Raw genomic sequence first — 57,671 nt, 5'->3', positions numbered from 1 at the left:
CCCGGCCGTCGAACTGCCCGCCGGTGATCCCCGGCGGCAGGGTGATCGGCTGCCCGATGCCCTGCAGGCTGGCCGGGTCGACCTGCTGCACCCTGCCCTGCACCGAATCCACGATGAAGGCGGTGTCGTTGTGCAGTGCCACACTCACGCCGACGCCCGGCGCGGCCCGCTGATTCCAGTACGTCTGCAGGTCGGTGAGGTCCATCGAGCCGATCGCGCCGGTGTTGACATCCCGCAGGATCACGAAGCGGTCACTCTGGGTTACTTCCAACCCGTGCCCGCGCGCCTGACCCACATCCACCCGGGTGTCGATCCTGGCGGTCACCCCGTTGACCCGGGACATCTCGCCCTTGGCCCGGCTCCACACCCAGGAGGCGGCGTCGAAGCTGGCCACCGCCTTGTCGGCCTGCCCGAGGCCGAGCACCGTCAGCCCGAGGCCACCGGCCAGCGCCAGCACCGTACCCATCGTGACCAGGTAGCCACGACTCGGTAACCGGCGCTTGGACGCGCCGTCTGCGCTGCTCACCGCGGGTGTCCTCCCCGTTCGCGAAGGTGTGCGTGTCAAGGACGCTGGCCATCATAGGGGGATCGCGGCGGGCGTCGATACCCAGCGTTCCCGCCTGTGGACAACGAGCTAGATCATTTCTTGCCGCGCTCGGTGCACACCTGTGGCGAACTGGCGAACTTGTCGGTCGCATAAACGGCCACCACCGCGAAGCAGTAGTCAAGTGACGCATTCAGCCCGTCGATCCACCGGGTGGTCACCCCGGGCCCCACCGTGCTGACCGGTTTCAACTGCTCACCCGGGTGCGCCATGGTCACCATGAAACTCACCGAGGCGTTCGACGGGTCGGTCCAGCCGACCAGGATCCTGGTACCCCGATCGGCCAGCTTCACATTGCCCGGCGGCGCGCCGGTCAGCGTCGGCGCACCCGGCTGACCATGGTCGTCGTCACCCTTGCGGGTCTGCTGCGCCAGGGTGAAAACCATCGCGCCCACGGCGACGACCGCCGCGATGGTCGCGGCGATCACCGCGAACAGGGCCATCCCCCGCTTGCGGTTTCCCCCACTGTCGTACGCCGTGACCTCCGCCGCCGCGCCCCCCGTCACCGGCGTAGCCGGGCCGCCCTGCCACACGCCGTCCGCACCCTGGTGATAGACCCCGCCGCCCGGCATCTGCGCCGGATACACCCCGGGTTGCACGGCCCGCTGCGGAAACGCCTCCAGCGCCCCCGCTTCCCACTGCCCCGCCTCGCGCTGAGCCTCCCGCTGCCCCGCCTCGCGCTGAGCCTCGCGCTGCCCCGCCTCGCGCTGCCCCGCCTCGCGCTGCCCGGCCCCGCTCTGCCCCGCGTCCCATGGTGTCGGCTCGGGCAGGGCGATCTCCTGCTGGTAGCCGCTCGAAGGCACGTCCGGCCGGGCGGAGCCGCCCTGCGGGCCGGCCTCTTGCGGGTGGCCGGTCGCCGGCCACACGGCCTGCGCGGCCTGCTGATCCGGCCGCTGGACCGGAGGCAGCGGGGCCGGGACGTGCTGGATCTCCGGCTGGCCACTCCACGGCGTAGGGCCACCGGCCTGCTCCGGCCAGCCGTTGAAATCCGGCCAGGCGGTGAGGTTTTCACTTCCCCCGGGACCGGCACCATCCCGCGCCGCCCGATGGGCCGCCTCCGTCTCGCGCGCTGCCTGCCGCGCCGCTTCCCGAGCAGCCGCTTCCCGAGCAGCCGCCTCCCGAGCAGCCGCCTCCCGAGCAGCCGTTTCCTGGGCAGCGGCCTCGCGCGCTGCCTGTCGGGCGGCCTCCTGCGCCGCCGCCTCCTGGGCAGCCGACTGCCGCGCTGCCTCTTGCGCCGCAGCTTCCTGCGCAGCTCCCGCCCGGGCCGCCTGCCGCGCCGCTTCCCGTGCCGCAGGGTCCTTCTCCGGCGCCGGGGCATTGTCGTACGCCGACTCAAGCGTCGTTTGTTGCGCCACGTGCGAGGACGTCCTCTGGCGGGGCGGCGCATCCGACGAGGTCGACAGGGTCGGAAGCGCCTTCGTGGACTCGTCGATCGCCGGAACGTGGGCCCACGGTGAGCCCTTCATCACCCGGTCCGATGCCGGCGACGCCGACCGGTCCGGACCCGATACGCCGGGCGCGACCGATTCCGATCGGCTTTCACGGGAGGGCTCCGGGCGTACGGGCACAGCGTTGTGAGCCGGAACCGGACCGCTCACCGTGATCGGATTCGGACGCGCCGCCTGCGGCGCCGGCGGGTCGGCGAGCGGCATGACGATCGGGTCCTGCCGCTGCACGACCACGGCGTCCTGCGAACCCCGGTGATAGAGCGCCGGAGCGTCCTGCGCGCTCGTTGCCCCGGCGACACCGAACACGCCGGGTTCCAGTTCCCGGAACGGCGTCTCCACAGGCCCAGCGGGCTCCGCACCGCTTTGCGGAACCGGCTCCCACGGCGACCCCGAGCGGCCCTGGGTCCGTCCCGTCCCGCGCGTTTCCGGCACCGCATCGTCCTGCCGCGGCTGAGCGCCCTGCACAGACGGCGTACCCGGGGCAGCCTCGATTCCGGGCGTCAACGGCGCCACCGGCGGAGGCGCCAGCGTGTCTCCCCGGTCCCGTTGCGGCGGCGGCACGCTGAAAGCGCTCGGCGGGGGCGGCAGCACGCTGGCGACATCGGGTGACGACGCGGGACCGTCGGCGCCGGGCGGGGGCGGAAAACCGAGTGCGCTCGGCGGCGGAAGCAGGCCGAACGGACGCGGTGGCGCGGGCGCCACGGAAATCGCAGGCGATTGCTGACCGGCAGCCTGCGGCTCTCGCTGCGCCGGGATCGACGGCGGCACAGCTGCCGCGCCCGGCGCGCCGGCCCCGCCGGGCGCGCTGCTGTCGACGCTGTGGCCGGAGGCGGGCCGGCTCCGGACGGTGTCGTCCGGGCCCGCCTGACTCGGGGCAGCCTGGTGACTCGATGCCGGTCGGTTCGGGGCGGCTCGGCCGACGGCGTCCTGGTGACTCGAAGCCGGGGGCCGGCCTGCCGGGGCGGTCGACCAGGGGTTGCCCTGGTGGGGGATGACCGGCCACGTCGCGGTCGGCTGCGCAGCCGCGGACGGGTCGTCCCGCACCGCCGGCCCAGGCGGGGCGACGGGTGCGGGCGGGTCGTCCCGCACCGCCGGCCCGGGCGGGGCGACGGGTGCGGGCGGAAGGGTCAGGCCGCTCCGAGGCATCCGGTGGGCGGGCTCGAGACGTACCGGCGCAGTCGGAACCTGATCGAGATAGGCCTGCGCACGGGTCACCGCCCAGTGGCCGGCCCCGAGCATCATCGGCCCGAACCCGGCCACCCTCCCGAACGCCTCCCGCGCCGCCGCCCGATTCCCCAGCTCGTCGGCGACCACCCCGAGGTCGTAGGAGATCTGCAGCATGAGCGGATCGTCATCCCCGAGGCTGAACTGCCCCGCCGCATACGCCCCTTCGAGAACCCGCCGCGCCTCCGCCGCATCCCCGGCCTGATGCCGCACCGACGCCAGCTCCCGCTGCGTCGCCAACACATCCGGATCATCACCGCTGAGCGTCGCCTGACCGATTTCAATGGCACGTTCCAGCAGCGTGGCCGCCCCCGCGAGATCACCAGCGGCAACCAGCGAGTGCGCCCGTTCCAGGGCCGGAGTCAGCGGGGAGGGGTGGGACACCCCGCCATGCTGCCCGCTGTTCCCCCGCAAAACCAGGCCGCACCCCATTCCATGCCCGTATGCCCCGCATTGTCCACTCCCCCACCCCACCTGCAGCCCGCCCGCGGGACCGTGTACTGTTCTCACCTGTCAGGCCGACAGGGCGACCGAGACCCAGGTGACAACCGGGGTGCGGGGAGCCGCTAGGCTTGACGGGCAGGTCCGGGTGGCGGAATGGCAGACGCGCTAGCTTGAGGTGCTAGTGCCCGCAAGGGCATGGGGGTTCAAGTCCCCCTCCGGACACGTTAAACCCCATACAGGTTTACTCGCGTTGTACGCGGTACCTGGTGGGGTTTTCGGCTTTCTGCCCCTCTCCTTCTGAGGCCGCCGCAAGCATCATCCTGCGGCTACGGCGGCGAGGCTCCGCCAACGGCAACGCCAGTTGTACCGGCTCCCGCCGCACGGCCACCACCGGCTCGCCCGCTCGATCGCCGGGCCGGGGCTGAACAACAGCTGATGGGAGCGCGAAGTCGGGCTCGTCCACGGCAGCAGCCTCGATCGCCACGGTCCCTAGTCCGCACACCACGACCAGGTCGTACGCCCGCAGATACGTCCCCAAATCCTCGGCATCCTGCAGATCCGCAAGCTCCAGGTGCTGACCGGCCAGCGTGGCGAACACCCTCGCCTCGGCCCAGAACACCCACTTCGGCCCAGCCACGTCCGTAGGATGCGCGGTGGTGTGCCCGTGCCGACACCGATACCCCGGCTTCTTATTCATCCAATGCGCGACCAGCCGGCGCCCGCACACCGCGCACAGCAGCCGCCCGGTCAGCGCATACCGGCGGCTACTCCCGTCCACCGGCTCCAGCACCGCGCTCGTCTGCTGCACCCGCAGGAAATCGGCATCCGACACCAGCGCCGGATGTGTCCGCTCCTGCGAGGTCTCCCACTCCTCACGCGGGTTCCACACCCGCACCGGCCCCAGACTCGACCGTTTGTCCCCGGGCCGGGCCTCCCGATGATCAGTGAACTGCCGATTCCACACCTGCCGACCGGTGTACCGCGCATTCGCCAGGATCGCCGCGACCGTCCGCACGGTCCACAACGTCGCCTGCCGATGCCGGTTACGCGCCCGGTCATAGGCCCCGGGCGAGAGCACACCACGCTCGTTCAAACTCCGGGCGATCGCCGCCACGCTCCATCCCTGCAACCGCTTCGCGAACATCCACCGCACCTGCGGGCCCGTCACCGGCTCCACCTCGAACCGGAACACCTGCCGGCCCCTGCGCGTGCCGCTTCTTCGGATGCGAACCCACCGCCACCAGCCGATACCCGTACGGCGGTCGCCCACCCATCGACCGGCCCTGGTCACGAACCTGCACCGCCATCGCCGCCCGGGTACGAGTCCGGTTACGCAACACCTCCCGCTGCGACTGATAACCCAAGGCCCGTAACAACGCCCGATGCTCAACATCGGTCAGATCAACGGGCCCCTCCACCTCCGGCAACCACACCTGCACCCCGTAGGCATTCAGCTCCGCAATGATCGGCCTCGCCTGGCTCCCAGAGAACGCCCGCTCGAACTCGGCCACCACCACCGCATCGAACCGCCGGTCCGGACGCGCCGCCTCCGCCAGCAACGCAGCCGCCTGCGGCCGATCCCGCCACGGCGCACTGCGCGACACGCCGACATCGAAATACTCGGCCACGATCCGGCCCCGCCCCGCGATCAACCAGCCGACCGCCTCCCGCTGCCACGCCCGCGACGACACCGGATCCTGCCGATCATCCGTCGACATCCGGCCCAGAAACACGAACGCGATCCCCGCCGACGCCGCTGCCGGCACCGGCGACCGTCCACGCTGTCGCCGGGCCGGTCCGGCGGTCCGCGCCCACGCGTCAAACGGACCAGCAGACGACGATGTGAAAGGCGACGGCATGTCGATCACCGCGATTCCGAAACGAGCCGTATTGCACGTCTACCACCACGGCAACCGGGGAACAATCGCCCTCACCAGCGACAACAGCGCAGTTGATTCGGAATAGAATAGGAGGTTTGTCCCACCGTCATCGTTTGCAGGGACGATCGGTTCACCAATTCGGCTTCAGCCCGGGTGGGTTCCGCAATACAAACCTGGCCGGTTGGCCGACGATCTGCTCGGCTGGCGCCCAGTGGCGGGAAGAATTGTCCCGTCCACCGGGAAGCCGAAGTCAAGGCCGCGGTCTTGCCAACGGCACGACCGAGCCCAGGACCGTAATAGGGCTTATCGTCGCCGACCCGGCTGATCGGGATGAGCGTGCCGTCGAAGATCGTGTAGGCGAGCAGCCGGATGCACAGCTTGCGCTGCCCCGCTGCGCAAGCGTGGGCGTCGAGGGGTAAGAAGGAGCAGTGAGCATCTCGGAACCTGATCAGGACGGCCCTCGAGTGACGTCGTCGCTGCGGGAGGAGCCCGATTATCGGGCCGCGGCCACCGCCTTCGAACACTTGCCGGTGATTGTGTCGATGTGGGAGGGAGCCGAGCTGCGCGGTGTAGCCGGGAATCGCCTTTTCCGCGCGAGTATCCGCGACCGCCCGTTCCTCGGCCTGCCGCTGCGCGAGGCGCTGCCGGAGCTGGCCGGCCAAGAGGTGTTCGAGACGTACGAGCGCGTCCTCAGCACGGGTGTTGCGGAGGCCGTCCGAGAATGGCGGATGCTCCACGAGGTCGACGGCCGCACCATCGAGGAGTTCTACACCACGCATTTCACTCCTGTGCCGGACGACACCGGCACGGTGCGCGGGGTCCTGCAGACGGGTGAGGACGTGACGGCGCAAGTGCTGCGCCGCCGGGAGGCCGAGGCCAAGGCCGCGGTCTCTCAAGAGCGGTATCTGGCTGCGCAGGAGGTGGTGCTCGCGTTGCAGAGCAACCTGCTGCCGGCCACCCTGCCGGTGTTACCCGCCATTGACCTGGCAGCGCAGTATGCCGTCGCTGCGGCCGAGCTCCAGGCCGGCGGCGACTGGTTCGACGCCGTCCCGCTGCCCGACGGGCGCGTCGCCCTCGTCGTCGGCGATGTCGTCGGGCACGGAGCCCCGGCGGCAGCGGCCATGGCCCAGCTACGCCCGGTGCTGCGCGAGGCGCTGCGCTCCGGCGTAGACCCGGTGGGGGCCGTCGACCGCCTCGACGCCCACGCGAGCGAGACTCCGGCCACTCGCGCGGCGACCGTCTGCCTCGTCGTTCTGGACCCCTCGGACGGTGCCCTGACCCTGGTGTCGCGGGCGCACCCCGCGCCGCTGGTCTGCGCTCCGGACGGCGACACTCGATACCTCGAGGGCGGGGGCGGCGGCCCGCTCGGGGTCGGTGCCGGCCGGTCCCGCGCGAGCGTGCATCGGCTGAAGCCGGGAGAGACGGTGCTGTTGTACTCGGACGGTGTGGTGGAACGCCCGGGTGAACCGGCCGCCGAGGGCGCAGCCCGGCTCGCTCGTATCGCCGGCGGCGCCGTGACCACGCGCAGCGACGCCGTGCCGGAACGCACCACCGACCGGTTGTGCGCTTTGATCGTCGAGCGTGTCACCCGCGGCGGCTACGTCGACGATGTCACGGTCCTGGCGGCGCAGCGCCTCGTCGAGCCTGTCGCGCCGCTGGTCCTGGACGTGCCGGCCGAGCAGCAGGCCCTGGCTGGGCTACGGGATGCCCTCACGGCGTGGCTCACGGCACTCGGGGCGCGCCGCAAGGACCTGCTGGCCGTTCCCCTGGCGGCGTGGGAGGCAGCCAGCAACGTCGTCGACCACGCCTACTCAGGGAGCCGCACCGGACGGCTGCGCCTTGACGCCTCGGTCGACAGCGGCGGGCGGCTGCGGCTGCAGGTCGCCGACGACGGACGCTGGCGCGAGCGGACGGCGTCGTCGGGCGGGCGCGGTCTCCCGCTGCTCCGCTTGCTCACCGACGAGGTGACGATAGAGCGCCGGGACGACGGCACCACCGTGACCATGCTGTGCACGCTCGGGCACCCCACCGTCATCGGTCTCACGGCATCCACCCCCACGCTCGTCGAGCAGGAGCCGTTCGACGTCGTGCCCGTCCGGCGCGATCCGACGGTGCTCAGCGTCCGGGGACCCATCGACGCGAGCACGACCGCCCTCCTGCGCACCGGCACCCTCCGCCACGGCGCGGGGCTTGAGGGGCCAGTGGTGCTGGACCTCGAGCAGGTGACGTTCCTCGCCTCTGCCGGGGTGCAACTCCTGCACGAGCTGACGCATGACGGCAGAGTCGAGCTCGCCGCCCCCGTGGGCAGCCTCGCTCGCCATGTCCTCGACCTGACCGGGCTCTCGGCGCTGTCGTCCGAATAGCCTGCACCCCTGGGGAGAATCACCGAGCATCGCGGCCGCGAGTACCCGTGTGCGGCCAGACGGTCGAGCGGTCAAGGCTCAGGATGTGGTGCCTGGCCCGGGAGCGGGGTCCGCGCGCAGCTTGGCGAGGGCGAGCTGGGCCTCCACCCGTGCGATCAGTTCCCGCGCGGTGAACGGCTTGACGATGTAGTCGTGCGCGCCGGCAGCCAGCCCGGCGACGGTCGAGCCCGGATCGGCCAGCGCGGTCAGCAGGATCACCGGCGTCGCGCGGTGCCGAGGATCCGTACGGATCTGGGTGAGCAGGGCCAGGCCGTCCAGCTCGGGCATCATGACGTCGCTGAGCACGAGGTCGAAGCCGCGCTCGACGAGCGCGTCCAGCGCCTGCCGGCCGTCGGCGACCGCGGTCACCTCGTAGCGGTCGGAGAGCAGCCGCCGCACGTAGGCGCGCATGTCCGGGTTGTCGTCGACCAGCAGCACCGCGGGCTTGCGGCCGGGCAATCCGGGTGCGGGCGGCGCGGCATCCTGGATGCCCGCCGGCAGGTCTTGCCCGTTGAGCCACAGCTCCGCCTCCTCCGCGAACGCACGCCGGTGCTCGTTTCGGGCCTCCGGGTGATCGTCGGCGGTCGGTTCTGTCGGCCGCCGCTGGGTCAGCGGCAACCACACGGTGAACCGGCTGCCCCTCCCGACCATGCTTCGCACCCGGACTGTGCCGCGATGCAGGCGGGCGAGCTGCTGCACCAGCGCCAACCCGAGCCCCGAGCCCTCATGGCTGCGGGCTCGTGCCCCGCGGACCCGGTGGAAGCGGGTGAACAGTAGCGGCAGCTGGTCGGCGGCGATGCCGATGCCGGTGTCGACGACTTCGAGCTCGACGTGATTCGGCCGTAGCCGCAGAGCGACGGTGATCGACCCGGTGAAGGTGTGCTTGAGCGCGTTGGAGATGAGGTTGAGGACGATGCGTTCCCACATCTCCGGATCGACGGGCACGGTCCGCGGAAGCAGCGGACAGTCCACTACCAGCTCCAATCCCGCCTTCTCGACCGCGGACCGGAACACCCCGGCGAGGTCGGTGGTGAGAGCGGCCAGGTCGACGTCCTCCAGCCGCAGCCGCCGGCGGCCGTGTTCGAGCTGCGCGAACTCCAGCAGCGTGTTGACGAGCCTGAGCATGCGCAGCGCGTTGCGGTGCGCGAGCCGGACCGCGGTGTGCACCTCGTCGGGCCGCAGGCCCGCGGCCGGGGTGTCGAGCAACTGCTCGAGCGGGCCGAGGGTCAGGGTCAACGGCGTGCGAAATTCGTGACTGACGCCGGCGAAGAACTCGGTCTTGTCCCGGTCCAACGCCGTGAGTGCGGCGATCCGCTCGCGGGCCTCCTGACGACGCCGGGCGGCGGTCAGGGACGCGCCCACCTGCTCGGCGACGAGGTCGAAAAACGATCGGTAGGTCACAGTGAGCGGGATCCGGGCGCTGACCCCGAGAACGATCACGGCTGCGGTGGAGCCATCCGGGTGCCGGCCGGCCGGCAGCACGAGCGCCTTCGTGGGCTGCTCCGGGTGCGGCCCGCAGACCAGGCCGCGGAACCCGTCAGGCAGGTCGGCCACCACGTGCGGCTCGGCCCGTCGCACCACGGCGGAGATCGGCCATGCCGTCGCATCGGACACCGACATCCGGCGCGGGGCGGCAACACCGCCCGGCTCCAGGCCGACCGCTGCCGCCAGGTGCAGCTTGATACCAGCGCGTTCCACCAGGTAGAGCAGCGCGAACGGCACGTCCTCGGGGTCGTCGGCCAGCACGGCGGCGACCCGGTCGCACACCACTGACTCCGCGTCCCCCTCGACGAGAGCCCCGGTCGCCAGCCGGTGCAGCACACGCAGCCGTCGGCCGCCCTGCACCTGGTGCGTGGTGTCGACGACGGTGGCCAGCAGACCGGCGATCTCCGGTCCCTCGTAGAGAGGGCTGTAGCTGAAAGTGAAGAACGCTTCCTCCAGCTCGCCGTCGCGCATGTAGGGCGTGGGCTGGTCATGCTGCAGCAGGCCGCGCCCGGTATCGCGGATCCGCCGGAACAGGGGATCGTTCAGGTGCGCGGTCTCGGGGAAAGCTGACGCTGCGGAACGGCCCAGGACTGTCGGGTGCTTGCCGCCGATGATGTCGCGGTAGGCGTCGTTGTAGAGCAGCACGAGGTCGCGGCCCCACAACACGCACATGGCCAGGTCGCTGCCCAGCGCCATCGCCAGCGTCGAGCGCAGCACCGGCGACCAGCGCTCGACGGGGCCCAGTGCCGAGTGGGTCCAGTCGGTCGCCGCCATCAGTGCGCCCATCTCGCCGCCCGAGGCGAACACCGCTTCGGCGGCCACGAGCTCGGGAAGCGGCAGGGACCGGCCCAGCCCGATCACTCGGTCCAGCATTCCGGGGATCTCCGCGAGAGGCAGGACGAGGTCGGCGAGCCCGGCCCGGACGACCGAGCCCGGCATACCGCTGGCCGTGGCGGTCTCCTCGTCCTCGGCGACCACGGTGCCACCCGTGTTGCGCACCGTCCGGGCCCCCGCCGTGCCGTCGCTGCCGGCTCCGGTGAGCACGATCGCCAGCAGGTGGTGGCCCAGTGCGTCGGCAGCCGAGGAGAAGAGTTCATCGACAAGCCCGAGCGACGACCTGGCCTCGTGCCCGCGGACGGTGAAGGTGCCGTCCGGTTCCCACCGCACCAGCGACCGCGGCGGACACAGGTGCACCACGTTCGGCTCGACCGGCCCGCCGTCCGTGGCCCACCTCACCGGCAGGCGAGACGTCCGGCCGAGCACCTTCTCGAGACGGGACGCCGACGGGCTGATGTGGTGCGCGACGACGATCGGCACGTCGACCAGATCCTGCACACGCCCGAGCACCAACTGCAAGGCCTCGATCCCGCCGAGCGACGAGCCGACGACGACGCCTTGATACCGTCCTGCCATGCGCTTCAGTCTGAACCACGCCCCACCGTTCGGTGTAGGCGCGGGTGGGCAGACGCAGCCGGCCTACCTGCTCAATGGCTGCTACGGCGCGCCGTAACGACCTTCCAGGCTGCGGTACCGGGCATCGACGCCGGCCTGTTCACCCTCGACACGCTCGGGTGGTCCGCCGTCCTGGACATCCAGGTCGACCCCCTCGACTAGATCATCGTCTCGCGGGTATCCCGGCACTACGACTGACAAACCCGAGCGGAACCGGCCACAGCGCCGCGGCACCTGGACCAAGGACGGGTAAACACGGCGAGAAGTCGACGCCCAAGACACCGGACCGAGCCACGCAGCTCGGGGTGCCACCACGGCCGTACGAAACGCTGCGGCGCAGACCGCTACCGGGACAGAAGGTCACGTCAGCGCCCGGCCTTTCCGGTCCCCGCGTCAGGGAAGCCGTCGCCGTCGCCGCATGGTGACGCCGATCGGACGGTCATCGCCGGCTCAAATCCTCGGCCGTGTTGTCGGCCAGCATCGAGCCGAGCCCGGCGATGACAGCCAGCCTGCGCAGGAAGGCACTCGCACCCGTAGCGGTCACCCTGACGTGGCGTGCCTGGGCCGCCTCGTACACCGATCGCAGCACTCGCAGGGCGGCCGCGTCCAGCAGCGGCACCTCCCCGAGTTCCAGCGTGACCCGGGCACAGGCCGGCTGGTGGCGGATCAACTCCAGCAGCGCCACCCGCAGCCGGTCGGCGTTGTCCCGGTCGACCTCGCCGACGACACTGATCTGCAGCTCACCGCGGGCCGGCAGCCGGGTGTGCAGGGCGAACAGTTCTTCCGGCGCGTCGCCGGTCACCGGCCAGCGCGGCACCTGATCGGTCAGCAGACCCGCACGCAGCCACGACAGCGCGCGGGCCAGCAGCCGCGACACATGCATCTGGGAGATTCCGAGCCCCGCGGCGATCTCGGTCTGCGTCCGGCGCTCGTAGAAAGTGGCGTGCACGATCCGGCGTTCCCGGCTGGGCAGATAGTCGAGCAGTTCGGTGACAGTGAGCCGGTCCGCGGCGTCCTCGAGCCTGCCGTCGGGATTGCCCAGGGTGTCGCCCAGCAGCAGATCCCCTTCGCCGATCGGGGTGCTCAGCGACACCGGCCGGAACGCGCTGCCGGCGCTCCGGATCCGCGAGATCTCATCGGCCGGTACGCCCACCTGCCCGGCCAGTTCGGCATCGGTGGGACGCCGGTGCAATTCCCGGGTCAGCTCGTTCTCCAGGCACGTCAGCTCGAGCAGCGCCTCCTGCATGCGGCGGGGCACATGCACCGCCCAGGCGTGGTCGCGGAAGTGACGCTTGAGCTCACCGCGGATCGTGTTGACGGCGTAGGCGGTGAACGAGCCACGCTCGGGGTCGTACCGGTTCACCGCCTTGACCAGGCCGACCCGAGCCACCTGAACCAGATCCGCGTACGGCTCGGAACCGCCCCGGTAGCGGCGGGCCAGCCGTTCCGCCATCGGCAGCACCGCGCGGATCATGTCCTCGCGCAACCGTTCCGCCCGAGCGCTGTCGGCCGTGGCACACGCGTCGGCGTAGCGCAGGGCGATCTCGTCGTAGTCCTCCCGCTGAGGGGCAACAAGAACCTCTCGTTGGTACGGCATCGGCGTCCCCCATACAGCTACGTATCGACCCTCACGTAGTGCCGTGCCCTGAGCCGTGGACCCAAACGGATCACCGCAAGACATTTACGGCGGACGTTCCAGCACCATGTACCCGGCCTCGCCGCCCACGCTGCGGGTCCGGGACCGCTCCAGCCGGTCGGCGTCGCTGTACGGCAACGCGGCCAGCTCGCCGCGGAACCGCTGCGACGGCTCCACCACACTGTCGTAAAACCCGGGCACGGTGATCCGGCCCTTGTCGTCGTGCAGCTGAGCCAGCAGCCGGCTCATCTCCAGCACCGGGTTCGGCGCCGGCCCGGACACCGCCCCGCTGTACACGTCCTGCAGCGGCCCCAAGATTTCCAGCTTCGCCAGCATCGTGCCGCGCATACTGACGCACACCGCCGGATGATCTGCCCGCCACAGCAGGGTGTCGGAGAAGACGATCAGATCGGCGCCGACCCGATCCCGGTTGTCCTGCAGAAGCTGCCGCAGGTGCGCCGACCCCGTCTCCTCCTCCCCCTCCACCAATACCTTCACGTTCACCGCGGGATGGGCGCGGCCGGTGGCCGCCAGGTGAGCACGCAGACCCCACACGTGCGCAAGAGCCTGGCCCTTGGCATCCGACGCGCCACGCCCGTAGAGGTACCCGTCACGGATCTTCGGGTCGAACGGTGCGGTCTCGTCCCACTCCTCGTCCTTGGCGGCACGAACGTCATGGTGGCTGTAGATCAGGACCGTCGGGGCGTCGGGTTCGGCGCACCATGCGGCGTAGACCGCTGGGCCGTCCTCGGTGTCCCACACCTGGACCGACGGAAAGCCCGTCTCGCGCAACGCCGCCGCCAGCCAGTTCGCCGACCGCCGCAAATTCACCACATGCTCCGGAACTCCGGGCGACCGACGGAATCCGGACCCACTCCGCCAGCTCGGCAACCACGGCATCCCGATGCTCCGCCAGGAAGTCCCGCACAGTCGTGGCTACTGATGATCCCCCTATCCGCCCCGCCGGGGCCACTGCGTCCAAAAGGCTCACGATCGCCTGCCGTCGCGCCCGGCTACCCCCGAACGGAGTCCCTATGCACAACGGGGCGCTCATCGAGATCCCCCGTGAACTTGTGCAGCGTTCGCACACGGCGCACGAGCCTGCCGGAGATCGGTGACCGGCCGCTGCTGTCTTCACCTTTCATGTACCCGCCTGGTGCCACGACGTCGACACCTGCCCGTTTGAGGCGTCGTATGTTGGGTATCGATGCCGGGGTTCTTGCAAGCCCGGAAAACCGGCGTACCTCCGATTGGTGGGTGTGCAGGATGGAGGGGCGGCCGTGGTGACAGCGGTACCGGTCGCGCGCGCCGCGTTGGACTCACGTGCTCTCGGCGAAGTTCAGGAGCTGATGAGTCAGCGGTATGTCGAGCACCGCGCCCGGGTGGGGGGGCACCGCCGGGGCTTCGCCGATCACAGCCGGTTCACCGCCGCTTACCGAACCTCCTACGGTCGGCTGCCCCGACAGACCCTGCACACCTAGCCCGGACGCACCGGCAGGCGCGTACAGAATTAGTGGCGCCCTTCAAATTCTCCATCACCACGTCCGCCTGAGGACAACCGACGCAGCGCCACCCGCGCCGCAAGTAAGGGCCCTGCAGATCAGCCGCCTCCCGGCTCTGTGAGACAAGCGGCGTACTACGTGCACCGTCAACGAAGCCCTCAATTTGGGCCCCGTTCAAGCGCACTTCTTTCCGATGTGGTCACTGGATGGTGTTTTCCGGGTAACCGGGATCTACCGTCTCGTGGGTCAGTGACACCAGGGACAGGATCATGTCAGCAGGGCTGCCGGTCGGGGCGTAGAGCCGCAGTCGGGTCTTGCTGGCCTGGTGCAGGGCGGTGAGCCGGTGCAGGGCGGCGACGCCGGCGCTGGCCAGGTGGGTGACACCGGTGAGGTCGACGGTCAGCGTTCGCACGCCGGCGGATCCGGCGGTGCGTACGGCGCGGTCGAACTCGTCCGCCGTGACTGTGTCGATCGGCCCGTCGACGCGGATTCGTGGCTGCGGGGCGTGCGGCTGGTCGAGGATCAGCAGTAGCTCGTTCTGCGCGGCGGGGCGGACGGCCGGGGCGGGGGCGAGGTCGGCGGTGCTCAGCAGCCGAGCGCGGTGGTGCACGCGGTACGTGATGGTGGCGGTGGTGCCCTGCTCGTCGTGTGTCAGGCGCAGGTCGTCGACGAGTTGCGAGCTCAGGTGCAGGCCCAGGCCACGGTCGGCCGACGGTGCGGGCTCGCGCCATCGGCCCCGATCGGTGACCTGGGCGTGGATGTGGCCGGTGTCGGTGAGGTCGGCGGTGACGGTGAACCAATGTTCGTCCGGCGAGTCGATCCAGGCGTGGTCGATCACGTTGGCGGCCAGTTCGATAACCGCGTGCCGGATCGCGTCGGCATCATGTGCGCCGACGCGGGCGGTGTCCAGCCAAGCCTGCAACCGCACCCGTAGCTCGGTCAGCGTCTCGGAGCGGGCCGGGACTCGCAGATCGAGCCGGGCCGGCGCGGTGACTCGCTGAGCGGCAAGCATCGTGATGTCGTCGCTGTGCCCGCTGCCGCGGGTCAGTAGTTCCACGGTCTGGATGGTCAGACGGTCCACCGCTGTGGGGAACTGGCCGTGGAAGATGCGGTCGGCCGCTGACTCCGTCGCCACCCGGGCCAGTTCGACGGTGCTCTGTGGCACGTCGCGGCCGGGCCGTTCCAGGATCCCGTCGGTGTAGAGCAGCAGTATCTCGCTGGTGCCGAGCTTCTCCTGGCTCACCGGGAACCGTGATCCGACGCCGAGCGGGCCGGCGCCGGTGGCCGGCAGGTACCGCGGCTCCTGCTCGCCGATCACCAGCGGCGGCGGATGGCCCGCCGTGCAGTACACCATCGTGCCGCAGCTCGGGTCGAGCACCACCACGCACACGGTGGTGGCTCGGCCGCCGGGGAGAGTGACGGCGATCCGGTCGACCGCGTCGATCGCGGCCGGCAGGTCACCGGTGGCCGCCAGCCGCTCACGCAGCACCACGCGCAGCTGACCCATCGTCGCTGACGCGGCCACCCCGTGCCCTACCACGTCGCCGACGATCAGCGCGAGCCGTCCGCCCGGCAGGGGGAACGCGTCGAACCAGTCGCCTCCGGCCGCGGTGTCGGCGTCTGCCAGCAGGTAGCTGGCGGCGATCTGTACCCGGGGCAGCACTGGCAGCGCGGTGGGCAGCAGTGCCGACTGGAGTTCCGCGACGACACCACGAGCGGCTTCGTAGCGCCTCTGGGCCTCGGCGGCCCGCCGCTGCATGGCCCGTTTCTCCAGTACTTGTTCGGTAATGTCCACCAGCATGATGTTCACGCCGGCGTTGACGCCGTCGGCCCCGGCGACCGGGCTGATCGTGAAGTCGATGAAGATGTCTTCCAGACCCGCGCCCCGATCGAGCTGGATGTGCCACTCCCGGCCGGATTGCACCTCGCCGGTCTCCAGCGCGCGATCCAGGTAGACGAACACTTCCTGAGCGAGAACCTCGGGGAAGACCTCACGTGCGGGCAAGCCGAGGATGGGACGCTCGGCGGAGAAGAAACGGTACGCCGCGTTCGCGGCCACGAAACGATGCTCGGTTCCCCGCGTCGTCCCCAAAGCGACCGGCAACTGCTCGTATGACTCACGAACAGCCTCAAGGTCGCCGGTGCCGTCCAAGTGTTGGGAGCCGTCGCTCATCGGCCCATAATGCTATGGCTTGGCGGAGCATGCCTGCCGCCTTCGAACCACGGCGCGGCGAGATCGGTGTCCGGCCCATCGCGACCAGCCCGCCGGGCATTACCGCGGCTCATCCCGGGCGCAGCGTCCGGCTGGGGGTGGTGCCGAACGTCTCGCGGTACAGAGCGGTGAAACGGCTGTGGTCGGCGAACCCCCAGCGGGCGGCGATCGCGGTGACCGTGGTCGTGGCGGGATCCGCGGCCATCAGGTCTTGATGGGCGTGTTCGAGGCGGACACGGCGCAGGTAGGCCGTCGGGGTGGTGTCCAGATGGCGGCGGAAGGCCAGCTGGATGGCGCGGACCGTGACGTGCGCGGCCGCGGCGATGTCGGCGGTGCTGATGTCGTCGGCGGGATGCGCTTCCAGGTAGGCGATCGCGCGGCGCAGGGTCGACGGCGAGGCGTCGTGGCGGTCCTCGATCGTCGGATCGGTCAGTGCGGTGTTCGCGAAGGTGGTCAGGGTGGCCGCGGCCAGCAGCCCGGCGATGCCCGACAGCATCAGCGGAGTCGTCGGGTGCGGGCCGGCGAGCAGCTCAGCGGCGTAGGTGCGAGTGGCCCACCAACTCGCGGCTGCCCGCTTCGAGACCGGTTCGAGGCTGGTGAAGCGGAGCGGTTCGGCGCGCCGTCCCGGCGCGGTGGCCGCGACCTTGGCGAGTGAGTCGGCGTCGATGATGCAGTTGTCCAGCGTGCCGGGGTGCCACCTCACGGTGTATGGCCGATTGGGGTGACTCATCAGGAACAGCGCACCCGGCTCGTAGCGCTGGGTGGTGCCGTCACAGCCGCGTTCGAGACGGGCCGACGAGTTACGGGTGACGACGATCTTGCGGAGAGCATCGATCTGGAACTTGAGGTCGGCGGACTGATGGGCGGTCTCCACCGCGAACGTCCCGGCGTCGACCCGCTCATGGCGCAGCACCGGCGGCGTTCCCGTGTCCCGCAATCGCATACCGGTGCCGTAGGCAGCGTTCAGAAACTCCTCGACCGTGTCGGTGCCGCGAAGTTCGATACTGCTCGTCTGTGCCGCGGGCTGTTCCATCTCGGATCTTCCACGCTCGCCGGGCAGGGCCTCGCCGGCCAATTTACCCGCCCGTGGCACCGTCCCAAACCGCCCGGACAGGTGAGCCGCAGCCCAGGCCCCGGTCACCGTCCGTGACCGCGTTCCGCGTGGCCTTGCCGAGCCTCGAGGTCAACGGCCTTCGCCGGTACGGGGACGCAGCGCCACGACGGGTCGGCCGAGGTTGTCCGCAGCGGCGGATTCGGCCGGGATGGACGCGGTGGGATCGGGCGGGCACAGCAGCCGTCGGGTGTCGCTGAGGTCCAGGAGCCGGGCGACGATGCCGCTGTCGTTGACGACGCGGAGGCTGCCGCCGCCGGTCAAGGCGAGCTCGCGGCAGGTGAGCAGGGCACGGATGGTCGCCGCGTCGAGATCGATGATATGCCGCACGACGATGACCAGGGTGTGCCGACCGGTACTCAGGGCCTGCTCGACGGCGGCCGTGAGCTGGTGACAGCTGCCGCGGTCGAACGACCCTCGCGCCTCCACCCGCGCGACGTGCGGATCTGCCGGATCGGCTACGAGCAGGCGAACGGACGGCATGTCGTTTTCGACCATTCTTACCTCCTGGTACCGGGAATGCCGACGGGCCGGCCTGGAACGCTACGCTTCCAGCTTTCCGCCATCATCACTGCCAGGACTACCTCATCAAACGATCCTTCCCGGCCGTGACCCGTGCACAGAACGAAACGTCGCCGCGAATGCGGCGGCAGCAGGATTGCCGGACGAATCGCGGGGAATGCCACCGAAGGACAGCGTGCTGAGGCAACGATGGTGCGTCGCGATGTGGTGGTGATCGGCGGGTCGGCGGGCTCGCACAAGCCGTTGAGACAGACGCTGGCGCGGCTACCGGCCGATCTGCCGGCCGTCGTGCTGGTGGCCGTGCACACCGCGCCCGGCGCACGAGGCGGGCTCGCCGACTCGCTGGCCTCGTCGTGCACTTTGCCGGTGCGGGCCGCCGTCGACGGCACCCGGCTGGAGCCGGGCTGTGTCCACCTGGCAGTCCCGGACCGGCATCTGATCATCGACGACGGCCACGTCCTGCGGCTCAGCGACGGACCGCGGCAGAACCGGGTACGCCCGGCCGTCGACGCGTTGTTCCGCTCGGCGGCCCGATGGTGCGGTCCCCGGGTCGTCGGCGTGGTCCTTTCGGGCAGCCTCGACGACGGCGCCGCCGGTCTGGCCGCGATCACCGCCGCGGGCGGAACCGCGCTGATCCAGGATCCCGCCGAGGCCCGTTTTCCCAGCATGCCGCAGGCCGCTCTGCGGATCGTGCCGGGCGCTGTGACCGTGCCGGCCCTCGACCTCGGCGACACCATCGCGGAGACGACCGGCAAACCGAGCACCACCGACGGCCGGCCGCCGGAACCCCTCATCTGGGAGACCGACATGATCGCGTACGGAGGATCGAACACTCCCGACCGTGGGCAACCCGTCGCCCTCGGCTGCCCGGAATGTACAGGCGGCATGTACGTGATCCGTACCGGACTGGCTGCCCACTACGTCTGTCACGTCGGCACTCGTACTCTCCGCAGTCACTGCTCGCGACGCGCGACAACAGCACCGAGGAGGCGATCTGGACCGCCGTCAGCGCCTTGCAGGAAAAAGCCATGATCATCGAAGAACTGGTCGCACAGTCCACGACCTCAGGTGACGTCACCGCCGCTGAGGCCTTCCGGGCAGAGGCCGAACGAGCCAACCGCGCAGCCTCGACGCTGCGGGAACACGTCAACCGGTCGGGTAACGACCACGCCAGATGATCTCCCGGCCGGCCTGCGCTCAGCCGCCGTTGAGCAGGCTGTCCGGCGGGGCCATGCTGGGGCCGGCGACAGCCGTGCGCACCGTCGGCGACAGTTGACACCAAGAAGGGCGACCGATGGCGACCTCGCAGCATCCCGAGCATGTCACGCCTCATCACCGGCCTCTGGCCGACGCCATCGTCGGCTTGGCCGAGACGCCGGACCATGTCTCCGGGGTCGAAATCCACCTGAAGGTGATCGCCGCTCTGGCCGCGGACCGGGTGGCCGCCGCGGACTATGCCTCCGTCACGACTCTGCAGGGCGATGAGTACACCACCGTCGCGGCCAGCAGTGACATCGCTTCGGCCGTCGACGAGGCCCAGATCGCCGACGGAGCCGGCCCCTGCCTGCAGGCGCTGGAGACCGGCGAACCGGTCGGCGTGACGGACACCAGGGCGACGATGGATTGGCCAGGCTTCCACGCGGTGGCACCCGCCCTCGGGCTGCAAGCGTCGGTCTCGGTTCCGCTGTACATCGGCCGCAGCACGCCGATAGCCGTGCTCAACCTCTACGGCCGCGACAGCAGCACGATGGAACCGCTGATCGTCGGAGTCGCTCACCTCTACGCCACCAGCCGTGAACTGGCTTTGGGAATCGATCCCCCGCCGGTGCGGGATCCCGGAGCTGCGAAGTTACTCGACGGGTACGCGCGGGCGCTCGCGGTGCGCACCTGCATCCAGCGCGCCGTGCGTCTGCTCACCGAGCTCGGGGGCCACAGCTCCGATGACGCCTACACGACCCTGTGCGAGCGTGCCGCGGAGCACGGCAACTCGCTGAGCGTCGAGGCGAAGGATCTCATCCACCGCAAGTGACTTCTCGCCCGGCTCGGGCCCGGGAGTTGCGGCCGGACCGAGGCCAGCACATGACGTGGCCAGACCAGGTCGAGCACGAACGCCGGTCCGTGATCAGGTGCGCCGGCGCAGGACCTTGATGCTGCGGCCGGACAACTCCATGGTGTCGGAAGCCATGAGGTCGCCAGCATCGTCAACAAGATCAAAGGCGCCATCGATTGACACGTACGGCGTGGGCCGGACCCGGATGGCGTCCGGCCCGGCTCACTTTCGGCCGATCAGGTCGAGCGGGACAGGGTCGCCCAGACGACCTTGCCTCCGTGGGCCGGCAGCGTCCCCCACCTGTGGGCCAGGCTTTGCACGAGCAGCAGCCCTCGCACGTCGAGGGGGTCCGCCGAGGCTGGTGCCGGCAGTACCGGCAGGGCGTCGCTGCCGTCGCGCACCGCCACGACCAGGTAGCGGCGGCCCATGGAAAGCCGCAGGTCGATCATCGTCTGGGCGTGCACGACTGCATTGCTGACCAGCTCGCCGACCACGACACTGGCCGGGCCGACCAGGTGCGGCAGCTCCCATCGCAGGCAGCCTTCGGTGACCAATGCGCGGGCGTGCCGGGCAGCGCCGGAGGTGGGTAGCAGGGTGTCCTTGATGGTGGAGGTCTGCTGCCGGATCGGCGCGTTCAGCGCCTGCTGCACGCTGGGGTGCACGGTGAGGCGCCGATATCCCTGGGAAAGCAGCTGTGCCAGCTGCGGATCCGGTGCTGCCAGCAGGACCGGGACGCCGGGCCAGTGCGAGGCCTGGCGGGCGGCGGCCAGGAACACCGAGGCCGCGGCGGCCTCGGTGACGACCATCTCGGCCAGGTCCACCACGAGCGCGTCCGGCTGCTCGACCAGGCATTTGAGCAGCGCGGTGCGGACCGCCGGGGCCGACGCCACGGACAGCTTCCCGCGGACGCGGACGAGCAGGCGCGTTCCTACCGGCTCGATCTCGCACTGAACATCAGACACTTCCCCATTGTCGCTCGCAATCGTGTGACCTGCCCAGTTCTTCCCGGCTCGCGCCGGACGGCGGTGCTTGCGCCGGTATGGCGTCGCCTCGGCACGGCGCGGACATACGGTGACGGCGGTAGGGTCGATGCGAAGGGTCTTCAACAGCGAGGACGACGTGAGCACCGCCGGGCAGGAGCCTTCCGTGACGTTCGCTTATTCTTCCGCGCCGCGTCTGCACATCGACGGCATCACACCTGCCGCCGACGGCTCCGTCCATTTGTGCCTCATCGGTGAGCTGGACCAGGAAGAGACCGACCGGCTGCACGCCGGCATCACGGACCTCGCCCACCGCTACGCCTCCGCGCCGATCCACATCGATGCGACCCGGCTGACGTTCCTCGACTCCGCCGGCATCCGCGCCCTGCTCATCTGCCGCAAAAGACTCGAACAGGCCGGCTCGCGGATGTCGATGCCGCGGGTGCACCCGCACGTCTTCCAGGTCCTGCAGATCACCGGCCTGCTCGACGTCTTCGGCGTCACCGAGCAGACCGCCGGCCCTGCCGGCGAGCCGACCGGCCACGCCGACGAGTTCATACCTGCCGCTTCCGGCGACGAGCGCGAAGCAGGCTGAATCAACCCACCCCGGCAGCGCCACATCGATCTCGTTGAGGACCAGCAGCTCCGGCGGTGTTCCGGCACCGATCCCGTGCAGCACGCCGTGCACTGTGGTGATCTGCCCGAAGGCGTCCGGCGCCGACCGGATGAGCGACGACACCACCGCCTGCCGCGGCCTCTCATCCGCATGGTTTGCCAGTGATCCACCGGGGTAGCCAGCGCCGGCATCCCGGCGCCCGCGACAAGGGACGATGACCCATGGCAACCATGATCACCGCCGGCCGGCCGGTCACCCGGACCATGCCGGCGCCGGCGCTCACCATCGGCGTGGAGGAGGAATTCCTGCTGCTCGACCCGGTCACCGGAGCCAACCTGCCGATTGCCGATCAGGTGGCCGCCGCACTGCCGGAGTCGGTGCGGCCGCGCAGCCGCCGCGAGATGCGGCGCAGCATGCTGGAACTGGTCACCGGAGTGTGCACCGGCCTGAACGAGGTCCGGGCGCAGCTGTCCGAGCAGCGCCGGGCCGCCGCCGACGCGGCCGAGGCGGCCGGGGCCCGGCTGGTGGCCGTCGGCGCCACACCGGTCGCCGAGCTGGATTCGAGTATGCCCGCCGGGCAGCGCTATCACGATCTTGCCGACCGGTACGGCCCGGTCGCCGCGGACCCGGCCGCGTGCGGGCTGCACGTGCACGTCGGCGTCGCCGACCGTGAACTCGCCGTGCAGGTGTGCAACCACCTGCAGGTGTGGCTGCCGGTGGTCCGTGCGTTGACCTCGAACTCCCCGTTGTTCCTCGGGGTCGACACCGGGCACGCGAGCTGGCGGTCGGTGCAACTGCTGCGCTGGCCCAGCATCGGACCGACGCCTTATTTCGCCTCAGCGCGCGACTACGGCCGTACCGTCGAAGATCTGATCTCTTCTTCCATGGTGCTCGACGAAGCATCGATCTACTGGTACGCCAGACTCTCCCCCACCTACCCGACCGTCGAGATCCGGGTCGGCGACGTCTGCACCGACCTCGACGACACCGTCCTGGTGACCGCGCTCGTGCGGGCCGCCGTCGCCACGGCCATCGCCGACATCCCGGGCCGGGATCCCCGCAGCGCGGCCCCGCGACTGCGTGCTGGCCGCCGCGAACTGGCGCTCGGCCCGCTACGGGCTCAGCGGCGACCTGGTCGACCTGCGGCTCGGGCGCGCCCGGCCCGCGTGGGAGCTCGTCGACGAGTTCTTCGCCACGGTCAGCCCCGCCCTGTTGAAGTCCGGTGATCTGGAGCTGGTGGTCGACGGGCTGAGACGGCTGCGGGACCGCGGGGACGGCGCCACCCGGCAGCGAGCCATCCACCGCGCGACCGGCGATGTGCGGGCGGTGCTGACCGCTCTGGCCGCCTGGACCCGGGCCGGTTGAACGCGTCATGAGGGGCCTGCCCGGCTGTTGTGGAGCGCGCGGGACGAAGCCGCTGCCCGCTAGGCACCTAGCGTGATGCAATCAGCGTTTTGCGAAAGCATCGTCCGGTGGCGGGTCAGCTGATCGGCGCGGAGCTGATCGGCGCGCCGTGGCGGTGCGTTCGATCATCTGGTCGGCAATGACGGCGCGCTGGTGAGCACGATCGTAGGCTCGTTCGGCGTCAGCGCGCATGGCTTCGGCTCGGGACCACGCGGCATCGGCACCGCCTTTGTCCCCCCCTGCCGCGCTTCATGGAACCCGTGGCCCTGACGCCCGGTGGCGCCACCGGGAGCCCTTCGTCCGCCGGTTCAAGAATCGCGTCATGCACCTCAAGGGTGCCAGCGCCACACACGGCGCCGTCACCGTATCAATGTCCAGGCGATGCCACCGCCGGCCCCACTGAGCGTGGACTTTGTTCGGGTGCGGGCCCGCATCCACCAGCCGACACCCGTACGGCGGCCGACCACCCAGATGCCGGCCCTGCGCCCGGACCTGCGCCGCCATCGCCGCCGCAGTGCGGAACCGATTGCGCAGCACCTCACGCTGCGACTGGTGACCCAGCATGCTCAGCACCGCCCGATGCTCGGGTTCACCCAGGTCAACCGGCCCCTCCACTTCCGGCAGCCACGACTGCACGCCGTACGCGTTGAGCTGCGCGATGGTCGACTGCGCCTGCCCCGCCGCGAACCCGCGCTCGAACTCCGCCAGCACCACCGGGTGGTGGTCACGGCAAGTGAGCTGACCGAGCAGGATCAGCTCACGGCCGTCGCGAACTTGAACTGCAGCAGCCGCTCCACCGGCTCGAACCCCGGCCGGTCGCCCACACCGGCCCACCCCGCCGTCACACTTCCCGCCATCGCCGCAGCAAGTGCCGGAGTCAGCGACGCCCACCACGGGTGCAGCGGAGAGCGCCGCTTCAGAGATCGCTCAGCTTGACCACAGGGAGGTTAGCGACAGTCACCAGCCCGTACCCCCACCGTGCCGAACGAGGTGATCCGCCGTGGCCTTTGCTATCGCCGCCTTCCATAGCGCCGAAGGCCGGCAGGCGGTCCAGGCGCTGCTGGCGCGTTCGGGTCACACGGTGGCGCATTTCCGTACCGGCGCGGCCGCCGTCGCCGGGGCCCTCGCCAAACGACCGGACATAATGATCGCCGACACCCGGCTGGCGGACATGAGCCCGGTACAACTCGGTGACGCCTTACGGGCCCGGCCGGAGACTGCCGGCATCCCGCTCATACTGTGCGGATCGGTAGACGCCGAGTCCAAGCGGATGGCGCAAGACCTGCACCAACGGGTGTTCCGGGCGCTGCTGACCCCCCGAAGCCTCCAATCGGTGATCAGCGCCGCGCTCGCGGTGCGAGGCGGCAGCCCGGATGCCGCGGTAGCCCCGAGATCGGCCGGCGACACCCCCACCGCCGCCGCGCCCGCCACGGGTGAGCAGTGGAGAGTGCTCCTGGTGGAGGACGATGACTCCATCGCCGATCCGCTGGTCGAAGGCCTCGCCCGATATGGGATCACGGCTGACCGGGTAGCCACCGGAGTCGCAGCGCTCGCCGCCCCGCCGGCGACCATGGTGTTGCTGGACTTAGGGTTGCCGGACATCGACGGCATCGACGTCTTCCAGCAACTACGCCACACCACCGACGTACCCGTGATCATGCTGACGGCGCGCGGTGACGAAGCCGACCGGGTGCGCGGCTTGGAGCTGGGTGCGGACGACTATCTGGGCAAGCCGTTCAGCATCCGCGAGTTGGTGGCTCGGATGCGGGCGGTGAACCGCCGCAGCACGACAGCCGCGGCGAACCAAGGCCGGATCACTGCGCCGACAGGACTCCGATGACCCGCCGACTGCTGGCAACCTATGTAACGTTTGCCCTGCTCATCCTCCTGGGCCTCGAAGTGCCCCTGGGCTACGCACAAAGCCGCAACGAGCAAAACCAGGCTTTCGAGCAGCTCGAACACGACGCCGAGGTACTCGCCGCCTTCATCGACTCCGCGCTGGCGCGCAACGACATGCTCCAGATCGAGGTGCTCGCGCGCGAGTCGGCGCAACGCCTTGGCGGAAACGTGGAAGTCATGGACGCCCACGGCCAGATTCTGGCCAGCACATACCCTCCGGAGCGACCGGCTGACAGCCCCACAGCACGCTCCGACGTCGATGCGGTGCTACGCGGACAAGGCAGAGTCAGCGCACGGATGTCGACGGCAGCGGACGTGCGGACGATGTCAGTGGTCGTGTCCGTACACCCGGGTCTGCAGCCACACGGCGCGCTGGAAGTCAACGTGCCGGCCACCGCGGTGACGACACGCGTGCAGCACTTTGAACTCATGCTGGCCGCAGCCGGCATACTCCTGCTGGCGGCGGCCGCCGGCACGGCGTTTGCGCTCGCGCGATGGATCAGCAGACCGATCCGGGCGCTGGAACTGGCCACCCGGACGTTGGCAGACGGCCCGCTCCCGGTGACGCTGCCCGTCGACTCGGGCCCGCCGGAAGTGCGACGCCTGGCAGTCACCTACAAGACGACCGCGGAGAGGTTGAACACGCTGATCACCTCGCAACGCTCGTTCAACGGCCATGCCTCCCATCAGCTGAAAACACCGCTGGCAGCCCTGCGCCTACGACTGGAGAACCTCGAACCCGACATCGCGGCCGACGGCCACAACAACCTGCAAGCGGCCTTGCACGAGACTGACCGTTTGGCACGGATGGTCGAGCTGCTGCTGGCGATGGCGCGAGCTGAGCAGAGCGCATTGCCCCAGGAAGACGGTTTCCTGACCGATACCATCGACAGGCGAATCTGCTTCTGGGAGCCCTTGGCCATCAGCCGCGGTATCCACCTGGCCACATCCGGCCCGGTGGATGTCGGCGTTCGAGCGGTCCCCACCGCCATCGAACAGATCATCGACAATTTGGTTTCCAACGCCCTCCGCGTTGCCCCCCACGGAAGCACGGTCACCATCAGCTGGCACGTGATAGACCAGGCCGACTCAGCCCCGGAGGTCGAACTCCACGTCATCGACGAAGGACCCGGACTCACCGCAGAACAACGAACACAAGCTCTCGTGCCCTTCTGGCGAGCACCCAGCGCCGGCACGGGGGGAACCGGACTCGGCCTCGCCCTGGTACGTGCCCTCGCCGTAGCCAGTGGCGGTACTGCGGAACTGCGACCAAGCGGAACCGGTGGTATCGACGCAGTGGTCAGACTCCCCGCCGGCTCTGGCCGTAGCCATCAACAGCTCTCCGCGATGCCCTCGAACTGACCTGCCCTCTTATCGGCGTGATGCGACGCACTATCGCCCGAACCGATCGAGGTACTGCTGCCGAATCGCATCGAGCCGCTCCTTGGTATCTTCGGCCGACCAGAAGGCCCAGCCGTTGCCAGCCACGCCCACCGCGTCCTCCATCGCCTTACTGGGCGCGCTTGCGACGCCGGCTGCAGTCTCGATCCGTCCGTCCGGGCGGACCCGGGCGTAGTACATCTGGCCACGTCGGCGGCCGAAGAGTCTGTCGCCCGCGCTCAGTAAGCCGGTCTGGACCAAGTCCTGGAACCGGACTCCGTAGCGGGTGCGCCTCCCAGTCGCCACCGGTCCGGGCGCCGGTGGCGGCGCCAGTCCGAGCGCATCCAGGCTCCAGATCTTCTTGGCGATTTCGCGGTAGAAACGACCGCGAGCGTCGATGAACGGCTCCAACGCGGTGCTCGGGTCATAGGTGGCGATCATGGCGAACAGGCCTTCGCTGGTGAGGAACTTCCGGAGCCGGACGTTGCCTCGTTGGAAGAAGTCCGGGTTGAGCATCCCGGCCAATCGCGTGTCCTTCCGGTACATCGCGAGCTTGTCCTCCAAGAGCATCCCCCCATAGCTTCCGTTGTCCAGGCCGTCCAGTAGCAGAAGCGCCCCGATCCGATTCCGCAGGAAGCCGTAGTAGCGAGCGTCCGGCACCTTGTGTGCATACTTCGACGCCGTGCTGGTGAAGAGATGCTCGATCTCGAAGTCGCGGTCATGGTGCCGGCGCAGCAGGAAGCGGTCGGTGGGATCCGTTTCCCCATTGGTCGCGCCCATCTCGACCCACGCGGTCAGACGGGTCAGCACGTAATGCACGAATCTTCGCTTGGTGTCGTAGCGCAGTTCCGAGATGAGGTCCAGCCGGACTGGCCAGTCTGCGGCCTGGTCCCCGAGTACACGGCCGAGCTCCTGAACCGACTCGGACAGCCGCACTGCGGGCATCACCGAGGAGACAAGCTCATCGACGTGCCTTTGCTCGACCGATTCGTCACCAAGCGTCTGCGTCACATAGAAAAGGTCCAGAAAATTGGCTACCAGACCGGCCTTCTGCTTTCGCTCGATCTCCGAATCGCCAGACCTCAGCGCGGCAAGGGTGAGATCGAACTGTTCGGCAATGCCGTTGAAAGCGTTGTACCGCACCGCCCGCAGACCCGGGTTGATCTCGGATCGCGCGCGTAGCATGGTGACGTACGTGGTGTGGAACGGGTAGAGCACCTCGGTCACCAGGCGGGCCCGATCGCCGCTCTTGCGGTTGGGCCAGATCTCGCGCTCGTGCACCCGCACCCACTCGTGAGTCGCATCGTTCAGGCTCGGCCCCGGCCTTCCCACGGCCTCAGGGAACCTCGCCCGGAAGACGGCGCGCAAATAGGCGAAAGCGGCCCCTTTCTCGACGTCCTCCAGAGCCGACACCATCGTGGTCCACGCGCCTTCGATCTCGCTTGGATCCTCTTCGGCATCACTGAGCAGAAAGCGCTTGAGATGATCCATCGGCGAGAGACGAACCCCGCAGTCGTTGATCGACTGGAACATCTCCTCGGCACGTTCCCGGTCCCCCGCATCCATCACGACCAGGGAGACCCGGTAGAGCAACCAGTCAATGAACATGATCAGGACATCGCCGCGCAGCTGTGCGGGGTAATGAAGATCGATGTACTGGTACGCCTGCCAGATACGCCGGACTGATGGCCGGGCACCGGCAACATCGAACCCACGACCGTTCAGCAGAGCGTTGAAGCAGGCGTCGTACTCGTCGACATCCACGCGGAACGTGCGCCTGCCGAACCGCTCGGACATGATCAAGGTCAAAAGCTGGCCGGCCTTGCTCCTCGCCTTCGGCGCCGCCACCGCCTGCCGATGGAGATAGATCAACAACAGCAGTAGCGTGATGATGCGCTGCTGGCCGTCAACCAGCGAGGTGCGTCCGTCCGCGGTGCAGATGATGTACGGACCGAGGAAGTACGGATCGTAGGACTTCACGTCACCCAGCGAATGCTCATCACTCAATTGGTCGAGAAACTTTCGGGAGAGATCGTTCATCAGCCGCGCGACCTGCGGCTCCTCCCAGACATACTCGCGCTGGTAGTAGTCGAGACCGAACGACTCCGTACCAAACAACGCGTCAACGGACTGCTCGCGGGCACTGACCAGCTTCTTGCCACCGCGACTCCTGGCCATGACAGCCCCGGCTACAGGGCCACGACCGCTTTGGCGGCCACCACCGGTTCACCGCCGCCACGCCAGAGGTACCCGGAGCGCACGACCCGGACAACGGTCCCCGGATTGGGCATCGTCACTTCGGCCTCGTGAGAGTCCGGGTCGAACGGGACCGTCTCACCGGGCCGGCCCAGCGGCCAGAGCCGCTTGCGGCGCGTCTCATCCATCAAGAGCTTCGCCACCTCAGCAATGGTGTCGCCGCGAGACTGCAGGACCTCAACAGCCACGGCGAGATCGGCGACCAGCCTGGCCTCCTCGAACTCGTGACTCGTCGGCCCGGAGACGGTCGACTCGCCGGCATCGAGAGCAGCCGCCACATTCTGCACGAGAGGTTGAACCAACCACGGCGGCAGCTTCGCGAGTAGGTTTCCCGCCAGCACGTCGAGGGAGTCCCGGGCGGGCTTCCGCTCGACAGACCAGCCGTACTTGCCGTTGGCGGCGGTGATCTGTGGATGCAGCTTGAGGGCGCGCTGAAAAGCCGTCCAACGGCGATCGACATCTGCCTTCTTGACACCGGCCTCGACCAGCAGCGCCTTGATGGCTTGCGCGCGGATCGGCTCAGGCGAGGTTCGGATCACCTCGAGGAATACGGCTCCATGATCGTCCGCGAACTGCTTGACGAGGATTGTCGTATCCAACGCTTATTACCCCCAAACCCGACGTACACGTACTCGCATGCTAAACAGGCGGATTGAAGACAGTCACTGTCAGCGTTGTGACATCCGCTTGGCGTAGCCATGTGTAGAAGGAACTGCTACGCCAGCTGACGCATGGACACCGAACAACTCATCGGCGCGCTGATCCCGCCCATCCTCCAGCCAGCCCGCCTCTTGCCACCATCAACGTGGGGTGTCCCATAGACGGCGTCGATGCACCCCGGGTCGGTTCATCTACATCTGAGTCTTAAGCGAAGGAGGTCGTCGGGATCGCGAGGAAGCGCCTCGGCACTCCGGCCTGGCGGCGGACCGAAGTCCGCCGCCAGGTCTCACTCTTGGTCAGTCATAGTCGCCGACCAGGGCATCACCAGGAAGACTGAGTACCGGCAGGTTGCCCGGCAATGCGAGCGGGTGCGGCTCACCCGTCAGCCCGGACAGCGCCGTCGCGATCTCCTGCAGAGTTGCCTTCACGTAGCGAGCGGTCGCGCCGGCGTCGTTCGGCGTTTCGGCTGACCGGCATAGACGAGCGCGACGGCCTCCCGGCGCTGCCCTTGCCGGTCCGGCAGGGTCAGCCGGGGAACCAGCGGCGGCAGCGGAACCGACCTCGCCACGGCCACCACCAGCCAAAACGCCCGGCTGCCGCACAACACACGGATGCTGTGGACGCGTGGTCTAGTGTGACTCTGTTACCAAAACGGGCATAGTGTGTCAGATACACCGTATAGGGGTGAGAGTCCCCCTCCGAACACAGCTCCACTAGGTATACAGGTGCACCTCAGGCCCGGTCTCCCGACCGGGTCTGATGCGTTTCAGGGAACTGGTAGGGGAATCGTATTACGTCAGCCGGTGAGTGACGGTTTGATACGTCGGGATGCGGGTGCTGACCAGGTCTCGCGTTGTGCACGCCGCTTTTCCATGACGAGCAGTTCGGCCTTGCGTTCGTTTACTGGTCTGTACCGGCCGCGCTTGCTTCAGGGCCGGCGACCAAACGGGGGCGGAGCCGAAGCCCCGCCCGCCGCTGCGGCGATTACCGCCGGTCGAATTCGTTGGCTTTGACGCCCGCTACGAAGGCATCCCACTCGGCCGCCGTGAAGATCAGCGCCGGGCCGGACCGGTTCTTCGAGTCCCGGACGCCGACCTTGTTGTTCTCCAGGAACGCGGTCTCGACGCAGTGGCCGGCGGCGCCGCTGTAGCTGCTCTTGAACCAGATAGTGCTGCTGTTCATGATGTTTCCCTTCGCTCGCCCCCTCAGCTCCCCGAGGGGGAGTCTCATGCGGGCGGCTCTGCAGGCCGCTCCATCAGCGTGTAGATCGAATCCCGCATGTGCCGCACGTAAAACGTCCGCAGCAGGGGTATCGCCGTGGACGGCTCGACCTGGACGCCTCGGACGTACCGGCCGGCTTGACCATGCCGGCGTCACCGGGCTGCGGCACGGCTGAACCAGCCCTGTCGGCGCGGAAACATGAGCACCACGGGTTGCCCGACAGATTCGGCACAGCGGCTAGGTGGCGTCCGCAAGCTGGATCGACGAGTCGACATGCTCGTGCGGCTCGTACTCGATCCGCTCGATGATCGCCCCTCGACCGGGCCTCAGCGTTGCCGAGTTGACGCAGCGGTGCGGCCGGTCATGGGAAGTCCGCAGGCGATCACCGGAAGGACGACCCCCGGGGAAACGTCGGGGCATTTCATCGCCCGCCGCAGGTCAGATGCATCGAAGCGACGGGAAGACGCCGTCCGGGTGAGTTCACTCGGGCCGCTGCCCTGTTGCGGATACTCGCGGCCGCCGGTGGTGGCAGTGCCGCCCTTGGCCGCGACCAGGACGATGTTGCTCCTGGCGGTCCCGGCCTATACCCCAGATGTCGAGTTCGCCGGGTTTCGGATCGTCATTTTGCGGCCCCGCCCAATAGGGCATCGCGCGTGTTGCCGGCTCCGCAAGCTCGGGCGTACTGCCTCCCCGAGATCTTCGACCCGATGTGGACACGTGGTCAGGGCTTGTGTACGGCCCACTTGGTGCACGCCGAGCCGTACTTTGCCTGGCGGTCGATGTCGGGGTTGAACACGCGGTCGGTGAGCCAATGGCGCTCGCCGTCTCCGGACTCGACATTCTGCATTTCGTACGACTGGATGACGCCGCGGTGGCCCGGGGCGGCGTAGGGCTTCTCGCTGCCGTGGTGCCAGTTTCCGAGGTCGGCGCAGAAGGTGACCCGCTGGCGATCGGGGGCCATCTGTTCCACGCCCACGCTCTTGACCCAGATCGGGCCGGCCCAGGGGTCCTCGATCGGCGACGTGGAGGTTATGAACGGGGCGAATACCGATGCGTAGTAGTCATCGGTGTACAGGTAGCGTCCGATCGGGAGGATGGGAGCCCAGTCGGTGGCCTGCTTCTCCCAATGGAGGAACGCGAAACTGCGCCGGGCGGCGAGGACCTCTTCAGTGTCGGGTGTGCTGGTCACATCCCAGGTGATCGGTTGGTTTGCGGTCCCGTTCATCGGCACTTTCCGGTATGCCTCGTCGAACGTCATGGATGGTGTGCCGGCACTGCCGTTGGCTGCGGGAGGGGTGGTCTTGTCGCCTCGTGGGTGTTCAACGGTGCAGGCGGCGAGGGTGAGCCCTACGGTCGTGACCAGTGTTGCCGCAGTCAGCGCTTTCCGAGAGGTCAAGGTCTTACTCCGTCCCATCACTACCACCAAGGATGGTTCTCGCCCACGTCCAGCCGTTTTGATAGGCATCTGCTCCATGGTCGGCGGCAATGCCTACAACGCTCTGGCCGCGCCCATTTTTGTACTCCTGCCAGTCCTGAAAATCGTTGTGGGTCCAGGTTTCTCTCGGTTTCGGATGTCCGTCGACGATGAGGCTGTCCGGCAGGTCGTGAAGTTTACCGCTGTTGTAGAGGGATTGTTCGGTGAGGTGGGCCGAGGTGTTCCGGGCGGCGCCGAGCGCATCGGCGACTTTGAAGACAGCGTGGCCGTGATTGTCGACCATGTCGCGTTGCTGGGCTTGCGTGAGCAGGTCGTTGACGTAGTTGTTGGCCAGGTCGCCGACGACCGGTACCGGGATCTTGCCGGTCACTTTGCCCATCACCTGCTCGACCAAAGTGTCCACGACCTTGTAGTGGTCCTCGACGTGTTTGTCGGCGATCGCGTCCAGTTCGGCGCTCTGCGTGTGTGTGTGGCTGCGGCGGCGCCGTGGTCGAGGGCTCCCAGCACGCTGCCGTAGTTGTGCGAGACGTGCTCCATCGCGTTCAGGTGGTCGGTCATGTCGGCGTGCGGGTTCTGCCGGCCGGACAGGATGTCGTCGTAGCTGCCCAGGGCGTAGGCGGCCTCCGCGTCGGCGATGGTGTTGTGCGCGCCCGGGTCCTTGCCGAGGTCTGCCAGGAAGCGCACGAGATGGTTCCGGTCGACCTCGATGGTGACGCCGGGAATCGCCTCGTGGGATTCGGAGATGTTGGCGTTGATCTCGTAGATGTAGCCCGACGTGATGGTGGCCAGCGGCTGGCGCAGCTGCGGGTTGATCAGGTCGGTCGACTTGAAGTCGGTGCTCGTGCCGTGACCGGGGACCACGCCGTTGGGGTAGTACTGGGCCTGCTCGTCGACGCCGGTCTCGTAGATGATCGACTCGACGATGTGCCGGGCTTGCGGTCCGGGGTGGTCCATGGTGGCGTGTTGTAGTGCGACGCCGAAGTTGTCCAGTGCGGTGTTGTGGTAGTCGCTGCCGTGTTGCAGCACGTCGGCGGTCCAGCCCGGGCCGCCCGCAACGTCCGCGGTCGCACTCCAGTTCCGGTCGGTGAGCAGGTAGTCGAGCCGGGGGAGGCGGCCGCCGAGCGGGCCGTCGCTGGTGAAGCTGGTGACGCCGGTGAGCAGGTCACGGCCGGCGGCACCGTTGTGGGACAGGGCTTCCATGAGGCCGTTCATCGGGTCAAGCCCGGCCGGAACATGGTTGTCGTCGTGTCCCTGGGTCCAGTCCAGGCGCAGGTTGTCCGGACGATGCGCGTGGTTCCACAGGGCGCTGTTCTCGCCCTTCGACATCTCGAAGTCGACCATGTCGCCGCCGACGGTGGACAGGAATCCCGCGTCGTAGTCACCATGGTGCAGCAGCGGACCCAGCAGCTGATAGCCGTAGACACCTTCGACGAAACGGCCCGGGCTACTCGGATCGCCGATGTTCATCGTGCTGCGCCCGGCTGTCATCAGGTCGCTGACCCACTGACTGGGCAGGTCGTACTGCCCGGGCAGCCGGGTCTCGCCGTGCGGGCCGGTCCTCGTGCCGGTCGGCGTGGTCGCCGTCGCCAGCATGACTCCGAGACCGTTCTGCAGGTCGCGCACCATGTCGGCGGTGTCGCGGCTGAACAACGCACTGTTGACGTCCTTGCCCGGATAATCGAGCTGGTAGGTCGCCAAGGTGCCGTCGAGCTGCAGCAGTCCTTGGGGGCCCAGAGCGGTCAGCACGTCGTGGGCGAAGGCCTTGTCCGTGCCGTACAGCATGATCAGGTTGCGCAGCTCGTCGAGTTCATCACGAGTGGGCTCGTACGTCGGGTCCTTCAGCTTGTTCGCCAGCTCCTGGGCCCGAGTGATCGCACTGGCCGGGCTCGCTCCGAAGCCGGTCTTCGGCGACGGTACGTTGCTGTTGATGGCGGCTGCTGTCGAAACGTCCTGCGACCGGGCGTTCTCCACCACGGTTCGCAGATCGGCGAGCAGCGAGCCGATCTCCCGGCCGGTCCGGTCCAGATTGCCACCCATGTACGCCGTCGCGGGCGCGGTGATCGTCACCGCCGCCGTGTCCACGGTGTACCCGGCCTGCTGCGCCGAGTAGATGATGCCCGCGGCGATATCCCGCATGGCTTTCATCGCGTACGCGTGTTGGTCGAAAGCATCGGCCAGGCGTTTCGCCGGCAGGTAGGAATTCTCCACCTCGGCCCGCAGCATGGCCGCCTTCCGCAGCGCCGCCGCAGATCCCTCGCCCTCGGGCCACACTTCGCCGAGATCGCGGGTGCCGGCGAGTAGCTGCTCCGACGTGGCATCAATACCGCGGGCCAACCGCTGCCAGGCATCGGCCGCGGCATGCCACGGCGCGGCGTCGAACTCGAGCAGATCCCGCAACGTCAGGTGGCTCATCGGCCCGCCCCTGCCCCACCGCCGTGCAGATCATGGGCGTTGTCGCGGTCGGTGCCCTGGTAGGTCTGCGCCGCGGCGGTCAGGCTCCGGCCGTACTCATCGATCTCGCCGGTGAGCCGCCGCAGATCAGCGGACCACGCCTTCTCCGCCGCCTGCGCCGCCGTAGCAGCCGCCGAAACCGGCCAAGGCGCGGGCGCCAGCCGGGCGCCGGATGCCGTCACCGCCCCCTGCAGCGTGGTGAAGGCATCAGCCACATTCCGCCCGATACCACCCAACGCCTCGGCATCAACCTGCAGCACCGGCATCCCCCATCCGAACATCACCTGCCGCCGAACCTCACATGTCCTACGCCACCGAGACGGTCCGGCCGGCCGGACCGACCGCTCTGCCGCTGCGCCGCAGCTCTACCGGTCCGCTAGGCACTTGACTATCCGCAGAACATCAAAATCCCAGGATGTATGACTCTTAGAACCCACCAACCCGAGGTTGGATGATAGATCCACTGCTGGAAGCTGTGGTAACCCCTCGACGTGGAGAACACCGCCGGCGAGCCGTGGGTTCAACGATCGTCAAGTCGGCCGGGATGAACCGGACCCGGTCGCCTTGCCACTGCCGCGCTCGAGATCGACAGCCCAGCCGGCCTCACGGTGCGCCGCCGCGACGACGAAAACGAGCAGCCCCGCGTCATAGCCTGTCGCCCATGTCTGCCGTCGTTCTTCGTAATCCGCCAAGTCGCTGGGGCCTCTGGGCGGGTATCGGCGGGGCAATGCTGATTGCCACGCTCGCCTACTTTCCGACCAGTTGTGACCCGGCCGACCATTCCTGCGCCCCGTTGCCGGTGGGCTCCAGTTCGGTGATTTTCTCGCCGTTCTGGGGCGGGTTCCTGCTGGCCGGGTACCTGTCGTACCGGGCCCGCGTCACGGTGGACAGCGAGGGTATCCGCGTGAAGGCTGTCCTGGACAACAAACTGCACCCGTGGTCGACCATCCACGATGTCAGGGTGGTCAAGGTACGGCGATACACCAACTACTTCCGCACGGGGACCGAACGCCGGCTGGAGATCAGGACCGAGGGCAGGAGGGGGATCGTCTCCTGGGAGGAGCTGCCGGTGCCCAAGGCCGGCCTGCTGGTCGGCAAGAAGAAGTTCGATCGGCAGGCCGAGCTGTTCTGGCGGGCCTGGAATGCGCAGCGCAGCTCCCGGTACTGACCGAACCACCGTTACGCGTTTCAGCGGCTGATCCAGCGGCGGCGGGCGCAGGTCGGGGCCAGAGTCATCGTGGCGTGGCATCCGCGTGAGAGGGCGCCCTGTTTGTTCGGACCGGTCAACGGCGCGGTGCGACGCCTTCGATGTCGCGGGCGAACGCACGCAGCGTCGCGGCGAAGCCGAGCCGGCCCGCCAGGGCCAACAACGGCCCCGCGAACCGGGTGACCCGGTGCGGGGAGACAGTGACGTCCTCGGCCCAGACCACGCGGCTCCGCGAATCGGGCAGCGGCGTCACCGAGAACCAGGCCCGGCCGCGTACGACCCGGCCGGTCTTCTCCACCTCGCAGCGGCCGGGCCGATCACCGGGCGAGTCGCCCTGCGGCGGTTCCCAGCCGACGACCGTCATCGGGTCGTCGAAGGCCACAGGTCCACGGCCGGTGCGGGCAACGAAGGCGGCGCCGACACCGTCCGGACGGTCAGTGACGGTTCGTACGGCGGTGAGCGGGGCCCACCGGCCATGCCGGGGCCAGTCCACCAGGGCTGTCCAGGTCGCGGTGGCCGGCACGCGGACTTCCTGAACGACGACGAAACGTGCCACGACTGACTCCACGGACGGGACCGAGGGCGGCCGGACACGTACGCCCGCCGACAACCATAGATCCGCACTCGACGCCGGACCAACGGGCATCTGCAGATGCCTCGGCAGGATGCCGGCTGCAGGGACGCGTGGAGATCGCTGATCGGCTGCCCGGGGTCAACCCTCGGTATAGGCGAGTTGTTTGACCGCCACCGGGTCACCCCCCGAGAACACCACCGACGCGATCGCCTTCCCCTCCGGCGCGGTGTAGCTGACCTGCGGTGCCGCCCCGACCGGGCAGTCGACCAGGGTGCCGTCGGTGAGCTGGGCAACGAACGTGTGCTCGCCCTCGCCCGCGTAGGTGAGCCGGACCACCCGGGCCGCCGTGCGGAACCGGAACCGCAACGGCACCGAGTTGCACACGAGGATGCTGCCCGGGTCCGAGCCGGTGAGGAACGTGCCGAGGAGCGGGTCGGTGCGCAACGCCAGAGCGGTCGCGGCGGTGCAGTCCGGGGTGGCCCGGTCGATGACCGTGCTGACGTCGAGGCCGTCCGGCGCGAACCGGTCAGCGGAGATCATCGTGTCGCCGGGCGTGCGGTCGAAGTCGAGGATGAACTGGGCCGGCGACCGCGCCGGCGCCGGCGCCGGCGCGGTCGGGGCGGCCTTCGGCGGGGGACGGCGCAGCACGAGGGCGGTGCCGCCGATCGTGGCGGCCAGGACCAGCGCGGCCGAGAGCGGGCCGGCGACCCACATCAGACCGACCGGGATGCGGGGCCGCTGCCGCATCAGCACCTGCTTCTCGGCCCGCAGCGATCCGGCGGCGGCCACGACGCCCAGGGAGCGGGTGGCGTTGCCGGTCCACGGGCGCGGCGCGGTGACCGCCAGCCGGGCGGTGGCGGTGGCGCCCGGCCCGACCGTGACCGTCGCGGGGCTGAGGGTGCACTCGACGCCCCGGTCGGCGATCTGGGCGCCGAGGCGGGTGGCCAGCGGCGTGTTCCCGGTGTTCGTCAGGGCGAGCTCGTACTCCGCGGCGGGTTCGCCGTCGGCGGCCTCGGGGCGCACGGTCAGGTCGAGGGACGCGGCCTCGGCGACGGTGACGGTCAGCTCCTCGCAGCGGGCGCTCGCGGCGTCGCGCAGGACCACACCGAGGACGTGGCGACCGGCGTACGGGGGTCCCGGCTCACCCACGGTGATCCGCAGGGCGACGGTACGGGTGTCACCCGGGTTGAGCTCGACCCGCGGCGGGTCGGCCACCGCTTGCCCGGCGGGGATCCCGCGGACCACCAGGTCGTAGTGGCTCACCAGGGTGCCGGTGTTGGTGACGCGCACGGTGACGTCGCCGCTGCGGCCCGGTCGCAGGTCGAGCCGGTCCGGTTGAAGGGAGACGGTGACCGGGGCGGGCCTCAGCCTTGGACGCTCGGCTCGATCCACAGAAACTGCTCCCGCCCCGGCAGTTCGCCGGCGTAGATCCGGATGCGAATCTTGGTAGCCCCCTCGGCCGGGCCGAGATCGAAATTGAAGTCATGAATCGTCGCTTCGGGCGCTCTGAACTGATAGCCGCTGATCTGTTTCCAATGGTCGTCCGGCATGAGGGCTTCGACGGCGAAGAGCGCCCCGGGCACCGGATCACCGTCGGTGACGTTACCTTCCCATTCCGGGCGAACACGAAATGCGATCCGACTCCGGAACTGGTCTCCGGACACCACCGGAGAAGGCAACGCGAAATCCCCCTGGATCCAGGGGTCCAGTGGATCTTTCACGTCGTACAAGGTCGACGGTTGGAGCTCCAACACCGCAGGGGCGCTACCGTCATTCAGCGGGATCAGCCCCTGCGCGTAGGCATAGACGAGTACCGGCGGATTCGTCGGTGGAGCCGGCTCCGAGCCCGGCGGGCCAAGGGCCCGGACGGCTTCGGCTTGGGCCGGTCCCTCGCCCGAATCCCAGGTCGCGGAGGGCGCCAGCTCGATCAGGGAGATCGGTAGCCGCTTGAAGGTCACCCCGACGGTACGGCTCGTCGTCGTGTCCACGACGCACTCCGGGGCGGTCCCGGCGCAGTCGCCGCTCCAGCCGGCCAGCACGAATCCGGCGGCGGGGACGGCAGTGAGGCCGAGGGTGCCGGACCTGCCGTCCAAGGGCTCGTCGCAGTCGCCGGGACAGGCGATGCCCGGTCCGGTGACCGTCCCGCCGGCCGGGGCGTTCACGGCGAGCGTGGGACGGTCCGTCACCTGGACGGACGTGCGGGCGGAGACGACGACACCATGGGCGAAGGTCGCCGTCGCCTCGACGTCGTAGGTGCCCGGTACCGGCCACGTGTGGGCAACCCCCGGGCCCTCGGCGCCAATCTCGTCGCCGAAGGTCCAGATGACGCTCTGCGGCGCCGGCGTGCCGGGCGTGACGATCAGGTTCAGCTCGTCGGGTTCGCCCACCATCACGGTGGGCCGGGCGGCCTGGACGGCGACCTCCGGTGTCACCGGCGGCGGGCTGGACGAGGGCCGCCTCGGGTTCTCCCCCGCAACGTGCACCCTCGGGGTCGAGGTGACGCTTCTGCTCGGCGTGGGGGCCGGTTCGGTCGGCACCGGAGCGTTCGGGGACATGGTCGCCCGCGACGACGTCCTCTTGTCGTACTTGGCGACGGTCACCACCGAGCCGTCCTCGCGGATGACTCCGGCTCGCCACGTCCGGGGGTCGTTGAAGAACACCATGCCGTCGTGGACGAACAGCCGCAGGTCGCCCGGCGGCCGCAGCACCGTGCGCCGGATGACATGTCCGCTGACCGGGTCGACGATGTGGACGCGGCCGTGCGCCGGTTCGGGGACGAAGAGCCGCCCCCTGTTCTCCACCGGGGTGCCGAGCCGATCGGCGGCGGCGGTCAGCGTGATCGCCCGGCCGCACCCGTTCACGGTCAGCTCGCAGACGCTGACCGTACCCCGGAGGGTCGGATAGACCCGGGCGTCGTCCGGCGAACCGCCGATCGCCGGGTCCCGGTCGTCACCCAGGTCGATGCGGACGGTCGCCGTGGATCTGCCGTCCCGGTCGAGGGTGGAGGCCTCCGCGGTGGCCAGGTCGACCAGAACCGGCTTGCCGCCGGCGAGCAGCAGCCGTCCCGCGCCGGCCGTGACGACGCGCCGCCGTACGACGCTCTCGCCGCCCCGGACGACGGTGAGGTTCCCGGCCCCGGTGTCCAACGCCCAGAGCACGCCGTGCGCGTCCAGCACGGCCGCGCCCGGGTCGGTGGCCACCGCGAGCGGGCGGGGTGTCCCCCGGAGGGCGAGCGTCTCCGGGTCGAGGACGGCGAGCAGGCCGTGCACGGTGTCGACCGCGTACAGCACGCCGTCGCCGGCGAAGACCCGCACCCCCGTGGTGGCGCCCGGAACGAGGGCGACCGGTGGCGAGGCGGTCATCGTGGCGCCGCTGACCCGGCTCACCATGCCGTTCACGGCGTCCACCACGTACGCGTCGGACCCGTGCTGCACGACGTCGAAGTCGTGCGTCGCCGCGGCGACCGGCACCCGCGCGGCGACCTCGGCGTTGCTCCCGTCGAGCAGTTCGACCTCCCCCGGCCCGGCCGACGGCAGCCAGGCCGCGCCCGCCAGCAGGTGGGGCGCCGCGGCGTGGTAGCCGTGACCGGCGCCGAGGACGGCCGCGGCGGCCAGGCCGGCGACGCCGGTCAGCGTCGAGAGACCGGCCACCACCCGCCGCGCGGGTACGCTTAGCCTTCGACGCGCGGATTGACCCATGCGCACCAGTCCTGTGAGGAGGGACCGTCGGTCTCGGCCCGGAGGCGGATCGTGGTGGCGCCCGGCCACGAGGAGAGCGAGACGTCGACGTCGGGCATCACGCGGTCGGAGGCTTTGTCGCGCGTCCGGAAGACCTCGTGTGCGGTGCCGTCGGGCATGACGACCGATACCGCGAAGTCGGCCTCACCGACCGAGACCCCGGATCTCGGGTCGAGCTGGATGAAGCCGATCCGGCTCCGGAAGTGATCGCCGAAGATGATCGGCGACGGCAGGGTGAAGTCGCCCTGGATCCAGCCGTCCTGCGTCGATCCCGGCTCCGTGTACGACGGGTGGGTCTCCAGATACTCGGGTGCGGGGGCGACGCCGTCCTCCAGGATCCAGCTCCCGGGCGGGTGCACCAGGGCGAAGCCTCTGCCCCCCGCCTTCTGGGCGGTCGAATTCGGGTCGAAGATCTCGCCGCGGGAGGCCGGCGCGCCCCGGCCGCCGGTCCAGGTCGCGGCCGTCGCCATCTCGGTCAGCGACACCGCCACCCGGTGGAAGGTCACCGACGCCACCTGGTTCTTCGTGGTGTCCACGACGCACACCGGATCGGTCCCGCTGCAGTCACCACCCCAGCTGAACAGGACGAAACCGGGATCGGGGACGGCGGTGAGGGTCCGGGTCGGTGCGCCGTCGAAAGGGATCAGGCAGTCGGCGAGGCAGTCGACGCCCGGCCCGGTGACCTTCCCGCCGTAGACCGCCATCAGGGCGAGAACGGGACGGACGGTCACCACGATCTTGACGTCGGCGGAGGCGACGGCGCCGCCGGGGAAGGTCGCCGTCGCCTCGACGGTGAACTCCCCCGGCTTGTCCCACTGGTGTTCGACCCGCGGGCCGGTGTCGTCGGTGCCGTCGCCGAAGGTCCAGGTGATGTGGTCCGGCTTGAGCGAGCCGGCGGTGACGACCAGGTCCAGGGTGACGAGGTCCTCGACCATCGCCGTCGGGGCGGAGGCCTCGATGGTGACCGCGGGCTTCACCGGCGGTGCCGGGCTGGCCGACGGGGCGGGCTTCGACGGGGGTCCGGACTGACCCATCGCGCTGCCGGTCGGGTCCTCGGCGGGGGCCGGGGAGGACGGCGGCGACGGGTGATGCCTCGTCGGCTGCGGCGCCGGAGCCGACGTCGCCGAGGGTTGCGGCCGGGGGCCGGTCGGCGGCGGCGTGGTGGTCGGTGCCGCGCCCGGGCCCGCGGCGTTCTTGTCGTACTTGGCCACGGCCAGCACCGAGCCGTCCATCCGGATGACTCCGGCTCGGCGGGTGCGCGGGTCGTTGAAGAAGACCTGGCCGTCCCGGGCGACCAGCTGGAAGTCGGCCGCCGGCCGCAGAACCGTCGGCTGGGCCACGACGCTGCCGGTGGCCGGGTCGACGACGAAGACGCGGCCGTGGGCGGGCTCGGGGACGAACAGCCGGCCGCCGCTCTCGACGGGAGTGCCCAGCCGATCGGTCGCGGCGGTCAGGGTGATGGCCTGCGAGCAGCCGTCGGCGTTCAGGTCACACACGCTGACGGTGCCCCGGTAGGCCGGGTAGACCCGGGCCCGGCCGGGTGAGCCGCCGATCGCCGGGTCCGGCTCGCCGCCCAGCTCCAGGCGGACCGTCGTGGTGGTCTTGCCGTCCCGGTCGAGGGCGTACGCGTTGCCGGTGGCCAGGTCGGCCAGGACCGGCTTGCCGCCGGCCAGCACCAGCCGGCCCGCGCCGGGGGTCACGGCCGCCGGCCGGACGATCCGGCGGTCACGCCGGACGGCGGTCAGGTTCCCGGTGCGGGCGTCCAGCGCCCACAACACCCCGCGCGCGTCCAGCACGGTCGCGCCCGGGTCGGTGGCCGCCGCCAGCGGACGCGGCCGGCCCCGCGGCGCGAGGGTCGCCGGGTCCAGGTCGGCGAGCAGGCCGTGCGCGGTGTCGACCGCGTAGAGCACGCCGTCGCCGGCGAAGATCCGCACGCCGGTGGTCGCGCCCGGGACGGCGCCGACCGCCGGCGTGGCCGTCATCGTGGCGCCGTCGACCCTGCGGACTGTGCCGTCCGCCGTGTCCAGCACGTACGCGTCCGCGCCCTGCTGGACCACGTCGAAGTCGTGCGCCGCCGGGACGACCGGCACCCGGGCGGCGACCTCGGTGTTGACCCCGTCGAGCAGCTCCACCTCGCCGGGGCCGGTCGACGGCAGCCAGGCCGAGCCGGTCAGCAGGTGCGGGGCCTGGGCCGGATAGCCGTGCCCGGCGCCGACGACGGCCATGGTGCCGACGCCGACCACGCCGGTCAGGACCCGGGCGCCGGCGGCGAGGCGACGCGCGAACCGCCTCATCAGTTGCTCCGATCGCGGATCAGAATCGGACGCGGGTCGATCCACGCGGCCATGGTGGCGGGCAGTCCGCGCTCGCGGCGCAGCGCGGACCGCAGGGCGGCGTCGGCGCGCCACGCCTCCTCCGCGGCCTCGGCGGCGGGCGGTTCGGCGGCGTACAGGGCGGCGCCGACCAGGGGCGCCAGCGTGGCGACCGGCGCCGTGGTGTCGCCGAGGCGGCGGCGGGCGTGGTCGGCGGTCTCCAGGACGGTCCAGGCGCGGTGGATCGGCACGCCGGCCTCGCGCAGCCGGTCGGAGCTCTCCCGCCAGGCGCCGCTGATGCGCTGGGCCGGGGTGCCGCGACGACGCCTGCGGGTGCGCCGCTGCTTCTCGGCGACGACCAGGACCGGCAACAGGATGGCGAGGGCGACGAGGGCGGCCGCCACGATCAGCGCCCAGTCCCACGGCGACAGCTGCACGGGCGCGGCCAGGTCGGGGCGGACCACCATGCTCGGTGCGACGTCGCCCGGCCGCACCTGCGGTTGCGACTTCGGCACCGGGTTCGGCGGAGGCGCCGGGGTGTGGCGGTTGTCGGGGTTGGTGGGGTCGAACGCCATCCAGCCGTATCCGGCCATGCTGACCTCGGCCCAGGCGTACGCGTCGGTGGACCGTACGGTGTAGACGCCGTGCGCGGGTGACCTGCGCCGCAGCAGGTAGCCGGTCGCCACCCGGGCCGGGTAACCCAGTGAGCGGGCCAGGACGGCGAACGCCGCCGCGTGCTGCTCCGCGTATCCGGCCACCTGGTTGGTGCCGAGCCCGAAGAGCCCGCGCAGCCGGTGCAGCGAGTGACCGGGCGGGGTGGCCGGGTCGTAGCGCAACGCCCGCAGGCGCGTCTCCAGCGCGACCAGCCTCGGGTAGTCACCGGCCGTGCCCGCAGTGAGCGTCTGGGCCTCCTGCCGCAGCTCGACCGGGAAGTCGGCGGGCAGCGCGAGGTAGCGCGGGGACGGCACGAACGGTCGCGCGGTGCGGGCCCCGGCGTCCCGCGGGCGGACGGTGGCGACCAGGTCGTACGAGAGGCCGTGCCGATCCTTCGCGGGCGTCGCCAGCACACCGGACGCGACGGCGTACCCGATGCCGGATCCGGTGATCTGTTCCGGCCAGCCGGCCTCGGGCAGGTACGGCTCCTCCAGCGCGTCGATCCGCACGTGCAGACCGACCTGGACACCGTGGGGCGTTCCCGGACCGGGCGCCAGCTCGTGCCCGGCGAGCAGGAACCGGTCGTGGGAGGTCCACTCGGCGCCGTCGTAGGTGTCCAGGACGGCCGTGCGGACCCGGTCCAGGCCTGAGCCCCGGACCGTGAAAAGGGTGGGGGGATTCTTCTCCCGCAGCCGGCTCTTCAGCGCGGCCAGCGGGTTGATCGTGTCCTCGATCGTGAGTGGCACCGGCACCACCGTGCGCGGGTCGAACCGCTGGTGCCCGGCGATCGGCGCCACCTTCGCGAAACCGGTTCCCGCGGCCACGACCGCCACCACCACCGGCAGCCCGAACAGCGCCCGGCCGGCCAGCCGGGACCCGCCCTCGGCGCCCTCGGTCCGGACCGCGCGGATCAGCACCTGGGTCAGCCCGGCCAACAGCATCACCGCGGTGATCGTCATGGCCCCGGCTGTCCGGCCGGCGGTCAGCGGCAGCGCGGCGAGCAGGGCGAGCGGGGGTACGGCCGCGGGCGCGAACAGCGACCGGGTACGCAGCGACAGCTGAGCGGCCGCGAAACCGCACAGGTAGAGGACCAGCGCCGGCGTGATCAGCAACTCGCCCCGGACGTCCGCGGGCACGCCCACCGTGAGCATCCGGATCCAGCCGAAACTCACCCCGGTGCCGAGCGTGCTCAGGGTCGTGCCGGTCGGGATGCCGTAGCGCAGCGTGCCCGGCAGCACGGCGTAGACGGCCACGACCAGGAACCCGCCGGTGACGGCCACCGCGGTCCACGCGTGCCGCAGGTGGGTCAGCGCGGCGAGCACGGCCATCGTGGCGCCCCCCGCGGCGGCGACCAGCAGCGGCAGCAGGTAGCCCCGGCCGACGAAGAAGGCGCCGTAGACCGGCGCGGTCACCGCGACGGCCGCGGTACCCAGCGCGATCTCGGCTTGGTGCAGAGGACCGGTTCTCATCGGCGTACCAACTCGTTCCAGGCGAGGGCGAATTCGGCGGGGCTGGTCGCGGCGACCGACACGACGCCGGGCAGCCGCGTCTCGGCCTGGAAGGTCGCGGCGAACTGCACCAGGCTGAGCATCAGGAACCGGGGTCTGATCATCGGGAGCACGGCCAGCTCGGCCTGGGCGGGCCGGCCGGTCACCACGCCCAGCGAGACGGCGCTCTGTTCGGGGACGAGCGCGGGCAGCGCGGCCAGGCCCCGGTCGGCCGGGTCGAGGCGGACGGCGGCCAGCAGATCCAGCACGGACGTGCGGCCCGGCCCGTCCTCTTCCGCGACGGTGACCTCGCCGCCGGTCGTACGCAGTTCGAGCGGGAACCCGGCGCGCAGCGCGGCCACCGACAGCGAGGCGGCGGCCCGGACCGCGTGTTCGAACGACTCGTCGTCGTAGGCGGCCACGCTGGTGTCCAGCACGATCATGAGGCGCGGCTCGTTCGGGACCACGTTGTGCCGCACCATCAACTGGCCGGTACGCGCGCTGGACTTCCAGTGGATGAGCCGCCAGTCGTCGCCGGGCACGTACTCGCGAAGGCTGTGGAAGGCGATTCCGCCCTGCGGCGCCACGCTGGAGGTCGGCCCGTCCTGGTCCTGGCTGCGACCGGTCGGCAGCGGGTACACGGTGTCGACCAGCGGGTGCACCCACAGCGTCGACACCTCGCCGAACCGCTTGGCCACCTCCATCAGCCGCAGCGGGTCGGCATGCCCGACGGTCAGCGGCCCGACCTGGTAGACGCCGCGCCGGTCGGTCGGCAACGGGTAGCCGGACAGGTGGCTCTCCCGGGCGGCCAGGCTCGGCACCGGCACCCCCACGCTCCGGCCGTCCACCGACTCGGTCACCGAGACCGGCGGGGAGCGGCGGTTCATCTGGTTGGTCACGGTGAGCACGCCGACCGCCTCGTCGCCGGCGGTCACCCGGTTCGGCCGGATCTCCCGCCGGGCCACCAGCTGGGGGCGGGCCAGCATCCAGAGCCCGGCGGCGAGCAGGGCGAACAGCCCGGCATAGCCGAGCACGGCCAGCTCCGGGTAGCCCAGCACGGCGGCGGCGACGAGCAGCGCCACGGCGGCGACGGCCACCGCCCATCCGCTGCGGGTCAGCAACGGGTCACCGGGCCGTCGCCGTCTGCGGCACCGGCACGGCGGCGAGGATCCCGTCCAGGACCGAGGCGGCCGTGGCGCCCCGGATCGCCGCCTCGGGGGTCAGCACGAGCCGGTGCCGCAGGACCGGAACGGCCATCGCCTTCACGTCGTCGGGCAGTACGTACTCGCGTCCCTCGGTCGCGGCCCGGGCCTGGGCCGCCATCGCGAGCGCGTTGCCGGCCCGGGGGCTGCCGCCGAGGCGCACGGTGTCCGGCTGGTTGCGCGTACCGCCGACGACCGCGACCACGTACGCCCGGATCGGCTCGGCCACGTGCACCGTGCGCGCGACCTCGATGAGGCGCAGCAGCTCCTCGGTGTCGGTGACGGCGCTGAGCTGCTCGGGCAGGCGGCGGTCGATCGCGTCGCCGATCACCCGCATCTCGTGCTCCGGCGCCGGGTAGCCGAGCCGCAGCTGCATCATGAACCGGTCCAGCTGGGCCTCGGGCAGCGTGTAGGTGCCCTGGTGGTCGTACGGGTTCTGGGTCGCGATGACGAAGTGCGGCGCGGGCAGGTCGTAGGTGCGCCCGTCGACCGAGACCTGACGTTCGCCCATCGCCTCCAGCAGCGCCGACTGGGTCTTCGGCGAGGCCCGGTTGATCTCGTCGGCGAGCACGATGTTCGCGAACACCGGACCGGAGTGGAACTCGAAGCGCTGGTTGGCCGCGTCGTAGATGTTGACGCCGACCACGTCGGTGGGGAGCAGGTCGGGCGTGAACTGGATGCGGTGCACCCGGCCGCCGATCGAGTGGGCGATCGCCTTGGCGAGCGTGGTCTTCGCGACCCCCGGGACCCCCTCGATGAGCAGGTGCCCCTCGGCGAGCAGGCAGGTCACCGCGGCGCGGACCACCTCGGTGTTGCCGTGCACCACGTGCTCGATGTTGTCCACGAGGGCTCGCACCCGATCGCGGACCCAGGACAGGTTCCCCGTCCCCGACTCGCCCGGTGCCGTCATTCGTACCCTCCAAGATCTTTTGAGATGTCGTCCTTATTTGAACGGAGAGTTGCCTATCAACTACCCTCCGCAACACGGCACGGAAGGATGGATCACGGCATGTTCCCTCTGGGGGTGGACATCGGCGGCACCACCGTCGCCGCGGCCGTCTGGCGTCGCGGCCGCGCCGAGCAGGCGTTGCTCGCCGCCCGCCGGCCCGGCCGGGACACCGTCCTGCCGCTGCTCGGCACCGCCGCGCCGGTGCTGGTCCGCGGCGTGCCACGGGCGCCGGTCGAGCTCGCCGCCGACCTGCTCCGCGAGGTGCTCGACGCGGTTCCCGCATCCGGGCGGGTGGCCCTCACGTACCCGGACGGCTGGGCGGGGCATCGGCGTGCGGCCCTGCTCGACGCCGCGCGGCGTGCCGGCATCACCGTCACCGAGCCGCTGCTGCTGTCCACCGCGGCCGCCGCGGCCCTGCACCTGGCCGGGCCACTGCCGGCCGGCGAACTCGTGACCGTCTGCCATCTCGGGGGCACCAGCTGCACGGTCACCCCGCTTCGCGGTACCGGCGCGGTGCCCGAACCGGCCGGGCCACCGCGGCGCATTCCCGCCGGAGGCGAAGACATCGATCAATTGCTTTTCTCGTACGTCGTGAGTGCCGGCCGGGCGGACGAGCTGTCGGCCCGCTCCGAGCGACGGGAGTTGCGCTCGGCAATGGCCGCCGCCCGGGAGGGACTGACCGGCGAGGAGGCCGTCACGGTCCGGCTGCCGGGGGCGCACCGCGACGTGGAGGTGACCCGGGCCGTCCTGGACGACCTGGTCCGCACGCTGCTGGCGCCGGTCAGCGACGCGTTGAGCGCGGTGGCGACGCCCGTGCTGCTGACCGGTGGCCTGGCCCGGATGCCGGCGGTCGCCGCGGTCCTGTCCGCCGGGCTGGGCCGTCCCGTGACCCCGGCCTCCGCGGAACACGCCCAGGCCGCCGCGCTGGGCGCCGCCCGGGCCGCCGCCGGGCTGGACCCGCCCGGCTGGGCGCCCTTCGTCCCGGCGGAACCCGTCCCGGCCCCGCCCCCCGCGCCCGCCCCCGTTCCGGCGCCGGCCGTCGTCGCGCCGGTCCGGGCCGTCGTCGCCCCGGACGACGTGGTCACCGTGCACACGGGCGCGACCACGACCGGCGTCCGGGGACGGGTCACCGCCGTCCTGGTGATCGCCGGCGTGCTGCTCGTCCTGGCCCTGGCCGTCGCGTTCGGACGGTGATGCTCAGCCGGCTGCCAGGATCAGCTCACAGGTGCGCACGGCCACGGTTGCCGCGCGGCTCACCGCGGGCTCGGACAACCGGTCCTCGGCCGCTTGCAGCCAGTGGGCGTGCTCGGCGACGGCCGCGTCCCGGACGGCGGCAGCGTCCGCACCGCCCGGCAGACCCAGGCGTGCCGCCGCGCCGGTCCCGGCCGACCCGAGCAGCCGCCGGCATCGCTCCGGTTCCGGCAGGGCACCCGGCAGCCCCTCGGCGAGCAACCTCGCCTCGGCGATCTCGTGCGCGTCGCACCGGATCCGCTCGGCCGCGTCGAGCACCCCGGTCGCCGACCCGCGCCAGGCCAGCTCCTCGACCGCCCGCAGCGCCCGGTCGTCCCACAGCGCGCCGGCCCACCACGCGCCGTCCACCGGCGGCGGGGGGAAGTCCGCGAGCCCGGCCCGGGACAGCAGCTCCAGCACGTCGCGCCGGGTCGCGGTCATCGGCTCCCGCGCGACCCCGGCGCCGCCGGCGCAGCTCGCCGGGTCCGCGATGCCGCCGCCCTGTACGCCTTCGGCGCCAGCGGGGCAGCTCGCCGGGGCCGCAATGACGCCGCCCCGCGCGGCTTCGGCGCCGGAGTCCGGCGGGGGCTCGGCGCCGGAGTCCGGCGGGGGCTCTACGCCGGAGTCCAGCGGGTGCTCGACGCCGGAGTCCGGCGGGGGCTCTACGCCGGAGTCCGGCGGGGGCTCTACGCCGGAGTCCAGCGGGTGCTCGACGCCGGGGTCCGGCGGGGGCTCGACGGCCGGGGACGCCGGGGTCCAGAGACCTCGACCCGGACCGTCGCCGTAGGCGGTCGCCGCCGCCTGGGCGGTGCGGCGGTGGCGCAGGAAGCGGGCCACCGGCTCGGCGTGGGTCGAGCGCCACGCGGAGAAGTCGGTCCCGCCGCCGGACAGCTCGAACGCGGCGGCGGCGCAGCCGGGCGGGTCGGTCAGGTCGTGGCGGGCGGCAAGGTCGGGGAAGGACGCCGGGTCGATCGGCCACAGGCCTGGACCCTGCGGGCCGACGGCCCGGCTGTCGCCACCCGACTCGGCCAGGGCTATCGCGGTCATGGTCGCGGCCGCGTCCGGTCCGAACCCGGCGCGGCGCGCGAGGGCGTAGAGCTGCTCCGCGGCGAACTGGGCCATGCCCGGATAATACGTAATTAGTATCTTTCGAGGTAATCGGCCGCGACTTGCGGCATTGCGGCGGGCCGGAGCGCGGCGGGGACGTATGCATAGCCGGTGGACGACGCACCGGCGTGGGAGGTTCTCGCCGACACCCTGCTGCAGCGGGAAGCCCTGATCTGCCGGATCGCCGAGGGCCGGCCGCCGCACGACTCCGCCGGCCTCTACCCGGGACGCGACGACGACCTCGACCGGGTGCTCGGCGGCCTGCCCGGCCTCGACGGGCCGGGCAGCGCCGCCGCCGACTCCGTCCGCGAGCACCTGGCGCCGGAGCTGGAGCGGGCCCGCAAGCTGTTCACCGAGGCGGTCGACGCCGGCCGGGACGTGTTCGCGCTGGTGGTGCACCGGGCCGGGCTGACGCTCGCCGAGGCGCAGGTGCTCGCCGTGCTCTGTGCCGTGGACCTGTCCCCGGCCCGGATGCGGCTGGTCACGTACGTGCAGAACGACATCCGGCTCCCCCGTCCCACGCTCGCCACCCTCGCCCGGATGACCGGCGACGCCGGTTCGCTGTCCCCCGACGCACGGCTGCACACCACCGGCCTCGTCGAGACCCCGCGGGACGGCCCGTGGGCACGGCGTTGCCCCGTCCCCGCCGACCGTCTGCTCTGGTCGCTGCGGGGGATCGGCGATCCGGACCCGGACCTGCCGCACGGCGCCCGCCTGATCGGCCGGACCGCGGCCACGCGGCCGACCGCCCCCGTTCTCCTGCTGGCCGCCGGCCGGGACGCCGAGACCCGGACCCGCGCCGTGATCGACCGCTGCCCGGGCCGGGGTCTGCTGATCACGGCCCCGCCGCAGACCGACGCCGCCTGGTGCGCCGTGGTCCGGGAGGCGACCCTCGGCGACCGGGTCGTGGTGCTCGACCTCCCTGGCGAGCCGGGCCCCCGCGCGGGTCACGAGATCCTGCGCGCCGCCCATCTCAGCTGGGCTCTGACCTCCGCCGTCGACCTGCCGCTCGCCGCCCTCCCCCGGGCCCTCTGGGAGGACCTGCCCGCAGCCGATCCGCACGCCGACGCGGGCGACTGGTCGGCCGCCTTCGGGACGGCGCCGGGCGGGCGGCTGACGCGCGACCAGCTCGGGCTCGTGGTGGCGGCGGCCGGCGGGAATCCGGCGCGGCTGCCGCAGGCGGTGCGGCGGCTCGCCGGTGGGCACCTCGATCACCTCACCACCCGGTTGCGCCCGCGCCGCCGCTGGTCCGACCTGGTGCTGCCGGACCGGCAGGCGGCCCGCCTGCGCGAGGTGATCACCCGCTACCGGCGCCGTGCGGTCGTCTACGACGGCTGGGGCTTCGCGGCGGTCCCGTCGACCGGTGTCGTAGCGCTCTTCTCCGGGCCGTCCGGGACCGGGAAGACGCTCGCCGCCGAGGTGGTGGCCGCCGAGCTGGGTCTGGACCTGTACCGGGTCGACCTCGCCACGGTGGTCAGCAAGTACATCGGGGAGACCGAGCGCAACCTGGAACGGGTCTTCGACGCGGCCGCCGCCGGCGAGCTGGTGCTCTTCTTCGACGAGGCGGACGCCCTGTTCGGCCGGCGCTCGGAGGTGACCGACGCCCGCGACCGGTACGCCAACATCGAGGTCGCCTACCTGCTCCAACGGCTGGAGAACCAGGACGGCATCGTGATCCTCGCGACCAACCTGCACCGCAACATCGACGACGCCTTCCTGCGCCGGATCTCGGTCCACCTCGACTTCGAGCCGCCCGACGAGGCGGCCCGACAGCGGATCTGGGAGCTGGCCTTCCCGAGCGGCGCACCGGCCGACGACCTCGATCTGCCATTCCTCGCGGCGCAGTTCCGGGTCACCGGCGGCACCATTCGCAATGCCGCTCTCGGGGCCGCTTTCGAAGCCGCGGAAAACGGGACGACGATAACCATGGGCCATGTCGTACGCGCCTTGCGGCGCGAATTCGACAAGATGGGCCGGCTGTGCACCGAGGCCGATTTCGGGCGCTACTACGCACTCATCGACTTGACCTGAGGCCGGAACGATGCTGGATCTGCTCGACGAGGCGCTGGAGAGCTTTCTGCGTGCGGCGGTGCCGCTCGGCGCGGACGTGGCGGTCTCCTTCGACGCCCCCGACCGGGACTGGGCCGCACGGCTGTCCGGCCGGCCGACGGTCAACCTCTACCTCTGGGACGTGCGCCGCAACCTGGGCGAGCAGGAGGCCGGCGAGGTGCTGACCACCGGGCCGGACGGGCGCCGGACGCGGCGCGGCGCGCTGCCCCGGGTCGACTGCCGCTATCTGGTCACCGCGTTCACCAGCGAGGTTCGTGACGAACACGCCCTGCTGGGCCGGGCCCTGGCCGCACTGCTGCGGGAGACCGAGATCGACGCCCGGCTGCTGCCCGAGCCGATCGCCGCGGTCCGCCCGCTGCCCTCGGTACGGATCGCGGCGAGCGACGGCCGGGACAACTCGGACTTCTGGTCGGCGCTCGGCGGTCAGCTCAAGGCCGGACTCGACCTGCTGGTGACCGCCACCATCGACGCCGTCCCGCTGCCGCAGCCGGCCGGGCCCGACGTCGTACAGCGGGTTCTGCGCCTGCACGACAAGTCCGCCGCAACGCTGCTGGAAACGATAAACCTCCCGAACGGGGGAACCGACGAGTCGCTGCCGGGGGCCGCGGTGCCATTGCCGGAATAATGATCACCGAAACGCCGGAAATCCCCGGCGGACGTTTCTTTCCGCGACTCCGTGACGATGGGATCGAGCATGTCCGTGCCGGTCCTGCCCACCGTCGAGCCGGACGAGGCCGGCCGGACGACGGTCCCCCGGACGGTCCCGGCCTCGACCGCCGGAGCGCCCACCTCACTGATCCCGGACGTCGTGCTCGACGGGATCCACGCCGCGGTCACCGCGATCCCCGGCTACCCACTGCTCACCCAGGTGATCGGCGTCGACCCGATCACCGGTCACGCGGTCACCACGGCCCCGCAGCAGCTCGTCGAGTCGGTGCTCACCGGTGCGGGCCCGTTCGGCGCGGCCACCGGCCGGGTGCTCGCCGCGGCCGGGGTCGTCGACGAGGCGCTCGCCGCGATACACGTGCGGCTGGCCGCGCACCGGATCACCCTGGCCCGCATCGGCGACGAGATCGCCGCCGCCTGGGCGGAGCTCTCGGTGACCGCGGGCATCGACGGCAACGCGGCCATGCTCGGGCGCCACGTCGGCGGCATGGTCGCCGACGTCCGGGCCGCCGTCGCCGAGCTGATCGAGACCGTGCTGTCCATGGTCCGCCGGGTCGTCGCCGACCTGGCCGGCCCGCTGCTGCAGCGACCCGGGGTGCGGCCGGTGTGGGAGCTGGCCACCCAGGTCTTCCGGTACGACCCGTTGCGCGGCGCCGAGGTGCGGGTGCCGACCGTCGAGATCCTCACCGGCTTCCTGACCGTGATCGGCCGCGAGCAGACCATCGACCAACTGCGCGAACGCGGCGTCCTGCAGTCCGCCGCCGACTGGCTCGACACCCGCCTGGAGACGTTCGCCGGGATCCGCGACGACGCGGTGCGGCTGTTCGCCGACGCGTGGGCCGCCCTGAGCCCGGAGAGCCTGCCCCGGCTGCTCGACACGCTCCCGCAGCTCGCCGAGCGGGCGATCACCCTGATCCGGCGGATCCTGTCGTTCGGCGCCGACCTGCTCGGCAAGGCTCTCGCACTGGTCAAGGACGCGCTGCGCGGCGCGCTCGCCCAGCGGGCCGCCCGGGTGCCGGGTTATCCGCTGCTGACCGTGCTCATCGAGCAGGATCCGCTGACCGGTGCGCGGGTACCCCGTACCACCGCGTCCCTGATCGAAGGTTTTCTGGGCCTTCTGCCGGGAGTGGGCGCGGCCGCCGCCGAGCGATTGGCCGAGGCCGGTGTCCTGACCGAGGCGGCGGCCCGGATCGAGGCCGAGGTGGCCCGGCTCGGCATCGGCGCGGACATGGTCACCGGGCTGTTCCACGGCATCTGGGACTCGCTGGAACTGGCCGACCTGCTCGACCCGGCCGGCGCATGCGAGCGGGTGGTGGCCCGATTCGGCGAGCCGCTGGGCCGGCTGGTCGCGTTCGCCACGGTCGTCGTCGAGGTGCTCATCACCACCGCGCTCAAGCTCATGGACTTCCCGCCCGAGCTGCTCACGTCGATCGTCGCCGACGTCGCCGGCGCGCTCGCCGACATCCGGCGCGACCCGGTCGGCTTCCTGCTCAACGTGGTGCGGGCGCTGCGGCTCGGCTTCGCGGCCTTTCTCGACGGCATCGCCGGGCACCTGCTGCGCGGCCTCGGCTCCTGGCTGCTGCGCGGCCTCGCCGGGCTCGGCGTAGCGGTCCCGGACGGCCCGATGACCACCTCGGCCGTCCTGGACATGGCCATGCAGGTGCTCGGGATCAGCGCCGAGACCCTCTGGGAGAAGGTCGCCGTCCGGCTCGGCCCCGAGCGCACAGCCGCGCTGCGCAACGGCACGGCCCGCCTGGGCGAGGCCTGGCAATTCGTCACCGACCTCCGCGACCAGGGGCTGAGCGGCATCCTGGCGCACCTCGCGGACCGGGTCGGCGCGCTCTGGGACACCCTGATCGGCCTCGCCACCGACTGGATCATGACGCAGGTGGTGCAGCGGGCCGCGGCCAGATTGCTGTCCATGCTGGATCCGACCGGGGTGATGGCGGTCGTCAACGGGTGCGTCGCGTTCTTCACCGCCGTCCGGTCCGCGATCGAGTACCTGCGGGACATCCTGCGGATCGTCGAGGGCTACACGCGCACGATGGCCCGGATCGCCCGCGGTGAGCTGACGCCCGGCGCCGAACAGGTGACCCGGGGGCTGGCCGACGCCGTCCCGGTGGCGATCGGTTTCCTCGCCGCGCAGGTGGGTCTGGGCAACGTGCCGGAGAAGCTGGTCGAGCTGATCGAGAGCCTGCGCGCCCTGATCGACCGCGCGATCACCTGGCTCTTCGACCAGGCCGTCCGGCTCGGCAGCGGCGCGCTGAACGCGCTGCGCGGCGAGGCACCCGGTGCACCCGCAGGGCACGAGGGCGGCACTCAGCTGGCCGAGCTCGCCTTCGCCCTGCCGTTCCCGGTCGGGCCCGAGGAGCACGAACTGATCGCGGACGTCGACCCTCGACGCCTCGTCGTCCACTCGACCCCGACGACGATCACGGATCTCATCGCCGCCAACCCCGGGACCACCCTGCAGGCCGACCACGATCGCTATGTGGCCGCGGTGGACGCCTTCAAGCAGGCACTCGACGAGCGGGCACGAACCGGGTCCGACGCCGCGTGGGCCGACGCCGAGAAGACGGCGAAGAAGAAGCTGGCGGCGGTGAAGAAGGCCATGGAGACCCTGGTCGCCACCATCACTCCGCTGAAGGGCTTCGACCCGGCCGTGCCCGGCACGAGCGCTCCGGGAATCGGCACCGAGGCGTACTGGGACGGGAACCGGCCGCTGAGCCTGCAGAACGGCTCGCTCACCGCCCACCGGATCTGGCACCTGACCGCCGAGCACGTCATCCCGTTCGACCTCGGCGTCAAGCTGTGGAACGCGGTCGCCCTCGGCGCGCCCGAACGCGACGGCGGCAAGGAGGTGACGTCGCAGCGGATCATCATGATCTATCGCGGCGCGGGCGACCTGAAGACGACCAGGAGGGATCCGGTCACCGGCTTCACCGAACGGGAGATCAGCCGGCTGTTCGGCAGAGCCGTCAAGGAAGCCGACTTTCCCGCCCGGGTCAGATCCATCGGATACCGGGACGACGGTCCCGTGCCGGGCGCAGCGACCCAGGCCGAGCAGGCCAGAAGGGAACTGCTCGACGCCATCGACCGCGCCATGTGCCAGGCCACCCAGGTGTCCGTGGGCCGAACCCGGTGGGCGGTCGAGACCGAGTGGGCGTCGCGGGGGAACGGCTTCGCCACCACCAACGGCCAGCGGCGCGGCGAGAGCGCGCCGACGCCCACCGGAAGTCAGATCGAGGCCACCGCGGACGTGCAGCGCAGGGACATCCTGCTCCTGGTCACCCACGCCGTGGAGCACGCACTGGAACAAATCGAACGGAGCGAGTGATGGCAGTAGGGGGTGCTCCCGGTGTCTACATCGAGGAGCAGGTCAGCGGTTCCATGCCGCTGCAAGGCGTCGGCACGTCCGTGGCCGCGTTCGTGGGCTTCACCGAACGGTACGACGCGGCGCAGGGCGACGACTCGGATCCGGAGGGAATCAAGCCGCAGCTGGTGACGAGCTGGCCGCAGTACGAGCGGATCTACGGCGGATTCGCTCCCGGGATCATGCTGCCGCACGCCGTGCACGGGTTCTTCGCCAACGGCGGCTCCGCGTGCTACGTGGTGCGCATCCCGGTGCGATCGGTGCGCCCGGCGCGCCGGTCCCTGCCCGCGACCGGCCGGGAGGAGGCCGATTCGCTGGTCATCGAGGCGCGCGAGCCGGGTGCGCCGGTGGAGGTGACGGTCGTCCACGAGCCGCCGGCCGTCGAGGGCGAGGCGCCGCAGGAGTTCAGCCTCACCGTGGACCGGGCCGGCGGTCAGACCGAGACGTACCCGCGGCTGACGTTCGGCACCGGCAAGGGCACCTCGGCCGCGGTCCGCACGATCAACGAACGATCCACGCTGATCCGGGTCGAGGCCCGGACGGTGGCGGGGCTGTCCCCGGCCGAGCGTATCCCGGCGGCGGGCACCTATCTGGTCGAGCCGGCGCCGTCGGCGGCCACGGCGACCACCGGTGACCTGGCCGGATCGGAGACCGAGCGGACCGGCTACCACGGGCTGGCCATCGCCGAGGAGGTCTCGATCGTCGCGATCCCCGACCTGGTGACCGTGGTCCGCCGGCCGGACGGCGGGATCGACCAGACCGCCTATCTGGAGGCGCAGGCCCGGCTGCTGGACTGGTGCGAGCAGCGGCGTACGACGATGGCCGTGCTGGACCTGCCGCCGGGCCTCACGGCGCAGCAGGCACTGGAGTGGCGTGACCGGCTCAAGCACGACACCGCGTTCGGGGCCGCGTACTACCCGCACCTGATCGTCGCGAATCCGAACGCCCGGCCCGGTTCGACCGCTGCCGACCGATACCTGCGGATCCCGCCCAGCGGACACGTGGCCGGAGTGTGGGCCCGCACCGACGGCGCCCGCGGCGTGTGGAAGGCGCCCGCGAACGAGGCCCTGCGCGGGGTGGCCCGGCTGGAGACCGAGGTGACCACCGGCGAGCAGGACCTGCTCAACCCGAGTCAGATCAACTGTCTGCGCTCGTTCGGCGCCAACGGCATGCGGGTGTGGGGCGCGCGCACGCTCGCTTCACAGGACCAGGCCTGGCGCTACATCAACGTCCGCCGGCTGTTCATCTACGTCGAGGAGACGATCCGGCAGGGCACCCAGTGGTGCGTGTTCGAGCCGAACGACGAGGCGCTGTGGGGCCGGGCGAAGCGGACCATCGGCGCGTTCCTGCACCAGTTGTGGATGCGCGGCGCCCTCGTCGGCGCCTCGCCTGAGCAGGCCTTCTTCGTTACCTGCGACGAGACGAACAATCCGCCGGGCTCGGTCGACAACGGGCTGCTCGTGGTCGACGTGGGGCTCGCTCCCGTCAAGCCGGCCGAATACGTCATCTTCCGGATCAGCCAGTGGCAGGGCGGCGTAGCCACCGCCGAGTAGAGAGGGGCAGTTCCATGGTGGATCTGATCACCACGCAGACCTTCGTCCTCGAGATCGACAGCGTCGAGGTGGGCAGCTTCCGCAAGGTCTCCGGGATCGAGTCGGAGACCGAGACGATCGAGTACAAGGAGGTGAACAAGGACGGCAAGATGATCATCCGCAAGCAGCCGGGCGCGATGAAGTGGGCGGACATCACCCTGGAACGCCGGATCGACGTCTCCCAGGTGCTCTGGAACTGGCGCAAGGACATCATCACGGGCGACGTCGACAAGGGCCGCCGCAACGGCGCCATCTCGGCCAAGGACTCCAAGGGCGACGTCGTGGCCCGCTGGGAGTTCGTCGCGGGCTGGCCGTCGAAGTGGACCGGCGCCGACTTCGACGCCGGCGCCAACGACATCGCCACCGAGAAGGTCGTCATCACGCACGAGGGGCTGGTCCGCGTCAAATGAGCCTGCACACCGAGTTCCCGTTCACGCTGCCGAAGGGCTACGTCGACGAGGAGGGCACGCTGCACCGCACCGGCGTGATGCGGCTGGCCACCGCCCGGGACGAGATCGAGCCGCTGCGCGACCCCCGGGTGCGGGAGAACGAGTCCTACGCCACGGTCATCGTGCTGGCGCGGGTGGTGACCGAACTCGGCACGCTGCCCCGGATCAACACGGGAGTGATCGAGCGGCTCTTCGCCAGCGACTTCGGCTACCTGCAGGACTTCTACCAACTGATCAACTTCGGGGATCCCGCCGCGCTCGACGCCCTGGAGCCCGGCGCCCCTTTCCCCCGGGTCTCGGTGGAGGTGGTCTAGGCCGCTACGCCGAACCGGAGCTGTGGCAGGAGGTCGCGTACCTGGCGTACCACCTGCACTGGGGCTTCGACGCCCTGCTCGACCTGGAGCACGGTGACCGTCTGCGCCTGGTGCGCCAGGTCGCCGACCTGAACGAACGATCCTGGGAGGGAATCCTTGCTGCCCGGTGACCACCGTGTCCCGGACCCGCCGTGGACCGGACGGTTCGTGCTGAGCGTCGACGGCCTGGAGATCGGCACGTTCGTCGAGGTCGGTGGCCTGAGCGTGACCATCGAGGTGGAGGAGATCACCGAGGGTGGGCAGAACCAGCACACGCACAAGCTGCCCGGCCGGATGAAATGGCCGAACCTGGTGCTCAAGCGTGGCCTCACCAACGCCGGCAACCTCTTCGGCTGGTTCACCTCCTGCTCGGGTGAGGGTTTCACCCGCAAAGGCAACCAGCTTGACGTCCGCAACGGCGAGGTCGCCATTCGT

Annotated in this window: 45 protein-coding genes, 1 tRNA gene and 2 pseudogenes (2 of these 48 only partly in view); 20 read left to right on the top strand and 28 right to left on the bottom strand. The window is 70.7% G+C overall.

The features are described from left to right. From ACSP50_RS10880 to ACSP50_RS45020, 3 genes and pseudogenes are all read right to left on the bottom strand, one after another. Positions 1-466, bottom strand: the 5' portion of a protein-coding gene (locus ACSP50_RS10880; protein ID WP_080127776.1) for a fibronectin type III domain-containing protein. The gene continues 2,090 nt to the left of window position 1, outside the view; 466 of the gene's 2,556 nt are visible here — the first part of the coding sequence; it begins with the start codon at positions 464-466; its stop codon lies off the left edge, out of view. Positions 467-639: 173 nt separating this feature from the next. Continuing rightward, positions 640-2,391 carry a hypothetical protein gene (locus ACSP50_RS43830; RefSeq protein ID WP_231956901.1) on the bottom strand — a complete coding sequence of 584 codons (1,752 nt, stop codon included), beginning with the start codon at positions 2,389-2,391 and terminating at the stop codon, positions 640-642. A gap of 981 nt (positions 2,392-3,372) precedes the next feature. Beyond that, positions 3,373-3,708 (bottom strand): annotated as a pseudogene (locus ACSP50_RS45020) (tetratricopeptide repeat protein); the annotation flags it as partial. Between the two features lie 151 nt (positions 3,709-3,859). Here ACSP50_RS45020 and ACSP50_RS10870 point away from each other — a divergent pair. Continuing rightward, a tRNA-Leu gene (locus ACSP50_RS10870) sits at positions 3,860-3,942 on the top strand. 19 nt (positions 3,943-3,961) lie between these two features. On the opposite strand, the gene ACSP50_RS10865 is transcribed toward ACSP50_RS10870, so the two are convergent. Both ACSP50_RS10865 and ACSP50_RS10860 read right to left on the bottom strand, forming a co-directional pair. Then, complete coding sequence (locus tag ACSP50_RS10865; RefSeq protein WP_231956900.1) at positions 3,962-4,834, bottom strand: recombinase family protein; 873 nt, start codon at positions 4,832-4,834, stop codon at positions 3,962-3,964. Beyond that, a complete protein-coding gene (locus ACSP50_RS10860; RefSeq protein ID WP_157432772.1) occupies positions 4,776-5,453 on the bottom strand; it encodes a recombinase family protein in 678 nt (225 codons plus the stop codon). Before ACSP50_RS10860 ends, ACSP50_RS10865 begins: the two co-directional genes overlap by 59 nt. A gap of 575 nt (positions 5,454-6,028) precedes the next feature. Between ACSP50_RS10860 and ACSP50_RS10855 the strand changes: the two genes are divergently transcribed. Beyond that, positions 6,029-7,963 (top strand): SpoIIE family protein phosphatase, encoded by a 1,935-nt coding sequence (locus ACSP50_RS10855; RefSeq protein ID WP_172898745.1) that lies wholly within the window; start codon positions 6,029-6,031, stop codon positions 7,961-7,963. 78 nt (positions 7,964-8,041) lie between these two features. Here the strand turns inward: ACSP50_RS10855 and ACSP50_RS10850 are convergent, their stop codons facing one another. The 6 genes from ACSP50_RS10850 to ACSP50_RS10820 all read right to left on the bottom strand — a co-directional run bounded on the left by ACSP50_RS10850 (position 8,042) and on the right by ACSP50_RS10820 (position 17,898). Continuing rightward, positions 8,042-10,900 (bottom strand): chemotaxis protein CheB, encoded by a 2,859-nt coding sequence (locus ACSP50_RS10850; RefSeq protein WP_014689229.1) that lies wholly within the window; start codon positions 10,898-10,900, stop codon positions 8,042-8,044. Between the two features lie 478 nt (positions 10,901-11,378). After that, positions 11,379-12,536, bottom strand: coding sequence for a sigma-70 family RNA polymerase sigma factor (locus ACSP50_RS10845; RefSeq protein WP_014689228.1), 1,158 nt, complete (start codon positions 12,534-12,536; stop codon positions 11,379-11,381). Between the two features lie 84 nt (positions 12,537-12,620). Continuing rightward, positions 12,621-13,406 (bottom strand): M20/M25/M40 family metallo-hydrolase, encoded by a 786-nt coding sequence (locus ACSP50_RS10840; protein ID WP_231956899.1) that lies wholly within the window; start codon positions 13,404-13,406, stop codon positions 12,621-12,623. 870 nt (positions 13,407-14,276) lie between these two features. Continuing rightward, complete coding sequence (locus tag ACSP50_RS10830) at positions 14,277-16,136, bottom strand: SpoIIE family protein phosphatase (protein WP_231956898.1); 1,860 nt, start codon at positions 16,134-16,136, stop codon at positions 14,277-14,279. Between the two features lie 223 nt (positions 16,137-16,359). Further along, positions 16,360-17,322 (bottom strand): helix-turn-helix transcriptional regulator, encoded by a 963-nt coding sequence (locus ACSP50_RS10825; protein ID WP_014689224.1) that lies wholly within the window; start codon positions 17,320-17,322, stop codon positions 16,360-16,362. Positions 17,323-17,472: 150 nt separating this feature from the next. Then, positions 17,473-17,898: an STAS domain-containing protein gene (locus tag ACSP50_RS10820; protein WP_014689223.1), complete on the bottom strand. Its 426-nt coding sequence runs from the start codon at positions 17,896-17,898 to the stop codon at positions 17,473-17,475. Positions 17,899-18,111: 213 nt separating this feature from the next. Between ACSP50_RS10820 and ACSP50_RS10815 the strand changes: the two genes are divergently transcribed. From ACSP50_RS10815 to ACSP50_RS10810, 3 genes are all read left to right on the top strand, one after another. After that, complete coding sequence (locus ACSP50_RS10815) at positions 18,112-18,954, top strand: chemotaxis protein CheB (protein ID WP_014689222.1); 843 nt, start codon at positions 18,112-18,114, stop codon at positions 18,952-18,954. Further along, a complete protein-coding gene (locus ACSP50_RS43825; RefSeq protein WP_014689221.1) occupies positions 18,951-19,100 on the top strand; it encodes a hypothetical protein in 150 nt (49 codons plus the stop codon). Before ACSP50_RS10815 ends, ACSP50_RS43825 begins: the two co-directional genes overlap by 4 nt. A gap of 116 nt (positions 19,101-19,216) precedes the next feature. Next, on the top strand, positions 19,217-19,951 hold the full coding sequence (locus ACSP50_RS10810) for a GAF domain-containing protein (RefSeq protein ID WP_014689219.1): 735 nt from the start codon (positions 19,217-19,219) through the stop codon (positions 19,949-19,951). A 257-nt stretch (positions 19,952-20,208) separates the two neighbouring features. Here the strand turns inward: ACSP50_RS10810 and ACSP50_RS10805 are convergent, their stop codons facing one another. Beyond that, entirely contained in the window at positions 20,209-20,934 is a 726-nt protein-coding gene (locus ACSP50_RS10805) for an STAS domain-containing protein (protein WP_043511197.1), read from the bottom strand. Between the two features lie 184 nt (positions 20,935-21,118). Between ACSP50_RS10805 and ACSP50_RS10800 the strand changes: the two genes are divergently transcribed. The 5 genes and pseudogenes from ACSP50_RS10800 (at position 21,119) to ACSP50_RS10780 (ending at position 26,233) form a co-directional block, all read left to right on the top strand. Continuing rightward, entirely contained in the window at positions 21,119-21,547 is a 429-nt protein-coding gene (locus ACSP50_RS10800; protein WP_231956897.1) for an STAS domain-containing protein, read from the top strand. Between the two features lie 251 nt (positions 21,548-21,798). After that, positions 21,799-22,933 (top strand): annotated as a pseudogene (locus ACSP50_RS10795) (glutamate--cysteine ligase). A 459-nt stretch (positions 22,934-23,392) separates the two neighbouring features. Further along, positions 23,393-23,908, top strand: coding sequence for a hypothetical protein (locus tag ACSP50_RS41715; RefSeq protein WP_155123471.1), 516 nt, complete (start codon positions 23,393-23,395; stop codon positions 23,906-23,908). Between the two features lie 397 nt (positions 23,909-24,305). Further along, positions 24,306-24,812: a response regulator transcription factor gene (locus tag ACSP50_RS10785; RefSeq protein ID WP_231956896.1), complete on the top strand. Its 507-nt coding sequence runs from the start codon at positions 24,306-24,308 to the stop codon at positions 24,810-24,812. Beyond that, entirely contained in the window at positions 24,809-26,233 is a 1,425-nt protein-coding gene (locus ACSP50_RS10780) for a HAMP domain-containing sensor histidine kinase (RefSeq protein WP_014689213.1), read from the top strand. Before ACSP50_RS10785 ends, ACSP50_RS10780 begins: the two co-directional genes overlap by 4 nt. A gap of 30 nt (positions 26,234-26,263) precedes the next feature. Here the strand turns inward: ACSP50_RS10780 and ACSP50_RS10775 are convergent, their stop codons facing one another. From ACSP50_RS10775 to ACSP50_RS10740, 8 genes are all read right to left on the bottom strand, one after another. Continuing rightward, the gene (locus ACSP50_RS10775) at positions 26,264-28,429 is read right to left on the bottom strand and encodes a DUF262 domain-containing protein (RefSeq protein WP_014689212.1); all 2,166 of its coding nucleotides are present in this window, start codon (positions 28,427-28,429) and stop codon (positions 26,264-26,266) included. Between the two features lie 11 nt (positions 28,430-28,440). After that, positions 28,441-29,106: a hypothetical protein gene (locus ACSP50_RS10770; protein ID WP_014689211.1), complete on the bottom strand. Its 666-nt coding sequence runs from the start codon at positions 29,104-29,106 to the stop codon at positions 28,441-28,443. Between the two features lie 357 nt (positions 29,107-29,463). Next, a complete protein-coding gene (locus ACSP50_RS44575; protein WP_255344728.1) occupies positions 29,464-29,595 on the bottom strand; it encodes a hypothetical protein in 132 nt (43 codons plus the stop codon). 556 nt (positions 29,596-30,151) lie between these two features. Next, positions 30,152-30,349: a DUF397 domain-containing protein gene (locus tag ACSP50_RS10760; protein ID WP_043511192.1), complete on the bottom strand. Its 198-nt coding sequence runs from the start codon at positions 30,347-30,349 to the stop codon at positions 30,152-30,154. 760 nt (positions 30,350-31,109) lie between these two features. Then, positions 31,110-31,784, bottom strand: a complete 675-nt coding sequence (locus ACSP50_RS10755; protein ID WP_231956895.1) for a hypothetical protein — start codon at positions 31,782-31,784, stop codon at positions 31,110-31,112. 4 nt (positions 31,785-31,788) lie between these two features. Continuing rightward, positions 31,789-32,226 carry a hypothetical protein gene (locus ACSP50_RS10750; RefSeq protein WP_043511188.1) on the bottom strand — a complete coding sequence of 146 codons (438 nt, stop codon included), beginning with the start codon at positions 32,224-32,226 and terminating at the stop codon, positions 31,789-31,791. Further along, positions 32,202-34,235, bottom strand: a complete 2,034-nt coding sequence (locus ACSP50_RS10745) for a hypothetical protein (protein ID WP_014689207.1) — start codon at positions 34,233-34,235, stop codon at positions 32,202-32,204. Before ACSP50_RS10745 ends, ACSP50_RS10750 begins: the two co-directional genes overlap by 25 nt. Continuing rightward, complete coding sequence (locus tag ACSP50_RS10740; RefSeq protein ID WP_014689206.1) at positions 34,232-34,540, bottom strand: type VII secretion target; 309 nt, start codon at positions 34,538-34,540, stop codon at positions 34,232-34,234. Before ACSP50_RS10740 ends, ACSP50_RS10745 begins: the two co-directional genes overlap by 4 nt. A gap of 461 nt (positions 34,541-35,001) precedes the next feature. On the opposite strand from ACSP50_RS10740, the gene ACSP50_RS42980 reads away from it, so the two are divergent. Continuing rightward, entirely contained in the window at positions 35,002-35,442 is a 441-nt protein-coding gene (locus ACSP50_RS42980; RefSeq protein WP_014689205.1) for a PH domain-containing protein, read from the top strand. Positions 35,443-35,557: 115 nt separating this feature from the next. On the opposite strand, the gene ACSP50_RS10730 is transcribed toward ACSP50_RS42980, so the two are convergent. The 7 genes from ACSP50_RS10730 to ACSP50_RS10700 all read right to left on the bottom strand — a co-directional run bounded on the left by ACSP50_RS10730 (position 35,558) and on the right by ACSP50_RS10700 (position 46,357). Next, positions 35,558-36,037, bottom strand: a complete 480-nt coding sequence (locus ACSP50_RS10730) for a hypothetical protein (RefSeq protein WP_043511185.1) — start codon at positions 36,035-36,037, stop codon at positions 35,558-35,560. Between the two features lie 156 nt (positions 36,038-36,193). Further along, a complete protein-coding gene (locus tag ACSP50_RS10725) occupies positions 36,194-37,447 on the bottom strand; it encodes a hypothetical protein (protein WP_099343735.1) in 1,254 nt (417 codons plus the stop codon). Then, positions 37,420-39,708, bottom strand: a complete 2,289-nt coding sequence (locus ACSP50_RS10720; RefSeq protein WP_043511180.1) for a PKD domain-containing protein — start codon at positions 39,706-39,708, stop codon at positions 37,420-37,422. Before ACSP50_RS10720 ends, ACSP50_RS10725 begins: the two co-directional genes overlap by 28 nt. Positions 39,709-39,725: 17 nt before the next feature. Further along, a complete protein-coding gene (locus ACSP50_RS10715) occupies positions 39,726-42,086 on the bottom strand; it encodes a PKD domain-containing protein (RefSeq protein WP_014689200.1) in 2,361 nt (786 codons plus the stop codon). Continuing rightward, complete coding sequence (locus ACSP50_RS10710) at positions 42,086-44,227, bottom strand: transglutaminase domain-containing protein (protein ID WP_014689199.1); 2,142 nt, start codon at positions 44,225-44,227, stop codon at positions 42,086-42,088. Before ACSP50_RS10710 ends, ACSP50_RS10715 begins: the two co-directional genes overlap by 1 nt. Next, a complete protein-coding gene (locus tag ACSP50_RS10705; RefSeq protein ID WP_043511178.1) occupies positions 44,224-45,366 on the bottom strand; it encodes a DUF58 domain-containing protein in 1,143 nt (380 codons plus the stop codon). The genes ACSP50_RS10710 and ACSP50_RS10705 overlap by 4 nt, the downstream gene beginning before the upstream one ends. Before the next feature lie 4 nt (positions 45,367-45,370). Next, positions 45,371-46,357: a MoxR family ATPase gene (locus tag ACSP50_RS10700; RefSeq protein ID WP_014689197.1), complete on the bottom strand. Its 987-nt coding sequence runs from the start codon at positions 46,355-46,357 to the stop codon at positions 45,371-45,373. Positions 46,358-46,456: 99 nt separating this feature from the next. Here ACSP50_RS10700 and ACSP50_RS10695 point away from each other — a divergent pair, with 99 nt between their 5' ends. Further along, a complete protein-coding gene (locus tag ACSP50_RS10695) occupies positions 46,457-47,590 on the top strand; it encodes an Hsp70 family protein (protein ID WP_014689196.1) in 1,134 nt (377 codons plus the stop codon). Between the two features lie 3 nt (positions 47,591-47,593). Here ACSP50_RS10695 and ACSP50_RS10690 read toward each other — a convergent pair whose 3' ends face one another. Continuing rightward, a complete protein-coding gene (locus ACSP50_RS10690; protein ID WP_014689195.1) occupies positions 47,594-48,748 on the bottom strand; it encodes a translation initiation factor IF-2 in 1,155 nt (384 codons plus the stop codon). A 96-nt stretch (positions 48,749-48,844) separates the two neighbouring features. Here ACSP50_RS10690 and ACSP50_RS10685 point away from each other — a divergent pair, with 96 nt between their 5' ends. The 8 genes from ACSP50_RS10685 to ACSP50_RS10655 form a co-directional block, all read left to right on the top strand. After that, the gene (locus tag ACSP50_RS10685) at positions 48,845-50,764 is read left to right on the top strand and encodes an ATP-binding protein (protein ID WP_014689194.1); all 1,920 of its coding nucleotides are present in this window, start codon (positions 48,845-48,847) and stop codon (positions 50,762-50,764) included. Positions 50,765-50,774: 10 nt separating this feature from the next. Beyond that, the gene (locus ACSP50_RS10680) at positions 50,775-51,428 is read left to right on the top strand and encodes a DUF4255 domain-containing protein (RefSeq protein WP_014689193.1); all 654 of its coding nucleotides are present in this window, start codon (positions 50,775-50,777) and stop codon (positions 51,426-51,428) included. Between the two features lie 69 nt (positions 51,429-51,497). After that, on the top strand, positions 51,498-54,806 hold the full coding sequence (locus ACSP50_RS10675) for a hypothetical protein (protein ID WP_014689192.1): 3,309 nt from the start codon (positions 51,498-51,500) through the stop codon (positions 54,804-54,806). Then, entirely contained in the window at positions 54,806-56,395 is a 1,590-nt protein-coding gene (locus tag ACSP50_RS10670) for a phage tail sheath subtilisin-like domain-containing protein (RefSeq protein WP_014689191.1), read from the top strand. Before ACSP50_RS10675 ends, ACSP50_RS10670 begins: the two co-directional genes overlap by 1 nt. Positions 56,396-56,409: 14 nt before the next feature. Further along, the gene (locus ACSP50_RS10665) at positions 56,410-56,844 is read left to right on the top strand and encodes a phage tail protein (protein ID WP_014689190.1); all 435 of its coding nucleotides are present in this window, start codon (positions 56,410-56,412) and stop codon (positions 56,842-56,844) included. Then, positions 56,841-57,197, top strand: coding sequence for a hypothetical protein (locus ACSP50_RS10660; RefSeq protein WP_080127771.1), 357 nt, complete (start codon positions 56,841-56,843; stop codon positions 57,195-57,197). Before ACSP50_RS10665 ends, ACSP50_RS10660 begins: the two co-directional genes overlap by 4 nt. Positions 57,198-57,217: 20 nt before the next feature. Beyond that, positions 57,218-57,367, top strand: a complete 150-nt coding sequence (locus ACSP50_RS45015; RefSeq protein WP_369793948.1) for a DUF6760 family protein — start codon at positions 57,218-57,220, stop codon at positions 57,365-57,367. Then, positions 57,354-57,671, top strand: partial view of a phage tail protein gene (locus ACSP50_RS10655; protein ID WP_014689187.1) — the 5' portion only. The gene runs 153 nt beyond the window's last position; only the first 318 of its 471 coding nucleotides appear in the window; it begins with the start codon at positions 57,354-57,356; its stop codon lies off the right edge, out of view. The genes ACSP50_RS45015 and ACSP50_RS10655 overlap by 14 nt, the downstream gene beginning before the upstream one ends.

Origin of the sequence: Actinoplanes sp. SE50/110, from assembly GCF_900119315.1 — a bacterium.
Classification (GTDB): domain Bacteria; phylum Actinomycetota; class Actinomycetes; order Mycobacteriales; family Micromonosporaceae; genus Actinoplanes.
The sequence above is the reverse complement of the archived record's forward strand: the minus strand, read 5'-3'. Positions and strand labels throughout refer to the sequence as shown.

Coding starts and splice junctions, on each gene's coding strand:
- ACSP50_RS10850 (WP_014689229.1), bottom strand. CDS start 10,900: ATGGCAGGACGGTATCAAGGCGTCGTCGTCGGCTCGTCGCTCGGCGGG.
- ACSP50_RS10845 (WP_014689228.1), bottom strand. CDS start 12,536: ATGCCGTACCAACGAGAGGTTCTTGTTGCCCCTCAGCGGGAGGACTAC.
- ACSP50_RS10825 (WP_014689224.1), bottom strand. CDS start 17,322: ATGGAACAGCCCGCGGCACAGACGAGCAGTATCGAACTTCGCGGCACC.
- ACSP50_RS10820 (WP_014689223.1), bottom strand. CDS start 17,898: ATGGTCGAAAACGACATGCCGTCCGTTCGCCTGCTCGTAGCCGATCCG.
- ACSP50_RS10815 (WP_014689222.1), top strand. CDS start 18,112: ATGGTGCGTCGCGATGTGGTGGTGATCGGCGGGTCGGCGGGCTCGCAC.
- ACSP50_RS43825 (WP_014689221.1), top strand. CDS start 18,951: ATGATCATCGAAGAACTGGTCGCACAGTCCACGACCTCAGGTGACGTC.
- ACSP50_RS10810 (WP_014689219.1), top strand. CDS start 19,217: ATGGCGACCTCGCAGCATCCCGAGCATGTCACGCCTCATCACCGGCCT.
- ACSP50_RS10780 (WP_014689213.1), top strand. CDS start 24,809: ATGACCCGCCGACTGCTGGCAACCTATGTAACGTTTGCCCTGCTCATC.
- ACSP50_RS10775 (WP_014689212.1), bottom strand. CDS start 28,429: ATGGCCAGGAGTCGCGGTGGCAAGAAGCTGGTCAGTGCCCGCGAGCAG.
- ACSP50_RS10760 (WP_043511192.1), bottom strand. CDS start 30,349: ATGAACAGCAGCACTATCTGGTTCAAGAGCAGCTACAGCGGCGCCGCC.
- ACSP50_RS10745 (WP_014689207.1), bottom strand. CDS start 34,235: ATGAGCCACCTGACGTTGCGGGATCTGCTCGAGTTCGACGCCGCGCCG.
- ACSP50_RS10740 (WP_014689206.1), bottom strand. CDS start 34,540: ATGCCGGTGCTGCAGGTTGATGCCGAGGCGTTGGGTGGTATCGGGCGG.
- ACSP50_RS42980 (WP_014689205.1), top strand. CDS start 35,002: ATGCTGATTGCCACGCTCGCCTACTTTCCGACCAGTTGTGACCCGGCC.
- ACSP50_RS10715 (WP_014689200.1), bottom strand. CDS start 42,086: ATGAGGCGGTTCGCGCGTCGCCTCGCCGCCGGCGCCCGGGTCCTGACC.
- ACSP50_RS10710 (WP_014689199.1), bottom strand. CDS start 44,227: ATGAGAACCGGTCCTCTGCACCAAGCCGAGATCGCGCTGGGTACCGCG.
- ACSP50_RS10700 (WP_014689197.1), bottom strand. CDS start 46,357: ATGACGGCACCGGGCGAGTCGGGGACGGGGAACCTGTCCTGGGTCCGC.
- ACSP50_RS10695 (WP_014689196.1), top strand. CDS start 46,457: ATGTTCCCTCTGGGGGTGGACATCGGCGGCACCACCGTCGCCGCGGCC.
- ACSP50_RS10690 (WP_014689195.1), bottom strand. CDS start 48,748: ATGGCCCAGTTCGCCGCGGAGCAGCTCTACGCCCTCGCGCGCCGCGCC.
- ACSP50_RS10680 (WP_014689193.1), top strand. CDS start 50,775: ATGCTGGATCTGCTCGACGAGGCGCTGGAGAGCTTTCTGCGTGCGGCG.
- ACSP50_RS10675 (WP_014689192.1), top strand. CDS start 51,498: ATGTCCGTGCCGGTCCTGCCCACCGTCGAGCCGGACGAGGCCGGCCGG.
- ACSP50_RS10670 (WP_014689191.1), top strand. CDS start 54,806: ATGGCAGTAGGGGGTGCTCCCGGTGTCTACATCGAGGAGCAGGTCAGC.
- ACSP50_RS10665 (WP_014689190.1), top strand. CDS start 56,410: ATGGTGGATCTGATCACCACGCAGACCTTCGTCCTCGAGATCGACAGC.
- ACSP50_RS10660 (WP_080127771.1), top strand. CDS start 56,841: ATGAGCCTGCACACCGAGTTCCCGTTCACGCTGCCGAAGGGCTACGTC.